The sequence below is a fragment of the Arcobacter sp. genome (assembly GCF_050300555.1).
Lineage (GTDB): Bacteria > Campylobacterota > Campylobacteria > Campylobacterales > Arcobacteraceae > Arcobacter.
The window spans coordinates 57,672-115,342 of the sequence record NZ_JBNKXY010000004.1 but is presented as its reverse complement, the minus strand read 5'-3'; the positions used below and the strand labels follow the sequence as shown (position 1 = coordinate 115,342).

62 protein-coding genes and 1 tRNA gene (2 of these 63 cut by a window edge) are annotated in these 57,671 nt (G+C 28.2%); 26 read left to right on the top strand and 37 right to left on the bottom strand.

The window, feature by feature from the left end; genetic code table 11:
- The 4 genes from ACQY5W_RS04395 to ACQY5W_RS04380 form a co-directional block, all read right to left on the bottom strand.
- Positions 1 to 491: the 5' portion of a Bug family tripartite tricarboxylate transporter substrate binding protein gene (locus tag ACQY5W_RS04395; protein WP_428023732.1), read on the bottom strand. It extends 469 nt beyond the left edge of the window; 491 of the gene's 960 nt are visible here — the first part of the coding sequence; the start codon lies at positions 489 to 491; the stop codon falls past the left edge of the window.
- A 309-nt stretch (positions 492 to 800) separates the two neighbouring features.
- Positions 801 to 885: transfer RNA gene (locus ACQY5W_RS04390), tRNA-Leu, on the bottom strand.
- A gap of 45 nt (positions 886 to 930) precedes the next feature.
- Positions 931 to 1,998, bottom strand: coding sequence for a class II fructose-bisphosphate aldolase (gene fbaA / locus ACQY5W_RS04385; RefSeq protein WP_428023731.1), 1,068 nt, complete (start codon positions 1,996 to 1,998; stop codon positions 931 to 933).
- Positions 1,999 to 2,011: 13 nt separating this feature from the next.
- Complete coding sequence (locus ACQY5W_RS04380; RefSeq protein WP_428023730.1) at positions 2,012 to 2,821, bottom strand: peptidylprolyl isomerase; 810 nt, start codon at positions 2,819 to 2,821, stop codon at positions 2,012 to 2,014.
- A gap of 213 nt (positions 2,822 to 3,034) precedes the next feature.
- Here ACQY5W_RS04380 and hsrA point away from each other — a divergent pair, with 213 nt between their 5' ends.
- Positions 3,035 to 3,721: a homeostatic response regulator transcription factor HsrA gene (hsrA, locus tag ACQY5W_RS04375; RefSeq protein WP_428023729.1), complete on the top strand. Its 687-nt coding sequence runs from the start codon at positions 3,035 to 3,037 to the stop codon at positions 3,719 to 3,721.
- 16 nt (positions 3,722 to 3,737) lie between these two features.
- Positions 3,738 to 5,063, top strand: a complete 1,326-nt coding sequence (locus tag ACQY5W_RS04370) for a sensor histidine kinase (RefSeq protein ID WP_428023728.1) — start codon at positions 3,738 to 3,740, stop codon at positions 5,061 to 5,063.
- Here the strand turns inward: ACQY5W_RS04370 and ACQY5W_RS04365 are convergent.
- From ACQY5W_RS04365 to rpsO, 11 genes are all read right to left on the bottom strand, one after another.
- A complete protein-coding gene (locus ACQY5W_RS04365) occupies positions 5,035 to 5,463 on the bottom strand; it encodes a CoA-binding protein (RefSeq protein ID WP_428023727.1) in 429 nt (142 codons plus the stop codon). The genes ACQY5W_RS04370 and ACQY5W_RS04365 overlap by 29 nt on opposite strands.
- 52 nt (positions 5,464 to 5,515) lie before the next feature.
- Positions 5,516 to 6,460, bottom strand: coding sequence for an MBL fold metallo-hydrolase (locus ACQY5W_RS04360; protein WP_428023726.1), 945 nt, complete (start codon positions 6,458 to 6,460; stop codon positions 5,516 to 5,518).
- A complete protein-coding gene (locus tag ACQY5W_RS04355; RefSeq protein ID WP_428023725.1) occupies positions 6,447 to 7,406 on the bottom strand; it encodes a permease in 960 nt (319 codons plus the stop codon). The genes ACQY5W_RS04360 and ACQY5W_RS04355 overlap by 14 nt, the downstream gene beginning before the upstream one ends.
- Before the next feature lies 1 nt (position 7,407).
- Entirely contained in the window at positions 7,408 to 7,812 is a 405-nt protein-coding gene (locus ACQY5W_RS04350; protein ID WP_428023724.1) for an arsenate reductase ArsC, read from the bottom strand.
- 127 nt (positions 7,813 to 7,939) lie between these two features.
- A complete protein-coding gene (locus ACQY5W_RS04345) occupies positions 7,940 to 9,193 on the bottom strand; it encodes an arsenic transporter (RefSeq protein WP_428023723.1) in 1,254 nt (417 codons plus the stop codon).
- Positions 9,190 to 9,498, bottom strand: a complete 309-nt coding sequence (locus ACQY5W_RS04340) for an ArsR/SmtB family transcription factor (RefSeq protein ID WP_428023722.1) — start codon at positions 9,496 to 9,498, stop codon at positions 9,190 to 9,192. The genes ACQY5W_RS04345 and ACQY5W_RS04340 overlap by 4 nt, the downstream gene beginning before the upstream one ends.
- Positions 9,499 to 9,576: 78 nt before the next feature.
- Positions 9,577 to 10,716 (bottom strand): murein transglycosylase domain-containing protein, encoded by a 1,140-nt coding sequence (locus ACQY5W_RS04335; protein ID WP_428023789.1) that lies wholly within the window; start codon positions 10,714 to 10,716, stop codon positions 9,577 to 9,579.
- Positions 10,717 to 10,739: 23 nt separating this feature from the next.
- Positions 10,740 to 12,008 carry a response regulator gene (locus tag ACQY5W_RS04330; protein ID WP_428023721.1) on the bottom strand — a complete coding sequence of 423 codons (1,269 nt, stop codon included), beginning with the start codon at positions 12,006 to 12,008 and terminating at the stop codon, positions 10,740 to 10,742.
- Between the two features lie 127 nt (positions 12,009 to 12,135).
- Entirely contained in the window at positions 12,136 to 13,188 is a 1,053-nt protein-coding gene (locus tag ACQY5W_RS04325) for a DHH family phosphoesterase (protein WP_428023720.1), read from the bottom strand.
- Positions 13,185 to 13,586, bottom strand: coding sequence for an Rrf2 family transcriptional regulator (locus ACQY5W_RS04320; protein WP_428023719.1), 402 nt, complete (start codon positions 13,584 to 13,586; stop codon positions 13,185 to 13,187). The genes ACQY5W_RS04325 and ACQY5W_RS04320 overlap by 4 nt, the downstream gene beginning before the upstream one ends.
- Positions 13,587 to 13,729: 143 nt before the next feature.
- On the bottom strand, positions 13,730 to 14,002 hold the full coding sequence (gene rpsO, locus ACQY5W_RS04315; protein WP_428023718.1) for a 30S ribosomal protein S15: 273 nt from the start codon (positions 14,000 to 14,002) through the stop codon (positions 13,730 to 13,732).
- Between the two features lie 133 nt (positions 14,003 to 14,135).
- On the opposite strand from rpsO, the gene ACQY5W_RS04310 reads away from it, so the two are divergent.
- Entirely contained in the window at positions 14,136 to 14,921 is a 786-nt protein-coding gene (locus ACQY5W_RS04310) for an ABC transporter ATP-binding protein (protein ID WP_428023717.1), read from the top strand.
- Between the two features lie 18 nt (positions 14,922 to 14,939).
- Here ACQY5W_RS04310 and ACQY5W_RS04305 read toward each other — a convergent pair whose 3' ends face one another.
- Together ACQY5W_RS04305 and moaA are read right to left on the bottom strand one after the other, a co-directional pair.
- Complete coding sequence (locus ACQY5W_RS04305; RefSeq protein ID WP_428023716.1) at positions 14,940 to 15,974, bottom strand: hypothetical protein; 1,035 nt, start codon at positions 15,972 to 15,974, stop codon at positions 14,940 to 14,942.
- Positions 15,975 to 16,122: 148 nt separating this feature from the next.
- Entirely contained in the window at positions 16,123 to 17,085 is a 963-nt protein-coding gene (gene moaA / locus ACQY5W_RS04300) for a GTP 3',8-cyclase MoaA (RefSeq protein WP_428023715.1), read from the bottom strand.
- Positions 17,086 to 17,201: 116 nt separating this feature from the next.
- On the opposite strand from moaA, the gene cobA reads away from it, so the two are divergent.
- A complete protein-coding gene (cobA, locus tag ACQY5W_RS04295; RefSeq protein WP_428023714.1) occupies positions 17,202 to 17,933 on the top strand; it encodes a uroporphyrinogen-III C-methyltransferase in 732 nt (243 codons plus the stop codon).
- Between the two features lies 1 nt (position 17,934).
- On the opposite strand, the gene ACQY5W_RS04290 is transcribed toward cobA, so the two are convergent.
- A complete protein-coding gene (locus ACQY5W_RS04290; protein WP_428023713.1) occupies positions 17,935 to 18,486 on the bottom strand; it encodes a precorrin-2 dehydrogenase/sirohydrochlorin ferrochelatase family protein in 552 nt (183 codons plus the stop codon).
- Positions 18,486 to 19,379 (bottom strand): glycosyl transferase, encoded by an 894-nt coding sequence (locus ACQY5W_RS04285; protein ID WP_428023712.1) that lies wholly within the window; start codon positions 19,377 to 19,379, stop codon positions 18,486 to 18,488. Before ACQY5W_RS04285 ends, ACQY5W_RS04290 begins: the two co-directional genes overlap by 1 nt.
- A gap of 333 nt (positions 19,380 to 19,712) precedes the next feature.
- Here ACQY5W_RS04285 and ACQY5W_RS04280 point away from each other — a divergent pair, with 333 nt between their 5' ends.
- The 7 genes from ACQY5W_RS04280 (at position 19,713) to ACQY5W_RS04250 (ending at position 28,123) form a co-directional block, all read left to right on the top strand.
- Positions 19,713 to 20,729, top strand: coding sequence for an amino acid ABC transporter substrate-binding protein (locus tag ACQY5W_RS04280; protein ID WP_428023711.1), 1,017 nt, complete (start codon positions 19,713 to 19,715; stop codon positions 20,727 to 20,729).
- Positions 20,730 to 20,805: 76 nt separating this feature from the next.
- Positions 20,806 to 21,987, top strand: a complete 1,182-nt coding sequence (locus ACQY5W_RS04275; RefSeq protein WP_428023710.1) for an amino acid ABC transporter permease — start codon at positions 20,806 to 20,808, stop codon at positions 21,985 to 21,987.
- A 1-nt stretch (position 21,988) separates the two neighbouring features.
- Positions 21,989 to 23,068 (top strand): amino acid ABC transporter permease, encoded by a 1,080-nt coding sequence (locus ACQY5W_RS04270; protein WP_428023709.1) that lies wholly within the window; start codon positions 21,989 to 21,991, stop codon positions 23,066 to 23,068.
- A gap of 14 nt (positions 23,069 to 23,082) precedes the next feature.
- Positions 23,083 to 23,829 (top strand): amino acid ABC transporter ATP-binding protein, encoded by a 747-nt coding sequence (locus tag ACQY5W_RS04265; RefSeq protein WP_428023708.1) that lies wholly within the window; start codon positions 23,083 to 23,085, stop codon positions 23,827 to 23,829.
- A gap of 17 nt (positions 23,830 to 23,846) precedes the next feature.
- Complete coding sequence (locus ACQY5W_RS04260) at positions 23,847 to 24,461, top strand: LysE family translocator (protein ID WP_428023707.1); 615 nt, start codon at positions 23,847 to 23,849, stop codon at positions 24,459 to 24,461.
- Between the two features lie 37 nt (positions 24,462 to 24,498).
- Positions 24,499 to 25,863, top strand: coding sequence for an L-serine ammonia-lyase (locus ACQY5W_RS04255; RefSeq protein ID WP_428023706.1), 1,365 nt, complete (start codon positions 24,499 to 24,501; stop codon positions 25,861 to 25,863).
- A gap of 19 nt (positions 25,864 to 25,882) precedes the next feature.
- Positions 25,883 to 28,123: a methyl-accepting chemotaxis protein gene (locus ACQY5W_RS04250; protein ID WP_428023705.1), complete on the top strand. Its 2,241-nt coding sequence runs from the start codon at positions 25,883 to 25,885 to the stop codon at positions 28,121 to 28,123.
- 11 nt (positions 28,124 to 28,134) lie between these two features.
- Here the strand turns inward: ACQY5W_RS04250 and ACQY5W_RS04245 are convergent, their stop codons facing one another.
- The gene (locus ACQY5W_RS04245; protein WP_428023704.1) at positions 28,135 to 28,764 is read right to left on the bottom strand and encodes a LysE family translocator; all 630 of its coding nucleotides are present in this window, start codon (positions 28,762 to 28,764) and stop codon (positions 28,135 to 28,137) included.
- Between the two features lie 306 nt (positions 28,765 to 29,070).
- Here ACQY5W_RS04245 and ACQY5W_RS04240 point away from each other — a divergent pair, with 306 nt between their 5' ends.
- Positions 29,071 to 29,649: a helix-turn-helix domain-containing protein gene (locus tag ACQY5W_RS04240; protein ID WP_428023703.1), complete on the top strand. Its 579-nt coding sequence runs from the start codon at positions 29,071 to 29,073 to the stop codon at positions 29,647 to 29,649.
- Positions 29,650 to 29,753: 104 nt separating this feature from the next.
- Here the strand turns inward: ACQY5W_RS04240 and serS are convergent, their stop codons facing one another.
- Positions 29,754 to 30,998, bottom strand: coding sequence for a serine--tRNA ligase (gene serS / locus ACQY5W_RS04235; protein WP_428023702.1), 1,245 nt, complete (start codon positions 30,996 to 30,998; stop codon positions 29,754 to 29,756).
- Positions 30,999 to 31,113: 115 nt separating this feature from the next.
- Between serS and ACQY5W_RS04230 the strand changes: the two genes are divergently transcribed.
- Both ACQY5W_RS04230 and trpS read left to right on the top strand, forming a co-directional pair.
- Complete coding sequence (locus ACQY5W_RS04230) at positions 31,114 to 32,406, top strand: TAXI family TRAP transporter solute-binding subunit (RefSeq protein ID WP_428023701.1); 1,293 nt, start codon at positions 31,114 to 31,116, stop codon at positions 32,404 to 32,406.
- Between the two features lie 34 nt (positions 32,407 to 32,440).
- Positions 32,441 to 33,403 carry a tryptophan--tRNA ligase gene (gene trpS / locus ACQY5W_RS04225; protein ID WP_428023700.1) on the top strand — a complete coding sequence of 321 codons (963 nt, stop codon included), beginning with the start codon at positions 32,441 to 32,443 and terminating at the stop codon, positions 33,401 to 33,403.
- A gap of 14 nt (positions 33,404 to 33,417) precedes the next feature.
- On the opposite strand, the gene ACQY5W_RS04220 is transcribed toward trpS, so the two are convergent.
- From ACQY5W_RS04220 to ACQY5W_RS04200, 5 genes are all read right to left on the bottom strand, one after another.
- Positions 33,418 to 34,017: a hypothetical protein gene (locus ACQY5W_RS04220; protein WP_428023699.1), complete on the bottom strand. Its 600-nt coding sequence runs from the start codon at positions 34,015 to 34,017 to the stop codon at positions 33,418 to 33,420.
- Positions 34,018 to 34,028: 11 nt separating this feature from the next.
- The gene (locus ACQY5W_RS04215; protein ID WP_428023698.1) at positions 34,029 to 34,727 is read right to left on the bottom strand and encodes a class I SAM-dependent methyltransferase; all 699 of its coding nucleotides are present in this window, start codon (positions 34,725 to 34,727) and stop codon (positions 34,029 to 34,031) included.
- Positions 34,727 to 35,335, bottom strand: coding sequence for an ATP phosphoribosyltransferase (gene hisG / locus ACQY5W_RS04210; RefSeq protein WP_428023697.1), 609 nt, complete (start codon positions 35,333 to 35,335; stop codon positions 34,727 to 34,729). The genes ACQY5W_RS04215 and hisG overlap by 1 nt, the downstream gene beginning before the upstream one ends.
- Positions 35,313 to 35,939: a type III pantothenate kinase gene (locus ACQY5W_RS04205; RefSeq protein WP_428023696.1), complete on the bottom strand. Its 627-nt coding sequence runs from the start codon at positions 35,937 to 35,939 to the stop codon at positions 35,313 to 35,315. Before ACQY5W_RS04205 ends, hisG begins: the two co-directional genes overlap by 23 nt.
- Positions 35,940 to 36,008: 69 nt before the next feature.
- The gene (locus tag ACQY5W_RS04200) at positions 36,009 to 36,872 is read right to left on the bottom strand and encodes a hypothetical protein (protein WP_428023695.1); all 864 of its coding nucleotides are present in this window, start codon (positions 36,870 to 36,872) and stop codon (positions 36,009 to 36,011) included.
- Between the two features lie 198 nt (positions 36,873 to 37,070).
- Between ACQY5W_RS04200 and ACQY5W_RS04195 the strand changes: the two genes are divergently transcribed.
- Positions 37,071 to 37,865 carry a helix-turn-helix domain-containing protein gene (locus tag ACQY5W_RS04195; protein ID WP_428023694.1) on the top strand — a complete coding sequence of 265 codons (795 nt, stop codon included), beginning with the start codon at positions 37,071 to 37,073 and terminating at the stop codon, positions 37,863 to 37,865.
- Here the strand turns inward: ACQY5W_RS04195 and ACQY5W_RS04190 are convergent.
- Positions 37,855 to 38,196, bottom strand: a complete 342-nt coding sequence (locus ACQY5W_RS04190; protein WP_428023693.1) for a hypothetical protein — start codon at positions 38,194 to 38,196, stop codon at positions 37,855 to 37,857. The two genes, ACQY5W_RS04195 and ACQY5W_RS04190, sit on opposite strands and share 11 nt — an antisense overlap.
- A gap of 125 nt (positions 38,197 to 38,321) precedes the next feature.
- Here ACQY5W_RS04190 and ACQY5W_RS04185 point away from each other — a divergent pair, with 125 nt between their 5' ends.
- Complete coding sequence (locus ACQY5W_RS04185; protein ID WP_428023692.1) at positions 38,322 to 39,101, top strand: threonine/serine ThrE exporter family protein; 780 nt, start codon at positions 38,322 to 38,324, stop codon at positions 39,099 to 39,101.
- Between the two features lies 1 nt (position 39,102).
- Entirely contained in the window at positions 39,103 to 39,573 is a 471-nt protein-coding gene (locus tag ACQY5W_RS04180; RefSeq protein ID WP_428023691.1) for a threonine/serine exporter family protein, read from the top strand.
- Here ACQY5W_RS04180 and mgtE read toward each other — a convergent pair whose 3' ends face one another.
- Genes mgtE through trmD form a run of 9 tightly spaced genes read right to left on the bottom strand, consistent with a single transcriptional unit; the run spans position 39,574 to position 46,645 of the window.
- Positions 39,574 to 40,947 (bottom strand): magnesium transporter, encoded by a 1,374-nt coding sequence (mgtE, locus tag ACQY5W_RS04175; protein ID WP_428023690.1) that lies wholly within the window; start codon positions 40,945 to 40,947, stop codon positions 39,574 to 39,576.
- A gap of 1 nt (position 40,948) precedes the next feature.
- Positions 40,949 to 41,584 carry an SDR family NAD(P)-dependent oxidoreductase gene (locus ACQY5W_RS04170; RefSeq protein ID WP_428023689.1) on the bottom strand — a complete coding sequence of 212 codons (636 nt, stop codon included), beginning with the start codon at positions 41,582 to 41,584 and terminating at the stop codon, positions 40,949 to 40,951.
- Positions 41,581 to 42,189, bottom strand: coding sequence for a DedA family protein (locus ACQY5W_RS04165; protein WP_428023688.1), 609 nt, complete (start codon positions 42,187 to 42,189; stop codon positions 41,581 to 41,583). Before ACQY5W_RS04165 ends, ACQY5W_RS04170 begins: the two co-directional genes overlap by 4 nt.
- Positions 42,190 to 42,999 (bottom strand): metal ABC transporter permease, encoded by an 810-nt coding sequence (locus ACQY5W_RS04160; RefSeq protein ID WP_428023687.1) that lies wholly within the window; start codon positions 42,997 to 42,999, stop codon positions 42,190 to 42,192.
- On the bottom strand, positions 42,993 to 43,739 hold the full coding sequence (locus ACQY5W_RS04155) for a metal ABC transporter ATP-binding protein (protein ID WP_428023686.1): 747 nt from the start codon (positions 43,737 to 43,739) through the stop codon (positions 42,993 to 42,995). Before ACQY5W_RS04155 ends, ACQY5W_RS04160 begins: the two co-directional genes overlap by 7 nt.
- Positions 43,740 to 44,981 (bottom strand): SPL family radical SAM protein, encoded by a 1,242-nt coding sequence (locus tag ACQY5W_RS04150; protein ID WP_428023685.1) that lies wholly within the window; start codon positions 44,979 to 44,981, stop codon positions 43,740 to 43,742.
- A complete protein-coding gene (locus ACQY5W_RS04145; protein WP_428023684.1) occupies positions 44,978 to 45,502 on the bottom strand; it encodes a nucleoside phosphorylase in 525 nt (174 codons plus the stop codon). The genes ACQY5W_RS04150 and ACQY5W_RS04145 overlap by 4 nt, the downstream gene beginning before the upstream one ends.
- 41 nt (positions 45,503 to 45,543) lie before the next feature.
- Entirely contained in the window at positions 45,544 to 45,900 is a 357-nt protein-coding gene (rplS, locus tag ACQY5W_RS04140) for a 50S ribosomal protein L19 (protein WP_428023683.1), read from the bottom strand.
- A gap of 55 nt (positions 45,901 to 45,955) precedes the next feature.
- Positions 45,956 to 46,645, bottom strand: a complete 690-nt coding sequence (gene trmD / locus ACQY5W_RS04135; protein ID WP_428023682.1) for a tRNA (guanosine(37)-N1)-methyltransferase TrmD — start codon at positions 46,643 to 46,645, stop codon at positions 45,956 to 45,958.
- 63 nt (positions 46,646 to 46,708) lie between these two features.
- Between trmD and ilvA the strand changes: the two genes are divergently transcribed.
- The 3 genes from ilvA (at position 46,709) to ACQY5W_RS04120 (ending at position 49,330) form a co-directional block, all read left to right on the top strand.
- Positions 46,709 to 47,914 carry a threonine ammonia-lyase gene (ilvA, locus tag ACQY5W_RS04130; RefSeq protein ID WP_428023681.1) on the top strand — a complete coding sequence of 402 codons (1,206 nt, stop codon included), beginning with the start codon at positions 46,709 to 46,711 and terminating at the stop codon, positions 47,912 to 47,914.
- An 89-nt stretch (positions 47,915 to 48,003) separates the two neighbouring features.
- Complete coding sequence (locus ACQY5W_RS04125) at positions 48,004 to 48,693, top strand: F0F1 ATP synthase subunit A (RefSeq protein ID WP_428023680.1); 690 nt, start codon at positions 48,004 to 48,006, stop codon at positions 48,691 to 48,693.
- Positions 48,694 to 48,769: 76 nt separating this feature from the next.
- Positions 48,770 to 49,330 carry a thiamine phosphate synthase gene (locus ACQY5W_RS04120; RefSeq protein ID WP_428023679.1) on the top strand — a complete coding sequence of 187 codons (561 nt, stop codon included), beginning with the start codon at positions 48,770 to 48,772 and terminating at the stop codon, positions 49,328 to 49,330.
- Here the strand turns inward: ACQY5W_RS04120 and ACQY5W_RS04115 are convergent.
- Positions 49,327 to 52,062 carry a RecB-like helicase gene (locus ACQY5W_RS04115; protein ID WP_428023678.1) on the bottom strand — a complete coding sequence of 912 codons (2,736 nt, stop codon included), beginning with the start codon at positions 52,060 to 52,062 and terminating at the stop codon, positions 49,327 to 49,329. The two genes, ACQY5W_RS04120 and ACQY5W_RS04115, sit on opposite strands and share 4 nt — an antisense overlap.
- Before the next feature lie 96 nt (positions 52,063 to 52,158).
- Between ACQY5W_RS04115 and argB the strand changes: the two genes are divergently transcribed.
- From argB to ACQY5W_RS04085, 6 genes are all read left to right on the top strand, one after another.
- Positions 52,159 to 53,058 (top strand): acetylglutamate kinase, encoded by a 900-nt coding sequence (gene argB / locus ACQY5W_RS04110; protein WP_428023677.1) that lies wholly within the window; start codon positions 52,159 to 52,161, stop codon positions 53,056 to 53,058.
- A gap of 16 nt (positions 53,059 to 53,074) precedes the next feature.
- A complete protein-coding gene (gene thrC / locus ACQY5W_RS04105; RefSeq protein ID WP_428023676.1) occupies positions 53,075 to 54,553 on the top strand; it encodes a threonine synthase in 1,479 nt (492 codons plus the stop codon).
- 180 nt (positions 54,554 to 54,733) lie between these two features.
- Positions 54,734 to 55,240, top strand: a complete 507-nt coding sequence (locus tag ACQY5W_RS04100; RefSeq protein WP_428023675.1) for a Rieske 2Fe-2S domain-containing protein — start codon at positions 54,734 to 54,736, stop codon at positions 55,238 to 55,240.
- Between the two features lie 9 nt (positions 55,241 to 55,249).
- Positions 55,250 to 56,500, top strand: a complete 1,251-nt coding sequence (locus tag ACQY5W_RS04095; RefSeq protein WP_428023674.1) for a cytochrome b — start codon at positions 55,250 to 55,252, stop codon at positions 56,498 to 56,500.
- A complete protein-coding gene (locus ACQY5W_RS04090; protein ID WP_428023673.1) occupies positions 56,497 to 57,369 on the top strand; it encodes a c-type cytochrome in 873 nt (290 codons plus the stop codon). Before ACQY5W_RS04095 ends, ACQY5W_RS04090 begins: the two co-directional genes overlap by 4 nt.
- 30 nt (positions 57,370 to 57,399) lie before the next feature.
- A protein-coding gene (locus ACQY5W_RS04085) for a hypothetical protein (protein ID WP_428023672.1) crosses the window boundary here: on the top strand, positions 57,400 to 57,671 show its 5' portion. Its footprint extends 124 nt past the window's final position; the window shows 272 of its 396 coding nt (coding positions 1-272); it begins with the start codon at positions 57,400 to 57,402; its stop codon lies off the right edge, out of view.

The window sequence follows — 57,671 nt, the reverse complement described above, 5'->3', positions numbered from 1 at the left end:
AAAGCACCTTTCATCCAGTCTTGAGACCCTACTGATCCACCAGCACCAAAGATTATACTTTCATCTTTTTTAAGGTCATTCATTAACTGTTCTAATGTTTTATATTTACTATCAGATTTAACAACTACAGCACCAAAGTCAGCTCCAGCTGTTGCTAAGAATTTAACATCATTTTCAGTCCATTTACCATATTTACCTGTAGCAATATTAAGTAGTGAACCAGAAGAGAATGCAACTATAGAGTTAGGGTCATCTGTTCTTGTTGTGTTAAATTGATTAATTGCAACAGCTCCAATACCACCTGGCATAAAAGTAACTTTCATCAATCTATCAAGTTGACTTTTAAGTCCTGTTTGAGCAATTCTACATGTTAGGTCAAATCCTCCACCTGGTTTTGCAGGTGCAACACATTCTGGTTTTTTTATTTCAGTTGCAAAAACTGAAGCACCAATTAACGTAGTAGCCATTAATGCTATAGAAAGTTTTTTCATAATTTTTCCTTTGATTTATTTTTACGACTTAATCGTAAAATAAAAAAATAAAAAAAAAATAAAATTGTATTTTTTTTGTAAAATTCTTTTTTCATATTATTTGTATTGATTTCTAATATTTATTTTTGTTAGTTAAAGGTAAATTATTGTTATCGCATAAGTCATATTTTTTTAATTGGCGAGATAAAAAACTAAATCTACCAAAATATGTACCATGATTTATTAAAAAGTAGTATATTAGTTTAGTTAAATATTATATCAGCAGAAAATGCTTATTTCAAAGGATTTATTGGATTACATACAGTGTGGTGGTACCGCTAGTCGGACTTGAACCGACAAGACCGAGGTCACCGGATTTTGAATCCGGCGTGTTTACCAGTTTCACCATAGCGGCACACAAGCTAGTTAAAACTAGCTTGGGATTATATATTTTTATAGATTAGTTCTTGTTTAAAGCTTTTAAATCAGAAAAAGCAATTTCCAATCTAGCAATCATAGATTCCATTCCAGCTCGCAACCATTTTCTTGGGTCATAGTGAGATTTGTTTGGTTTATCTTCACCCTCTGGGTTTCCAATTTGTCCTTGAAGGTAGTCATGATTTTTAGCCTCAAATTTTCTCACACCATCCCAAAATGCCCATTGAGTATCAGTGTCAATATTCATTTTAACAACACCATAATCAATAGCTTCTCTTATCTCTTCAAGTGCAGAACCTGAACCACCATGGAAAACAAAGTTTACAGATTTTGGAGCAACATTATGTTTTTCAGAAATATATTTTTGTGAATTGTTTAAAATCTTAGGACTCAAAACAACATTTCCAGGCTTATATACCCCATGTACATTTCCAAAAGATGCTGCAATAGTAAAACAAGGTGATACTTCTTTTAACTGCTCATAAGCATAACATACTTCTTCAGGTTGAGTATAAAGTAAAGCATTATCAACATCACTATTATCTACACCATCTTCTTCACCACCTGTAATTCCAAGTTCAATTTCAATCATCATATCAATGATTTTCATTCTTTTGAAATATTTCACACAAGTACTAACATTTTCTTCTAAACTCTCTTCAGAAAGGTCTAACATATGTGAAGTAAAAAGTGGTTTACCGTGTTTTGAGTAAAATGACTCACCAGCTTCAATTAAACCATCAATCCAAGGTAAAAGTTTTCTTGCAGCGTGGTCTGTATGTAAAATAACTGGTACCCCGTAAGCCTCTGCTAAAGCATGCACGTGCATAGCTCCTGAAATTGCACCATAAACTGCTGCATTTTCATCTTTTAATCCTTTACCAGCAAAAAAACCAGCTCCACCATTTGAAAACTGAATTATTATTGGTGAATTAACTTTTGCAGCTGCTTCTAAAACAGCATTTACTGAATCTGTACCCACTACATTTACAGCAGGTATTGCAAAAGAGTTAGCTTTTGCATATTCAAAAAGTTTGTGTGCTTCACTTCCACTTAACACACCTGGCTTAACAATATTTAAAACTGACAATTCATTCTCCTAATTATTTGATTACTATTTTAGCATCTTTTTTTAATTTCTCAACTTCTTCTTTAATCATTTTTCCATATTTATCTTGAACAATTAGTTGAGTGATTTTTGCTTCTACTTTGTCATAACTTAATGTTTGAGCAACTTCTTTATTTTCTAAATAAATTACATGATAACCAAATTGAGTTTTTACAGGAGCTTTAGTGTATTCACCTTTTTTAAGTTTCATTGCAGCATCAGAAAATTCTGGTACCATTTGTTTTGCTTGAAATTTACCTAAATATCCACCTTTGTCTTTTGTTGGACCTATTGAGAATTTTTTCGCTAACTCTTCAAATGAACCTTTTTTATTTTTTGCAATATCAAGTTTTGCAATTATATCTTTAGCTTCTTTTTCAGTTTTTAATAAAATATGTCTTGCTTCTAAAGTATCTGGTGTTTTAAATTTGTCTTTATTTTTTTCATAAAAACTTTTTTTCTCTGCATCATCTGCTTTAACTTTTACGAACTCTTTTTGCATCCATAGTTCTAGTGCTAAATCTTTTTTGATTTTTTCTAAAGCTTCTAAAAACTTTGCATCTTTTTCAATACCACTACTAATTGCTTTTTGTGTTAATAATTTTTTTTCAATTAATTGTTCTATTACCTTATCTTTTGTCTCTTTTGGTAAAGCATCAAATTGAACATTTTGTCTTTGTAAAAGTTGATTTACATCTTGAGTAGTTATCTCTTCTCCATTTACAGAGGCATAAGATTCAGCTGCACTTAAAGTTGAAGCAGTTAATGCCAAAGCCGTTACAACACTTAAAATTGTTTTTTTCATTTAAAATCCTTAAATTTATTATGGCGCTATTTTACCTATTTTTTATTAATATAGAGTTAACAGTCATATATTATAATTTTATTATTATTTAAATGTTACTTTAAGAAATTTTAAAATTTAGCTTAAAAAGTCTTTAAATTTGTAATATTTTATGATATAATTCGCAAAAATTAAATTTAACTTAAGTTAAACATAAGAAAATAAGGGATGTAGATGAGAATTTTAATCATTGAAGATGAAATAACACTTAACAGAACGTTGCAAGAAGGGTTAACTGATTTTGGTTACCAAGTTGATGCAGCAGAAAACTATAAAGATGCAGAATATTTTATAGATATTAGAAATTATGACTTAGTATTAACAGACTGGATGTTACCAGATGGTGATGGTATAGAGTTATGTAAAATTGTAAAAAATAGAAGTAATAGAACGGCAGTTGTTATTATCTCTGCAAGAGATGATAAAGATAGTGAAATCGAAGCATTAAAAGCTGGTGCTGATGATTATATTAAAAAACCATTTGATTTTGATATTTTACTTGCAAGAATTGAAGCAAGATTAAGATTTGGTGGTACAAATATTATTGAAATTGATGAGTTATCAATTAATCCTGATGAAGAAAAAATCCTTTATGCAGGTGAAGAGATTGAATTAAAAGGTAAACCTTTTGAAGTATTAACTCACCTTGCTAGACATAGAGATCAAATCGTTTCAAAAGAGCAATTACTAGATGCAATTTGGGAAGAGCCAGAATTAGTTACTCCAAACGTAATTGAAGTTGCAATTAACCAAATTAGACAAAAAATGGACAAACCATTAAACATCTCTACAATTGAAACTATCAGAAGAAGAGGATATAGATTCTGTTACCCAAATACAGAAGAAGATTCATCACTATAATCCCAAAAGATTAATAATGAAATTGAAGAGCATTTATAAACAGTTTTATCAAAAACTTATAGTTGCTACTTCTCTTTTCATAATCACAATTTCATTCTTATTTTATGGTTATACAAAAGCCACCATTTATGAAGGTATTAAAGAAAGTCTTTATAATGATGCAAAACTAATATATCAAATAAGTGTTAATAATGAACAAACAAAAGATAATTTCAACATAATCACTAACTCTGGAATTATTGTTGATATTATTACTTATGAAGAAATTTCAGATGTACAATATAAAGATTATAAACAAAATAATGACTATTTTATAGAAATTTTATATCCATTTGATGTTCAAAATCACAAATTTATTAAAATCGTAAAAAATGTGAACTATGCAATTGCTATGCTAAATAAAATATTTAATAATGTAATCTTACTATCTATTGGTGGATTAATCATGGTAATTTTATATGCCTTTACAGTATCAAAAACCCTTTTACGTCCTATTATTCAAATCACAGATAAATTATCTAATATGGATGAAAATTATTTAACTAAAATTGATAAAAGTAATTTACCCATCGAATTTCATGCCTTAGCAAACTCAATTAATAAACTTACCAATAGAATCCAAACTTTTGTGATGTTTAAAAAAGAGCTTTTTGTTGGTGCAGCCCATGAACTTAAAACTCCTCTTGCTGTTATGAAATTAAAAAATGAAGTTACTTTAATGAAGCAAAGAGAACCAGAGAGATACCAAGAGACTTTAAAACTAAATATTCAACAAATAAATGATATGAATAAAATGATCTCTTCTATTTTAGATATTGGTAGACAAGAAGGAGCTCAATTTGAAAAAGCAGAAGAGTTAGATTTAGTTCAATATATGAAAATAAAAGCAAATGATTTTAGAATGTTAAGTGCAGAGAAAAAAATTACTATAACATATTATGCAAGTGTAAATAATTTTTACACATCAATTCAACCAACACTTTTAAATCAAATTATCCAAAACTTTATGCAAAATGCAATTAAATTTACGCCTGTAGATAAAAGTATTGCCATAGTTTTAGATCGTATAAATGATAGAGCTGTAATAACAATAACTGATGAAGGAATTGGTATTGATGAATCAATAGATTTATTTGCTCCTTTTAAAAGAGTAGGTGAAGAAAGTGGTGCTGGACTAGGGCTCTTTTTAGCAAAAAATGCTGCTGATACTTTAGGTGCTACAATTACACTTAAAAATAGAACCGATGGTAAAAAAGGGACTGTAGCAAAAGTAGAACTTCTGAACAATCCACACTTAAAAACTATTTCGAAAGTTAAAACAGACTCCCGTGCTCTATTTTAGTACATTTGTTTTGTACTACTTTCATACCAGCATCTTTTGCTTTTTGTGCAGCAGCATTATTTACAAGTCCTAACTGTGTCCAAACTGTATCTATATCTCCTCTTTTAATACAAGCATCAACAATAGCTGCAATAGCGTCTGGTTTTCTAAATATATCAACCATATCAACTTTAAAAGGTATCTCTTCTAAACTTCTGTAAACCTTTTCTCCCAAAATAGTCTCTTCTTTTGGATAAATTGGAACTATTTTAAATCCAGCATTTTGTAAATATTTTGCTACCATATTACTTGCTTTACTAGCATCAGGAGAAAGTCCAGCTATTGCAATAGTTTTTGTATTATTAAATATCTCTCTTATCTCTTCATTATTTGAATTAACCGTGGGAAATTCACACTCCATTTTTACCCCTTTCAAATATTTATTTAATTTATGTATTGTAACAAATAGTTGCTTATTCCCATTCTAGTTGATTGTAATATGTAGAAATATTTGCATTGTTCAATTGCTCAAAATGATTAAGATAATCAAATTTTTGTGTTTTAACAAATTTTTTCACTTCTAAAATATCTATTTCATCTTCGTAGGCTTTTTTTACATCAGCTCTTAATATTTTTAGATATTCCAAAGTTGCTTTATATGAGTTTTTATCAAACTCTTTTCCATGTCCACCTAAAAAATACTTTGCATCTATTTTTGCCAAGTTTTCAATGGCTTCAATCCAGCCATCTATATTTGAGTTTTTTTTATAACTTAACAATCTTCCGTTAAATACAATATTTCCTACAAATAAAAAGCTATCATCTTTTGAGTAAATTGCAATATCACTTTTCTCTTCACTAATTTTACTTGGTTTTATTATTTCTAAAGTTTTATTTGAACCTTTTATTTCATATCCACCATCAACTAAACTATCTGCATAAATCACTTTTGTTTTTTCATAAACCTCTTTTGATAAGATTTGTTTCATCCTTTCAAATTTACTTGGATTCTCTTTTATGTCATCATTTATAGTTTTATGCCCAACAATTTTTGCACCTAACTCTTTAAAATATGAGGCACCTTGAATCCTATCATCATGGTAATTTGATAAAATCACATGGGAAACTTCAAGTTTTGGATACTCTTTTTTCATCAAAGTATAAAACTCTTTTGCAAAATTATATGTTGGCCCAGCATCTAAAACAACTAAGCTATTTTCCATATTTATATAACACATATTTGAGACAAAACCTTTGTTGCTTTTTTTCATGGGTGGATGAAAATCACCAATAACACAACTAATATCTTTCGTAATTTTTATTGGTTTTAAATCATAAAAATCAGCAAAAATAGAGCTAGTTAAAAAAGATACAAATAAAACAACTCTAATCATAAAAGCTCTTTTATAAAATGGCATTAAAAATATATCCTATTAGAATAATACCACTTCCAACTATCATAAAAAATATAGCAATAAGTTTAGTATGTAACAATCTTTTTAAAATCATTGCCTCTGGTAAACTTAAAGCTGTAACTGCCATCATAAAAGATAATGCACTTCCAAGTAACATACCTTTTGAAGTTAAAACCTCAACAAGTGGCATAACTCCTGCTGCACTTGAATACATTGGGATTCCCAAAACAACAGCAAGTGGTACAGTGTACCAAGCATCTCCACCTGTATAACGAGCAATAAAATCTGTTGGAATATACCCATGAATAAAAGCTCCAACTCCTACTCCAAGTATCACATAGATATAGATTTTTTTGAAGATATCAAGAGTATAATCCCAAGCCTCTTTTACTCTTTGTTTACCATTTAAATCAATAGTTGGATTTGTACAACACCCTTCCATAGGTTTTACCTCAAGTAAAATATATTTTTCCATATTTAATCTGCCAATAATAAAACCACCAACTATGGCAACAACTAAACCAAAACCTATATATATAGCTGTAATTTTCCATCCAAAAAGCCCAAATAACATAGCTATTGCTATTTCATTATTTAGTGGAGCAGAGATTAAAAAAGAAAAAGTAACCCCTAAAGGGATTCTTGCTTGTAAAAATCCTAAAAATAAAGGTATGGCACTACAAGTACAAAAAGGAGTTATAATACCAAATATAGAAGCTAAAATATTTCCAGTAAATTCTGACTTTCCTTGTAAATATGCTCTTACTTTTTCAACATTAAACCAAGTTCTAAGATATGATACTAAAAAAATAATAGCAATAAGTAAAATAAATATTTTTATCGTATCATATATAAAAAAATGTAAAGCACCAGTCAAATGGGATGATTTATCCATCTCAAATAAAGTATAAATTAAATAATCTACAAATTTTTCCCAAAGTGTAAACATCTTATAATCCTAACACTTCCTTGATTTTTGGAAGTAAAATTGTTTCTATCTCTTCATATGTTTTTTCAAATGCACTAAAACCTTTTCCATCTGGATCTTCAAATCCCACATGGATTTTTTTTACTGGTTTGGGAAACATAGGGCAAGTTTCATTAGCATGGTCACATACAGTTACAACTAAATCATACTCATTGTTTATAACAGTATCTAAAGTTTTAGAGTGATACTCCTCTTTCCAAATACCTTTTTCCTCAAGTAGTTTTTTTGCGTTTGGATTTACTCTTCCACTTGCTTTTACTCCACTACTATTGGCACTTATTCCATCAAGTTTTGCATTTATAAGCGCTTCTGCTATGATACTTCTACAAGAGTTTCCTGTACATAAAATCAATACTTTTTTATTCATTTTTTTCTCCTTAAAAAATGTCCCATTTTTGAAGGGACAATACATATTGAATAATTACTTTTTACCGTTGGAATAAATCCAACTAAAAGTAACAAAAACTAAAGAGAGCAACGAGTTACTCTTATACTTATATTAATGTTAATAAAACTATAAATAGTACAGGTGGAGTAACAATTAATCCAAATTTACTATATTGCCAAAAGCCAATCTTAACTCCCTTTTGACTTAAAACATGAAGCCAAAGCAGAGTTGCTAGTGAACCAAATGGTGTCATTTTTGGTCCAAGATTACACCCTATGATATTTGCATAAGCTAAGGTTTGATTAGGTATATCTTGCAGTGCTATATCCATAACCATAACTGTTGGCATATTATTCATAATTGCACTCAAAATTGCAGAGATAAATCCAGTACCAACAACTGCAACAAAATCCCCATGTGTACTTAAATCTTTTAATATCAAACTTAAATAGTCAGTCAATCCTGCATTTTTTAAACCATATACAACAATATAAAGCCCTATACTAAACCAAACAACCTGCCAAGGTGCTGTTTTTATAGTAAGCCAAGCTCGTGCAGCTTTGTAGTAACTTGCAATGCCTAAAAAAATAAGTCCTCCACCTAATGCAAAAACTGATATTGGCAGATTAAATGAATCACCAATAAAATAAGCCACTAAAAGTAAAGCTAAGAAAAACCAAGAAAATTTAAAAAGTGTTTTGTTTTTCAAAACTTCATCTGGATTTTTAAGAAGTGATATATCAACTTGTGCAGGAATATCTTTTCTTAAAATCACCCATAAAACTATAATAGATACTACTGTACTAACAATATATGGAATTATCATATTTGACAAATAGTTCATAAAGCCTATATTAAAATAATTTGCAGTTACGATATTGGTTAGATTTGAAAATACAAATGGTAAAGAGGCACTATCACTTATAAATCCACCTGCAAGTAAAAATGCTAAAATTGTTTTTGCATTTAATTTTAAAATTCTCATTTTAGCTAGTAAAATTGGAGTAAGAATAAGTGCTGCTCCATCATTTGCAAATAAAGCAGAAACAAAAGAACCAAGTAATAAAGCATAAACAAACATCAAATGTCCATTACCCTTTGATAGTTTTGCCATTTTTATAGCACACCATTCAAAAAATCCAATCTCATCTAAAACCATAGAAAGAATAATAATACCAATAAAAGCCAAGGTTGCATCCCAAACAATATTTGATACAACTAACACATCATCAAAACTTACTACTCCTAAAACCAAAGCAACTACTGCTCCAATAACTGCAGTAGTTCCAATCTGTAAGTTTTTTGGTTGCCATATTACAAAAACTAAAGTTACCAAAAATATAGCACTAGCTAATATCATATTTCACATCCTTTTTTAAGTACTGGAATATCTATTTCCAAATAGCTTATCTCTTTTAAAATCGCTTGTCTAAAAACATCCATTGGCATTTTTATACGATAATATGCCCACCTTCCTTCTCTTTTCAAGCTTAAAAATCCTCCATCTTTTAATATTTTCAAATGTCTAGAAACCCTTGATTGAATCATATCAAATGAGTTTTCTATATCACAAACACAAACTTCACCATTCAAATCAATAAACTTTAATATCTTGATTCTAGTTTCATCATTTATTGAGCCAATTGTATTTAAAAAATATTCCATTGATTCCTCTTTGTTTTTTAGAATAATATCAGAAATAAATTAATATATCAAGATATCTTGATATATTAATAAAAAATTTTAGATGTTTATAAAATCTTTTTTATAATTAATTACTTTTTTTAGATAATTTCTAGTCTCTTCATAGGGAAGTTTATTTATCAAAGTTTCATAAACTTCTTGTGCATTTATTTTATTTATCATCTCTTTTGCTCTTTCTTTATTTCTATTAAATGTTCTTAAAACATTGCTACTTCCTGTGTTATAAGCACTAATAATACAATACTCTTTTGAAACAGGATTATTAATTCCATCAAGATAATTACTATCCAAGATTTTCAAATAAGCACTACCTAGTTCAATATTATTTTGTGCATCAAAAAGATATGATTTTGTTGGTGTCCAAGTTCTTCCATTGATATATTTATACGCATCTTTACCTGCACTCGTTGGCACAACTTGCATAAGTCCATAGGCATTTGCACTACTTATTGCAAATTGATTAAAATTACTCTCAGTTTGAATTATTGCATAAATTAAATTCTCACTAATATTAAACTTTTTAGCATATTTTTCTACAAATGGTTTAAATTTTGTAACTCTTATACTTGCATGATCTTTTACCATTGGAATATTTACAAAATATACTGTTACATCTTTTTCATCTTTTTTTATACTTTTAGTTTCTAAACCATTTTTTAATAAAATATCAGCAAATCTATTTGCTCGCCATTCATATCTTATATCTTTATTTTGGTCATCTTTTACTTCACCAAGTAAATATGGAGTTGAACCTAACTTTACACTTTTTGCTTCAAATAAATCAGCAGCTCTTGGATCATCAGGAAGTAAAAGTGTGGTTACAATAGCATTTTTTAGACTTTTTTTATAATCCTTATTATCAAGCGTTTCAACAGTAACAATCCCTTTATCAAAATCAACTAACGCTCTACTTTTATAGTTTTGTAAATATTTAACATACTCTTTTTGTTTTGGGATTTTTACATTTTTTTCACCCCAAATATTTGTAATCTCTTTTATGAAATTTGATAAAAACTTATCTAAACTAGCTATATCATTTTTTAGTTTTTTGGGATTTGTTGAGTACTGGATAGATTTACTTGTAGCAATTGATTTAAATGCAGAAGTTGGATTTTTACTTATGGCAGCCCTTGCTATACTTTCTACATCTGATACGCTACATGAACTCAAAAAAAACACGCTGAAAATTAAGGCAAATCTTATCATTTATTCTTTTCTTTTAACTCTTTATCTCTCAAACTTATTACATCTAATAAATCTTCTATTCTTTTATTTCTCTCATCTAATCTTTTTTGTAAATCTAAGATTACATCTTTTTTTAGAGCAACTTCATCCTCTAATTCTTTAAAATCTTTTAATAGTTTATCATTTTCTGTTTTTATTTTTTTTAAAACAATTACAGAATCATTTACTTTTTTATTTGCACTATCAATAAGAGTTTCATTTTTTAATCTTATTGCAATAATCTCTTTATCATATTGATTTATTTGTGCTTTTAATTGTCCATTTTTCTTTTTTAGGTTATCCATTTGTTCTAAATATATAGAAAAATCTGGCTTACGATTTTGTAAAAGTTCTTGCTCTAATTTTTTGATTTTAGCTATATATTCCAACTCTTTTCTTTTTGATTGTTGAATATTTTCAATAACTTTTTTTCTAAATTCTCTTTTTGAAATCTCATCTTCAGTAGTTAAGAACCTAATCCCCACATACTCAATTATCTCTTCACCCAAGTCATCATAAATTGGGATGATGGTACTATTTACATAATAGACACTTCCATCTTTTGCTTGATTTTTTATTTTTCCATTCCAGGTTTCACCCCTTTGAATTGTTTCCCAAAGATTTTTAAAAACCTCTTTAGGAGAATCTGGATGTCTTATTATATTGTGAGATTTACCGATAAGCTCTTCTCTTTTATATTTTGACAATTCACAGAAAAAATCATTTGCAAAAGTAATATTTCCTTTTAAATCAGTTTTTGAGATAATAGCAACATTATCAATAGCACTTAAATATCTCTCTAGCTCATTTTTTTGTTTTTGTATAATTTGATTTTGATTATATTTTTGGCAATCTTTATTCACCTTTTCAATTAGAAAATCTATTTCAATAGGTTTGATAAAATATGAGTTTACATTTAATTTAATGGACTCTATTAATAAGTTTTCTTCACAAAAAGCAGTTGTAAAATAAAAGGGGATATCTTCATCATCTTTTCTAATATTTTTTAATAAATCTAAGCCATTCATTTTTGGCATGTTAATATCAGCAATTATTGCATCAATTTTTATATTTTCAGTTTTTAGTTTATTATAAATTTCTAAAGCTTCTAATCCATGTGATGCAACATATACTTCTTTAAAAAAATCAACTAAAATTTCTTGTAGATTGTTTCGTACTTGTTCTTCATCTTCAACATAAATAATATTAAATTTTTTAGCTAATAAACCATTTTTAATATCTTTCATATAAAGCCTTAAAAAAATAACAAGTTTTATAGAATCATATCAAAAATAAAATGTTAAATAAGAATAATTTTGTAATTAGTATATATAAATAAGTAAATTTACGAGAAAATAACTAAAATTTCTTTAGTTATTTTAAATTGTCAAGTTTAGCCTGCATATATTTTTTTACATCTTCATAATTTATAATTTCTTTGAAGTCTTCAAATTTACAGCCAGAAGCATTTGGATGTCCACCACCATTTGCTAATTTTTGTGCTAATACTCCAACATCTAAGTTGCCATCAGCCCTAAAACTTGCATTACCTCTTTTTGAAATATCAATAAAAAAATCAAAATCTTTATTTACTTTTAAAAATGCGTTTGCAGGTATTGAGATACTCCCTAAAGTATATGTTAAAACACCCTTTTTATCTTGATATGTAATAGTGAGTTTATCTTTTATTGTTGTTATTGAGTTAACCAAATATTTTGCACTTAAGTTATCGATTGTATCATCATTTTCATCAAGTTTTAAAAACTCTTTTTTTAACTTATGTATTTCATTATCTAGTTTTATATTTCCATCATCTAAGGCTAAATAATGGGCAGATTCTTTCAATAAATAAATTCTAAAATCCCTATTTTTATCTGCAAAAAGAACATTGTTTATCTCTCTAACATTAGAAATCATACTTAATAAAACTTTACCAAATTCAAAGTTTTTACTCTCTTCTTCAATCCAAATATCAATTGCATTTATTGCATTGACCAATGGTTCTAACCACGAATAAAACTCCTCTTGAAAAGCATTATACTCTTTTACCAAATAATCAAAAGTAATTTTTGTAGCACATCTTGAAGTATCTAAAAAATACCAATCATATTTATTAGCACAACTTTGTCCAGTTGAGTGATGATCCAATAGTTGAATTTTTATTTTATATCCATCTTCATTTAACTTTTTTATTTCATGATCTAAATATTTAGCTTCGGCAGTTGTTAAGTTTACGTCAGTAATTAAGAATAGTATCTCTTCTTTTATCTCTTCTGATTTTATAATGTCTAAAAAGTGAATTATACTTTGTTTTACTTCTATTCCGTAATTTGCATTTAAACAGTAGTTTTGTGAAAAAAGTTCTTTTGTTAAAAGTTGACAACCATATCCATCCAAATCTGTATGAGAGATATGAAATAATGTCATTGGGCGATATCCTTAAGTGTTAATTCTTCTAAAAATATATTTATTTTACCTTGTAAATTATTTAATAAAGGCCATATTGAACATAAACTCCCAGCATCACTTGGACATGAATCCATCGATGGAGCACATTCAAATACAGAAGGAATTCTCTCTTCAGCAGCACTAGTTATTGAAAATATTGTAAGCTGATCATAGGGTTTAGCAAGGACAAATCCTCCATTAACACCCCTTTGTGATATTACTATTTCATTTTTTGCTAGGTTTTGCATAATTTTTGCTAAAAAGGATTTTGGGATTCTTAATTCTTTTGATAATTCATCCACATTTTTTGCCTTATCACTTTTTGCAATAGAGATAAGGGAAAGAAGTGCATACTCACTTTTTTTAGTCAATAACATCTTAAATTAATTCCTTTTTAAATTTTTTTATTTTACTAGAAAGTGTATTAATAATCATTATACAAAAAAATTAATCTTTTTGTTTAAAAAAAAAGGGTTGTAACTTAAAAAGTTACAACCCTTTTAAAAAAACTAAAATAAAATTATTTAGCTCTAATTCCTAAATCTGCAACTAATTCAACAAATTTAGCATAATCTTTGCTTCTTAAGTATTTTAATAATCTTTTTCTTTTACCAACCATTTTTAAAAGACCTAATCTTGATGAGTGATCTTTTTTGTTGATTTTTAAGTGTTCAGTTAAAACTTTAATTTGCTCAGTTAAAATTGCAATTTGAACTTCACAAGAACCTGTATCTTTTTCATCTCTTCTGTATTTTTCAATAATACTATTTTTTACTTCCTGATCTAAAGCCATAGAAGACCTCCTAATAGGTATATTTATCTCACTTCTTTCAAAATGGAAGCGAATTATAATTAACTTTTAATTAAAATTTGTTTAACAGTAACTATTTTTTCGATAAAATAAGAAGTTTTATAAAGGTTTTTATATGAATATTATAGATTTTGAAAACATTCATGCAAGTTATGATGACAAATTAATCTTAAAAGAGATTAATTTAAAAATTAATGATGGTGAACATTGGGCAATTTTAGGTGCAAATGGAAGTGGTAAATCAACACTTATAAAACTAATCTCTTCTCAAATTCATCCAAGACAAAACTATCCTCATAAAAAGCTTATTTTAGGCAAAGATAGATATTCTCTTTTTGAACTAAGAAAAGCTATGGGAATTATTACAAATGATTTACATAACTACTTTTATGATCAAGGTAATTTTTTAACTGGATATGAAGTAGTCCTTAGTGGCTTTTATAGTTCTATTGGTGTTTTTAAACATCAAGATTTTACAAATGAACAACATCATAAAGCAAATGAAATTTTAGAATACTTGGAAATAAGTGATTTAAAAGATAAAATTGTTGCAAAAATGAGTACAGGACAACTAAGAAAATGTATTATTGGTCGGGCATTAATACATGAACCTAAGGCTTTTATCTTAGATGAGCCAACAGTAGGACTTGATATAAAAGCTCAATTAAATTTTATAAAACTATTACGAAAACTTAGTCAAAAAGCATCTATAATTCTTGTAACACATCATATAGAAGAGATATTTGAAGAGATTAGTCATGTGGCATTAATTAAAAATCAAACTATTTTAAAAAAGGGAAAAAAAGAAGAGATTTTAACTTCTGAAAATATCTCAGAAACTTTTGATGTAAAATTAAAAATTAACTCATCAAATAATAGATACTATATTGAAGAGATATAAAAAGAGCAAAAGCTCTTTTTATGCTCTAAAATCCATAGAAGAAATTATACCAGCTGTTCCATCTTCTCTCACAAATATAGAGTTTGATTTTAAGTGTGCTATGCTTTCATTTGCCGATTTGTTATATGCCATATCAGCTCCCACATCTCCTAAATATAGTGCACCTATTCCACTTTGCCCAAGTGCTATTAAGCGTTCATCTCCACTTTCATTTTTTGTCCAAATTCGTAAATCATTAAATACAGAATCATTTTCATCAATCCAATTATTTCCATCACTATCATATTCACTTAATTCAGCAAATCCATCATTACTTGAAGGTCCAAAAAGTTCACTTCCATCATCAATAGTTCCATTTTTATTTTTATCTAAAACTAAAAAACCATTTCCATCTTTTAAAAGTGGTAATTCTTTTTCTTCTCCATTACTATTAATATCAAAGTTAAAGCACATAGATTCACTAAGACTATCAAAAGCACTTGCATCACAATCATATTGAATAACCAAAGGGTCTAAAAAATGAGTCTCTGAAAAAGCTAGTTTTTCAGTATGTTTTTCATAAAACTCTTTTGTATATGAAAGTTCTAAATCTATATTAAAATCTTTATTTGCAGTTTTAATTGTTGCTTGGGAAGAGAATGAAATTGAATCACTTTTTCTATATTCATAACTTCTTTCTATGGAAATACTATTTCTTACAAGCATTTTTTCTGGATTAAATGTTCTATTATCTTCTTTACATTTTAAGTCTTTTAAATCTAACATTTTAATATCTTTATTACCACCAAAAAAACTTTGAAGTATCATTTCTAGTATCATTCTCCCAACTTCTGAATAGTAATCTTTTTCTTCAACAGTAGTTTTACCAGTTGCTTCAACATCGTCAGGTTTTGAAACTTCTTTATAACCATCAGATTCTAACTTTTCAGTTTCATCACTTACTTTCATAAAACCTAATACTTCATTTCTAAAATCAACTTTGGATTGAGAGATTATCTCAAAAGAGCTTTTTGTTTGTGAACTTATTTTCACATCAGAGGATTCTATTATCATAATAACTCCTTATCAATTTAGTTATTTTAAATGATAATATATTTTTATGATAAAAAGAAGAGAAAAACCAAATAAATAATAAATAATATTATTTATTATTTACTTTTTTATTTAAATTGAAGAATTGAATAATCAATGATTTTTAAAATCAACCACCTGTTTCATAAAATGCTCGCGCCGAAATCTCCGATTTTTCCGACCATTTGTTTTTTTCTGGTTTATTTTGTAGAACATCTTTTAAAATTAAAGCTGCTTTTTCTATATCATTATTTTGAATTGCTTCTTTTATACTTTGAGAATCTTCAAAATATAAACAAGGTATTAATACACCACTTGCAGTTAGTCTTATACGATTACATGTAGCACAAAAATCGTCCTTGTGAGGCTCAATTATTCCAAAAATATATCCATCATCCATAAGATAATCTTGTGAAGGAGAGGTACCACTTCTTTCAAGTTTTTTAAAACTATATTTAGCTTTTAAAATATTTTGTATTTGTATAGAGTTATATCCTTTTGCCCCATCTTTTGCATGATTATTTTCCATAAATTCTATAAAACGGATGGGATAACCTCTTGACTTACAAAATTCTACTAAATCACAAAGTTCACTATCATTTACACCTTGAATTGGTACGCAATTAATTTTGATTTTAAGTCCTGCTTTATCGGCAGCTTCAATACCTTTTAAAACTGTAGATAATACATCTTTTTGTGCTACTTTTTCTGCAACTTCTGGTTTTAAACTATCCAAAGATATATTTAATCTTTTTAATCCAGCATCAGCAAGTTTTTGAGCAGTTTTTGGAAGTAGATATCCATTTGTAGTAAGGGCTAAATCGATATCATCTTTATAATCTGCTATCATTTTTATAAAATTATCTAAACCTTCTCTAAGTAGTGGTTCACCACCAGTAATTCTAACTTTTTTTACACCACTATCAATACATACTTTAATAAATTTAAATAAATCTTCATATGACAAAAGTTCCTCTTTTGGTACCCAAGAAAATGGTTTTTCTGGCATACAATACTGACATCTAAAATTACATCTTTCAGTTACAGATACCCGTAAATAATCTACTATTCTACCATGTCCATCTTTTAACATCATGTCACCTTCAAGTGCCCTAAAATTGACACTTAATATTAAATTGCGTTAGCTTATTATAAAATTGCTTAAACAAATAGAATAGAAAATATTTAGTGAATAAATTAAGGTATGGTGTGGGTAAAGTATATTTAACAGGTGCAGGACCTGGTGATCCTGAATTATTAACATTAAAAGCAATTAATACAATAAAAAAAGCAGATATTATAATTTATGATAGATTAGTAAATAAAGAGATATTAGAATACGCAAAAGAAAATGTGATTTTAAAGTATGTTGGAAAAGAAAATAAAAGACATACTGTTCCCCAAGATGAAATAAACGAGATTTTATACCAAGCATCTTTAAAATATGAAAATGTAGTTAGACTAAAAGGTGGAGATCCTTTTGTTTTTGGACGAGGGGGAGAAGAAGCCATATATTTATATGAAAGAGATGTAAAATTTGAAATAATTCCAGGGGTTAGCTCATCAGTTGCAGTTGCTTCATATGCTGGAATTCCAGTAACTCATAGAGGCATTACTACTTCTTTTAGAGTTGTAACTGGACATGAAACTCCAAATAAAAAAATTTCTCAAATAGAGTGGCAAACATTTTTAAATGATGAAACAATAGTTTTTTTAATGGGTTTACATAATATTGAGTTGATTAGTTCAAAACTTATAACTCTTGGAAAAGATAAAAACTACCCTTGTGCAGTAGTTTCAAAAGGTACAACCAAAGAACAAAAAGTAGTAACTGGAACGTTGGAAAATATAGTAGAAAAATCAAAAGGTTTAGAAGCACCTGCAATTATAATAGTTGGGAAAGTTGTAAATTTACGTGAACAATTAAGATGGTTTGATTAATTTACTTCCAAGAAGAGATAAACTCTTTACTTTTGTTTTTTAAAATTTCCATTCTACTTTTACCCTTAGGCAGACTACTTCTTAATAGTCTCATCTCTTTTAAAAAATTTCCTACACTATTTGGAATAATGTTTTCTAAATAATTTTTTAACTCCTTTGAAAAAGAAGGAGAAGCACCAGAAGTAGAAATAGCTACTACTAAATCATCTTTTTTTAAAATAGAAGAAAAAGTAAAGTCACACAACTCTAAAACATCTACACATGAATATAAGATATTTTTTTCTCTTGTATGCTGATAAATCTCTTTTTGTAAATCTATATCATTAATACAAGCTATTACAATATCAAAACCTTCTATGTCTATTTTTTCATAATCTTTTTCTAAAATAGTTACATCAAACTTTTTTATTTCATCATCAACTTCATTTGAAAGAACAACTATATCTTTTGTAAAATCTAACAACTTTTTGATTTTAGATTTAGCAATCTTTCCTGCCCCAATAACTAAAATTTTTTTCTTTTCTAAATTAAAAGATATAGGAAAAAAGTTCATTAATCTAACATCTCATATGCACTATTTATATCACTAGCCTTATTAGCACAAAATAGATATAAAGCAGCATTTAGTTTTGCAAGTTTTTCTAACTGCGAACATGGATTACTAATTTCAGCTATTGCTTCTTCTAAAGTTATCTTATCAAAACTCTTATTGTAATTGATTCCATAATCCTTTGGATCTATAGTAAACTCTTCAAGACCAGTTTGTGTTTTTACCCAAGCTTTTGATTTATCAAAAATTTCAGGTCTTCCCTCACTTGCTTTTACTACAACAAATTTTTCATAATTTGAAGCAAAAATTTCACTATACTTTTCAACATAAGGTTTATGATAAGCTGATGTCAAAGCAAATCTTGAATTTGCAGGATTAAGAAGTTTTTCAACTGTATTAAAAGCACTTCTTAACTTTAATATTCTTCTTAAATCTGTAATTGCACTTAGTTTTGGTAAAAACTCTGCCCTATCAAAATAATGAATATTATCATCAAGCTTTATATTTGTAGCAATATCTTTTATTGTAATCCCATTTTTTGCAGGCTGAATTAAATCACCACTTACAATAATATTTAAATCAAACTTTTTTAAATACTTTGCAACAAGAGGGAATAAATAAGTTCCATCTGTTTTTCCATCATAAGGAAATCCTAACTCTATTGAGTTTGGAATATTTACTTTTGTTATAAATTCATTACAAACATCTAACGTCGCTTTTAACTCTGCATTTGTTTCTAGTCTTACTCTCCAACCTAATAAAAATGCAACTATAATTTCACTTGAAACTTCTTGATTAAGAATTTGTCTTATACAATCTTTCATCTCTTCTTGGGTTAATTCTCTATTTGATTTAGGTCCTGTTCCAACTGCTCTTATAAATGTATGAAAATCCATCTAAACTCCAAAATATTAGTTAATGATTACATATTATAACCAAACATTGCAAAAAGTAATAAGATAAAAATACTCTTAATTAAAATAAGCATAAATAAATATTAAAAATAGAAAAATATTTGTTACTTTTTTTCCTATATTTAAAAAAATCTGAATATTTTTTAAAAAAAGTGTGTAAAAAGTGTGTAAAAAGTCAATTTATGTCATAATTATTCAATTTTCTCATAAAAATACAAAATTGGTTAAAAAATATACAGCTTATGCTACTCTAATGCTATCCTTTTGTCTTAAACTTTTCTTTGAAATTTAAAAATTAACAAAAAGGATTTAGAAATGAAACTACTTAAGACTTTATCTTTAAGTGTTGCAGCAATGGCTTTAGCATCTACTGTATCATCTGCTGATACATTGGATACTGTAAAAGGAAAAGGTGTTTTAACTTGTGGTGTATCTACAGGTATTGCAGGATTTTCTGCTACTGATTCAAGTGGGCAATGGAAAGGACTAGATGTTGATGGTTGTAAAGCAGTTGCAGCGGCAGTATTTGGTGATGCTTCAAAAGTTAAATATGTTCCTCTAACAGCAAAAGAAAGATTTACAGCACTTCAAAGTGGTGAGATTGATGTATTATTTAGATCAACTACTTGGACTCTTACAAGAGATGCGTCTTTAGGATTAAATTTCGCTGGTGTTAACTATTATGATGGTCAAGGTTTCCTTGTAAATAAAAGTATTGGTGTAAATTCAGCAAAAGAATTAGATGGTGCAACTGTTTGTATTCAAGCTGGAACAACTACTGAATTAAATTTAACTGATTATTTTAAAGCAAACAAAATGGCTTATAAACCAATTACTTATGATACATCTGGACAAACAATTGAAGGATTTAAATCAGGAAGATGTGACGTTGTAACTTCTGATGCTTCTCAACTTTATGGTTTAGTTTTAAAAGTTAAAGATCCTAACTCTGTAAAAGTACTTCCAGAAGTTATCTCTAAAGAACCATTAGGACCAGTTGTAAGACAAGGTGATGACAAATGGTTTAATATCGTTAAATGGTCTCATATAGCTATGTTAAATGGTGAAGAATTTGGTTTAACTTCTGCAAATGTTGACAGCATGTTAAATACTGAAAATCCTGATATTCAAAGATTTTTAGGTACAAATGGAGAAGGTGGTAGTATGTTAGGTCTAGATCCAAAATGGGCTTATAATATTATCAAACAAGTAGGTAACTATGGTGAATCATTTGAAAGAAATGTTGGTAAAGATTCTCCACTTAAAATTGATAGAGGTTTAAATAAACTTTGGAATCAAGGTGGACTTCAATATGGAGCTCCTATTAGATAATAAGTATTTTTATACTCAATTTATTTAATAGAAAGGGGAAAGTTACTTTCCCCTTTTTTAATGACAAGGTAAACAAATGAACAAACAAAAACGAGCTCAACCTCAAGTTGCTTTTTATAATAACCCAGAAAATAGAGCTATAATCTATCAAGTACTAGCACTTGTACTTATATTTTTTATATCATATTATGTTATTAATAATATGTTTATAAATATTGAAAAACGTGGAATTAATACAGGATTCGGTTTTTTAGATTCAGAAGCTGGATTTGGGATTTTACAATCTTTAATTCCATATGATGAATCAGATACACATGGTAAAGTTTTCATTGTAGGACTTTTAAATACTATTTTAGTTTCGGCTATTGGTATATTTTTTGCGACAATTATTGGACTTCTTATAGGTATTGGAAGACTTTCTAAAAATTATATGATTGCAAAATTATCAATGGTATATGTTGAAACTTTTAGAAATATTCCCATATTATTACAAATTCTATTTTGGTATAATGTTGTATTAGCTTCACTTCCTAATCCAAAACAAAGTATGTCATTTTTAAACTCTATTTTCTTTAACAATAGAGGTCTTTATATTCCAAAACCTATTTTAGAAAGTGGATTTATAGCTGTAATTATTGCTTTTATTTTAGCAATTATTGCCGTAATATTTTTAGTGAAATGGTCGAATAAACGACATGATGAGACAGGAGAAGAATTTCCAACAATTTGGGTTTCTATAGGAATTTTAATCGCTTCTCCTGTTATAGTTTATTTTTTAAGTGGTTCACCTGCAACTTTAGAATTTGCAGAACTTAAAGGATTTAATTATAAAGGTGGTTGGACACTTATTCCTGAACTTCTTGCCTTAGCTTTTGCTCTTAGTATCTATACAGCAACATATATTGCGGAAGCTGTAAGAGCTGGAATAGAAGCTGTACCAAAGGGACAAAAAGAAGCAGCTCATGCTTTAGGTTTAAAAGATTATATTATTTTGAAAAAAGTAGTTCTTCCTCAAGCACTAAGAGTAATTATTCCACCAGTTATTAATCAATATCTAAATTTAGTTAAAAACTCATCTCTTGCAACAGCAATTGGTTATCCAGAGTTAGTAACAATTTTCTCAGGTACATCACTAAACCAAGTGGGACAAGCTGTTGAGATTATTTTAATGACTATGGCAGTATATCTTACATTAAGTATTACAATTTCAATAATAATGAATTATATCAATTCAAAAATGCAAATAAAGGAGAGATAATATGGCAATTTATGAAAAAATAGCAGCAAAACCAGCTCCTTTAAGTACTAAAGGACCAATACACTGGATAAGAGAAAATCTTTTCCCATCACCTCTTAGTTCAATTTTGACATTGATATCTTTATATTTTTTATATTTAGTTTTACCTCCACTATTAAATTGGATGATTTTTGATGCAACATGGACTGGAACAAAAGAAGAGATTACTAATCATGGTGCAAGATGGATTTTTATTATTGAAAAATTCAACCAATTTATTTATGGTTTTTATCCTGAAGAATTTTACTGGAGACCAAATTTAGTATTATTTATATTTACTGTATATGTTTTTGCTTTTAAATATATTGATACATTAAAGATGAAGATATTTATTATCGCGACTTTTCCAGTTATTGCCTTTATACTTATATCTGGTGGTCTTGGATTAGAGCATGTTGAAACTGAAAAATGGGGTGGATTACTTCTTACAATTATAGTGGCATCTGTTGGTATTATTGCATCTTTTCCTATTGGAATTTTATTTGCTTTAGGTCGTCAATCAAAAATGCCAATTATTAAAACAATCAGTGTAATGTATATCGAGTTTATTAGGGGTGTTCCTTTAATTACATTGCTATTCATGTCTTCAGTAATTTTACCTTTATTCTTCCCAGAGGGAATGGATTTTAATAAATTACTTCGAGCTTTAATTGGAATTACACTTTTCCAAGCTGCATATATTGCAGAGGTTATTAGAGGTGGATTACAAGCTATTCCAAAAGGTCAATATGAAGCATCTGATGCGATGGGTCTATCTTACTGGCAATCAATGGGATTAATTATCCTTCCGCAAGCATTGAAAATATCTATTCCAAATATTGTTGGATCATTTATTGCCTTATTTAAAGATACGACACTGATCTTGATTATTGGATTATTTGATATATTAGCAATGGTTACATTAACAAATAGTGATACAAATTGGTTAGGATTTGAAACTGAAGGTTATGTTTTCGTAACTATGATTTACTGGGCAATTTGTTTTAGTATGTCTAAATATGCAAAATCAATCGAAGATCGATTTAATACAAACCATAAATAGTATAGGAAAAAATTATGAGCGAATTAGAAAATATGATAGAAATGATCAATGTTAACAAATGGTATGGAGATTTTCACGTACTAAAAGATGTTAACTTAAAAGTTAAAAAAGGTGAAAGAGTTGTAATATGTGGACCATCTGGTTCAGGTAAATCTACTACAATTAGATGTATGAATAGACTTGAACCATTTCAAGAAGGTCAAATTATTGTTAGTGGATTAGAACTTACTGAAGATGTAAAAAGAATTAGAGAAATTAGAACTCATGTTGGAATGGTATTCCAACACTTTAATCTTTTCCCTCATCTTTCGATATTAGAAAACCTTATTTTAGCTCCAACTTGGGTTGGTAAAAAACCAAGAAAAGAGGCAATAGAGACTGCAATGCATTACTTAGGAAGAGTAAAAATTGCTGACCAAGCTGATAAATATCCAAATCAATTATCAGGTGGTCAACAACAACGTGTTGCTATTGCTAGATGTTTATGTTCAAACCCTGAAATTATGCTTTTCGATGAACCAACAGCAGCACTAGACCCAGAAATGATTGGGGAAGTACTTGATGTTATGACTGAACTAGCTGAAGATGGGATTACAATGGTTTGTGTTACACACGAAATGGGATTTGCAAAAAAAGTTGCTGATAGAGTAATTTTTATGGATGCAGGGCAAATTGTAGAAGAAAATACTCCTTTAGAGTTCTTTGATAACCCTCAATCTGATAGATTAAAATTATTCTTAGAGCAAATATTAGACCATTAATAATATAAGGATAAAAAATGACCTTATTAAATATATTTGCATTTGCTGGTGCAATGTTTTTGTTAGCAATTACTCCAGGTCCTGGAGTGTTTGCTACAATTTCTAGAGCTTTAGCTTCAGGCTTCTTAAATGCAGCTTTTGTAGTAATTGGAATAATACTTGGTGATTTGATTTTTTTATTATCAGCAATCTTTGGACTAAGTGCAATTGCATCTTTAATGGGTGATTTTTTTATTCTTGTAAAATATTTAGGTGGAGTGTATCTTCTTTTTTTAGGTTATAAAATCTTAACTTCAAAAGAAAAACAAAATAATGTACAAGGTGTGCAAGAACTGTCATGGAAAAAGAATTTTATGACAGGACTTTTAATAACACTTAGTAATCCAAAAGTTATCCTATTTTATTTAGGATTTTTGCCAACATTTGTAAATTTACATACTTTAAACACACTTGATATTGTTATTATAGCATTGGTTACTATTCTTGTGATTGCTTCTGTATTGCTCTCTTATGCCTATAGTGCAAGTGGAGCAAGAAATCTATTTAAAAGCAAAAGAGCAAAAAGAAAAATGAATATTGCAGCTGGTAGTGTAATGATTACAGCTGGTGGTGCATTGATAGTAAAAGCGTAAAACATATAAGTAAATTTTCAATCTTAGGATTATAAAAATGACTATTTTTAATCTGTTTAAAATAGGTATAGGACCATCAAGTTCTCACACTGTAGGTCCAATGTTAATTGCAAAAAAATTTTGCGAAACAATAAAAGAAAAAAATTTTTTAAATAATCTTACGAGAATAAAAGTAGAACTATTTGGTTCACTTGGCTCCACTGGTGTAGGACACCAAAGTGATGTGGCAGTTATTTTGGGACTATTAGGTAACATTCCTAAAAACGTTGACTTAGACCATATTGATCAAATCATAGATGAAGTAAAAAAAAATTCTACTATTAATTTACTAAATGAAAAAATAATTAAATTTTCTCTTAAAAATGATTTAATATTATATAAAAATAAAACTCTTCCTTTTCACCCAAATGCAATTAAACTTACTATATATGATGGTTTAAATGAACTATTTAATAAAACATATTATTCTATTGGTGGTGGAGAAATAATAAGTGAAGATGAAATAAATAATGAAATAAAAGAAACTAATAACTTACCTTTTGCCTTCTCAAGTGCAAAAGAACTTTTACAACTATGTAAAAAAAATTCTATGACAATTGGCGAACTAATTTTAGAAAATGAAAAAATATTTAAGCCAAAAGAATCTATAGAAAATGACTTACTTCAAATATGGCAAGTAATGAAAGAGTGTGTTCAAAATGGTTTAAAAGCTGATGGTAACCTACCAGGTGGATTAAATGTACCCAAAAGAGCTTTTAATCTTTATACAAAATTAAAAAATAAACCAGACAATGACCCTTTAGTTTCCATGGATTGGGTAAACCTTTTTGCTATTGCAGTAAATGAAGAAAATGCAAGCACAAAAAGAGTTGTAACTGCGCCTACTAATGGGGCAGCTGGAGTAATACCTGCTGTTATGCACTACATCATTAAATTTTTACTAAAAGAAAATGAAAACGAAAATGATGTTGCGATAAACTTTTTATTAACTGCTGGGGCAATTGGCCTTTTGTATCAAAAAAATGCCTCTATCTCGGGAGCTGATGTTGGTTGTCAAGGAGAAGTTGGAGTTGCATGTTCAATGGCTGCAGCAGGTCTTGCACAATACCTTGGAGCAACAATTGAACAAATTGAAAATGCTGCAGAAATTGGAATGGAACATAACCTTGGGCTTACTTGTGACCCTATTGCAGGTTTAGTTCAAATACCTTGTATTGAAAGAAATGCCATGGGAGCAATAAAAGCTGTAAATGCCGCAAGAATGGCACTAAATTCAGATGGGAAACATTATGTTTCGCTTGATTCAGTAATTAAAACTATGTACGATACAGGAAAAGATATGAAAAAGAAATATAAAGAGACTTCACAAGGTGGACTTGCAGTTCACTATGTAGAGTGTTAATAAGAGTAAAGGATTTAAAATGCTTGACAATTCGATAAATAAAAAATTCTCAATATTGATTGGAATTACAATTTTAATTTTAATGACAGTTTTTACTACATTTATGATTAAAAACATCAATACAAACTTAATCAAAGAACTAGAATCAAATCTTACTATTGAAGTAAAGAACTACTACAATACAGCAGAAATTTACAATGATTCATTAGAAGTAAATTCATTAAATTTAATGAATATTTTTGAAAAATCTTTTTTAAATTTAAGAAAAAAAGGTACAGCTACCGTTAATATAAATGGGGTAGAAACTTTAGGATTATATAATGGTTTTTCAAGATTAAACAAAAATTTTGAACCAGTTGATCACTTCCAAGAATTAACAGGTGCAGTATCGGGAGTTTATGTAAAGGATGGGGATGAATATATAAGAATTACTTCATCTTTAAAAAATGAAAATGATGAAAGAATTTTATTAGATAAAATTGACCCAAATGAACAAATTTATAAAAAAATTGAAGCTAAAGAAAAATATGTAGGTTTAGAAAATATTGCTGGTAAAAACTACATGTCTGTTTATTCTCCAATAGTAAAAGATGATGAAATTATTGGTGCATTGTATGTAGGATTTGATTTTACAAAAGGCCTAGAAACACTTAAAAAGAAACTACGTGAAGTAGTTATTGGTGAAACTGGATATATTTATATTATAGATAATAAAGGAAACCTAATCCTTCATAAATCACTTGAAGGTAAGAATATTCTTAATCTAAAAGATGCAAAAGGAAATCCATTTATTCAAGAAATCATAAAAAGAAAAAATGGTGTAATTCATTATGACTCTGAAGAAAATGGAAGTGTAAATGAAAAAGTTGCTGCATTTTCTAGTTATGAAAAATGGAATTGGATTATTATTGCAGGTTCATATCAAGATGAATTTTTAGAAATATCTTCTCAAATGGCAAAAGTATTTATTATTGCAACAATAATTTTAACACTTATTTTACTAGGTATTATTTATATCTTAATAAATAAAGTAATATCAACACCTTTAGAAAAATTTCAAACAGGATTACTTGACTTTTTTGCTTATTTAAATAAAACAAAAGATAGTGCAGAAAAAATTGCTGTAACAAGTAATGATGAAATTGGGAAAATGGCAAATATTGTAAATGAAAATATAGAAGAAGTTAAAGTTCATATCAATGAAGATAATATTTTAATTAACAATGTAAAAAGTGTTGTTAGTGAAGTAAGTAAAGGTTATTTAGAAAAACGAATTAATGCAAATAGTACAACTCCTTCTTTAAATGAATTAAAAGAGTTAATTAATAACATGCTTAATAACCTAGAAAATTTCGTAGGTAAAGATATCAATGAACTTAGTTATGTACTAGAGCAATATTCAAAAAAAGATTTTACAAAAACTCTTAACCAAAAATCAAACGGTAAGATAGGTCATGAGATAGCAATTATGAATAATATTATCACTGAAATCTTACTAAGTAATCAAGAAGATGGATTAAAACTAAAAGATACTTCAACAAAATTATCAAATAATGTAAAAGTATTAACTCAAAATGCCACAAATCAAGCTGCATCATTAGAGGAAGTAGCTGCATCTATTACAGAAGTTACTGCTAATGTTAATCAAACAAGTGAAAAAGCTCAAAGTATGTTTAACATCTCAAACCAAACAAAAGAATCATCTACTCATGGAAAAGATTTAGCAACTAAAACTGTTTTATCTATGGAGCAAATCAATGAAAAAGTTCAAACAATCAATGAATCAATAGCCCTAATAGACCAAATAGCATTTCAAACAAATATTTTATCACTAAATGCAGCAGTTGAAGCTGCAACTGCTGGTGAAGCAGGAAAAGGTTTTGCAGTTGTAGCCCAAGAGGTGCGAAATCTAGCTTCAAGAAGTGCCGAAGCAGCTCGTGAAATAAAACAATTAGTAGAAACAGCAACTCATCAAGCACTAGAAGGTAAAGAGATTAGTACAAGTATGATTGCTGGATTTGAAGAGTTAGAAACTAAAATTAATGAAACAAATGCAATAATTGATGATGTTGCAAGGGGTGCAAAAGAGCAAAATATTGCTATGATTAGTATTAGTGAAACAATAAACAACTTAGATAAATTTACTCAACAAAATGCACAAGTTGCAGAAGAAACAAACAAAATATCAAATGATACAAATGATATTGCAAATAAAGTTGTAGAAAATGTAAATGAAAGTGAATTTAAAGGGAAAAAATAGTTTTTTAGGAATTAGGTTAAAGCTAACCAAATTCCTATTCCTATCATCATAGACCCAGCTATTTTATTTAATAATTTTACATTTGATGAATTTTGTAACAGCTTTCTTAATGTAGTTCCCCCTGTTGCATATATAATTAAACAAGAAAACTCTAACAAAAGAATAAGAGAAATCAAAACTGCTAACTGAGGTACATACTCTAAATTTTCATCAATAAATGGTGGCAACAATGCAATAAAAAAAGCCCATCCCTTTGGATTTGCAATTGCAGTTACAAAACCTTGGATAGCTAAACTTTTTTTAGAAATATTATAATTACACTCTTCTAAATTTAAAGCCATTTTTCCTCTTGATAGCCACATTGCTATACCTAAGTAAATCAAATATGCCCCACCAGCATATTTTAAAACAATAAAAATTGTAGGATGATTTAACATAATTGCTGCAACACCAATCACAGAAGAAGTTGCAACCAATGCCACACCTAAAAGTTCTCCAGCCATCATATAAATAGTTTTTTTCAGACCTATACTCATACCCATACTCAAAGCAAGTGTCATACACATCCCTGGAGTAATTGAAACAAAAAAGAAAGTTGGAATAAAAATTGCTAATATTGATATATTTATATAATCAAACACTTATATCCTTTAAAAAAAAGAATTTTACAAAAATACACTTAAAGAAGCACCAATAAAAAAAATTACTTTAATATTATTTTTAATATACTTATAGGACTTTTTATTTTTCTAATTTCATTTCATTTTTATAAAAAAGTTATCAAAAAATAATTTATGTAAGTTTTATGTTACAAAACTAATCAGTCAAATTTACTATAAAAATATTTCTCTATAAAAAATCAATATTAAATTTAAAATAATTTATAGTTTAATTATTTTAAATTTTTATATTATATTAAAATATTTGAAGAAAGGGGTGTGATATTTATGGTAGAAGAATTCAATGTAGGTAAGAAAATTAAAAACCTAAGAAAAGAAAAAAAGATGAATGCAAAAGTACTTGCAAAGGAAGCTGGTATATCATATGGTATGCTGTCTCTTCTTGAAAGTGGTTCAACACAAGGTTCAGTTGAAACACTAAGAAAAATTGCAAAAGTTTTAAATACAACTATTGCCCATTTATTTACAAATGAAAATATCACAACTGAAATATTAACAGATGAATCTAAATTGATAGTTAGAAAAGACCAAAGAAAAAAAATATCATTTCCAGATCCTTTATATAATTGTGAGCTTTTAGTTCCTGATTTACAAGGGGATGTAGAGTTTGTGTTAGTTAATCTTGAAGCACAAAGGGTTACAACAGATATCATTCCACATACAAAAGGTGGAGAAGAGTGTGATTATGTATTAAAAGGTGAAATTACGATTACACTATATGAAAAAGAGTATATCTTAAATGAAGGTGACTGTATTCGGTTTAATCCAGAAATACCACACAAAATAGAAAATAGAACAGAAGAACAAGCCTCTTATTTATCTGTTATAACTCCAGTTTCTTTTTAAAAGTAGAAATAAATTTCTACTTTTACATATACTTTTCAAGTACCTTCGGTATAGAAATGCTACCGTCTTCGTTTTCATAGAAACTTCAGATGTATAATGTTCCATTACATATAGCGTTCAAGAACGCTAGGTACAGTGATTGTACCATCCTCGTTTTGATAATTTTCCATTATAGCTACAAGTGTTCTCCCAACAGCTAAAGATGAACCATTTAATGTGTGAGCTAAAATATTTTTCTTACCATCTTTATATCTTATTTTTGCACGTCTAGCTTGGAAATCTCTAGTATTTGAAATAGAAGAAATCTCTCTAAATTTTCCTTGTCCTGGTAACCAAACTTCAAGGTCAATAGTTCTTGTAGCACTAAATCCTAAATCACCAGTACAAAGCATAACTTTTTGATGAGCAAGTCCAAGAGAAGTTAATAAATCACTTGCACAAGCAACCATTTTTTCAAATACTTCTTCACTTTGCTCTTGTGTAGTAATAGCAACCATCTCAACCTTATCAAACTGATGTTGTCTAATCAAACCTCTTGTATCTCTTCCTGCACTTCCAGCTTCTTTTCTAAAACATGGAGTATATGAAGTCATAAGATAAGGTAACTCTTCTACTGGTATAATCTCATCATTATAAAGATTTGTTAAAGCAACTTCTGCAGTTGGAATCAAATATAAATCTTCACCCTCTATTTTAAATAAATCATCACCAAACTTTGGTAATTGCCCAGTTCCTTGAAGGGTATTTGTATTTGCCATAAAAGGTACATACCACTCTTCAAATCCTCTTTTTCTATTAAAATCAAGCATATAATTAATAAGTGCTCGCTCTAATCTAGCTGATTCACCTCTCATTGCTGTAAATCTTGATTTTGCAAGTTTTACACCTCTTGTAAAATCAAGTGTTCCATTGTTTTCACCTAATTCCCAATGCTCTTTTGGCTCAAAAGTAAACTCAGGTTTTTCTCCTATAGTTTCTAAAACTACATTTTCATTTTCATCTGCACCATCTGGCACATCACTATCTGGCATATTTGGAACACCTAAAATAACTGAAGATAATTCCTCTTCCAATACTCTTACTTTTTCTTCTAATACTTGCTTTTCATTTTTAAGTTTATTGATATTTTCTTGTAAAGAAGCAATATCAAGACCCTCTTTTTTATATCTACCAAACTCTTTTGATAATAAATTTTGCTCAGCAGTAACATTTTCCATCTCTTGTCTTTTTGCTTTTGCATTTTCTGAAAGAGTTTTTAAATTATCTAAAATTTCTTGGCTTACACCCTTTTTATTTAAGGCTGTAGCAACTTCATCAAAATCTTTTTGTAATAGTTTAATATCAATCATTTTTCTACTTTTTTCGTAATATTTCGCGAATTATAACGAAAGTTATCTACAAATCTAATTTTTTATCATTTTCTAATTACATTTTTTATAAAGTTATTTAATATAAGGATGATTTATGAAATACAGTTTTTTAAAAATATCAATTCCACTTTTATTGTTAATTATATTTATGTTTGCTGTAACATCTGAGTTTATTCAACCAGCTCCAGAAAAAAAATTGACCATTGCAACTGGTTCAGAAAATGGTAATTATTATAAAACAGCCTTAGAGTATAAAAAACTTCTTGAATCAAATAAAATAGAAGTTACTTTACTAAATACTGCAGGTTCAGTAGAAAATATTAAACTACTCAAAGAAAAAAAAGCTGATATTGCCTTTGTACAAAATGGTATATTAGATTCTAGTGAAACAGACATTGAATTTCTTGCAAATATATATTATGAACCATTATGGATATTTTACAAAAATGATAAATATAAAATAGATTATCTAATTCAGCTCATTTCTAAAAAAATTTCTATCGGTGAAGAAGGAAGTGGCACTAAAAATTTATCCACAAAACTTTTAAATGACAATGGAATAACAAACGAAAATAGCGAAATACTTACACTAAATACCAACAAATCAAAACAGATGTTATTGGATGGAGAAATTGATGCTATGTTTATGGTCACATCCCATGATTCACCTACAGTAAAAGAGTTATTAGAAAATCCAGATATAAATGTACTAAGTATAAAAAGAGCAAAAGCATATGGTCAAAAATATAATTTTTTGGAAGCTTTAACGTTACATGAAGGAACACTTGATTTATATAAGAATATTCCAGATGAAAATATCAACCTACTTTCAACAAGTGCAAATTTACTTTCAAATCCAAACGTTCCTGAAGAGTTAATTAGAATCTTTTTAAAACAAGTAAAACTTGTACACTCAAAAGAATCACTATTTGCCCAAGAAAACCAATTTCCAAATTTACTAAATACAACTCTTAAAATCAATAAAGAGGCAAAACAGTATTTTACACATGGAGATACATGGCTTGAATCAATTTTTCCATATTGGATTGCTTCAAATATTGATAGACTAAAATTATTGCTTATTCCTCTTTTAACTTTAATGTTTCCATTATTTAAAGGTGTATTTCCACTTTATCAATGGAGTATGCGCTCTAAAATATTTAGATGGTACAAAACTATAAATAGCATAGACAAACAAATAAATACGGCAAAGCTTGATGAATTAAAAAAGTTTATGGAAGAACTTGATAAACTAAATATAGAAATACAAGAAGAGACAAAAGTTCCCCTATCATTTATGGGTGAATATTATAATTTAATGGTTCACTTAGAACTAATTCAAAACAAAATAAAAAATAGACTAAATCTAACACAAATTAACTATTAGATATAATGCAGAAATTTTTTAGAAGGAATATAATTTGAGAATACTTTCAGGAATACAACCCTCTGGTACTATTCACATCGGTAACTACTTTGGAATGATTAAAAAAATGGTTGAAGGACAAAATGATGGTGAATTATTTGCCTTTATTGCTTCATATCACGCTTTAACAACTGTAAAAGAAAAAGAACTATTAGAAAAAAATATTTTTGAAGCAGCTGTAAACTTTTTAGCACTTGGAATGGATCCAGAGAAATCAACATTTTGGGTACAACACCATGTAAAAGAGGTACTAGAACTATACTGGATATTATCAAATCATACTTCAATGGGATTACTTGAACGTGCACACTCATATAAAGATAAAACAGCACGTGGAATACAAGCAAATCATGGACTATTTTCATATCCAGTTCTTATGGCAGCTGATATTTTACTATTTGATTCAAATATTGTGCCTGTAGGAAAAGACCAAATCCAACATGTGGAAATGACAAGAGATATTGCAAATAGCTTTAATAATCACTATAAAACTGACATTTTAGTATTGCCAGAAGCAAAAGTTGACGAAGTAGTTGCAACCGTTCCAGGTACTGATGGAGCAAAAATGTCAAAATCATATGGAAATACAATTGATATGTTTGGAAGTGCTAAAACAATCAAAAAACAAGTTATGGGAATAGTAACTGATTCAAAAGAGTTACATGAACCAAAAGATTATACGACTTGTAATATCTATAAACTTTGTGAACTATTTATGAATGAAGATCAACTAAATGAGTTACAACAAAGATATGCAAGACCTGGTGAAGGATATGGTCACTTTAAAATGACCCTATTAGATAAAATCAACGAACATTTTGCACCATATGCTGCAAGAAGAGAAGAGCTATTAAATAATCCAAAAGAAGTAAATGAAATACTTGCACATGGAGCACAAAAAGCTAGAAAAATAGCCCAAGTAAAAATGGAAAAAATCAGAAATATAGTTGGTCTTTAAAATTAAAAGTGTAGTTAAAGCTTAACTACACTTATTACCTCATCAATTTTACAAAATATCTCTTCAACTCTTTTTTGCCAAAGTTTTCCAAACTCTTTTATCTCTTCTGTGTCAGCTTTTTTTGAAAGAGATTTTTGCATCAAAAACTGAAGTTCTTCACTCATAACAATTGCACTTATATCATAAAAAATATCTACACTATTATTTGTATCAACTCTTGTAAATCTAGCATTTGAAATTATATTTCTCTCGAAAAACATCAAATATCTTCTATCAAAATTTCCAGCAATACCTTTAAATCCAGTGTCAAAAGTAGCACCAGTTAAGTTTGACATAACATTTGAAATAACTCCTGTAACACCATCACTTTGTTTTGTTGAAAACTCTATTTTTATTTCACCGCGAATTGGTGTTTCACTTGGATATAATTCCTGTAATGCTTTATAAGTCATAAGATATGCACCTAAAACAGTAGGACAAGAGTGCCCTGCACTTTTTACGATATCTTTATATGAGAAAATAATCTCACCATCGTCAAAGGCACCTAAAAAGTTTGCAAGATTATCTTTTAATTGTATAGTTGGAATTTTGTCAAAAAATTCTGGGTAGTTCATAAAAAATCCTTTTAAGATTTTTTACAGATATATATTTCCTTATCATTTTCATCTGAATCATGTAGATTAAAATCAATAACTTTTTCCACTTCAAAACCAGACTCTTTAAGTAATTTTTTTAACTCACTTGTTTCATAATAATGTTGAATAATACAATCATTCTCTTTTTTGAAAAGTTTGTTTTTATCTTGAGAGAAAAGTGTAATATCTGTAATTAATTTTTCTTCTTCAAAGATAGCATCTATAACTATAAACTTATCTTCTAAATCTATACTTAAAGTTCCTTGTGCAACATCTTCAAATCCAAAAAGCGAGTTTACATCAAAAATAAAATATCCGCCTTGATTTAAAACAAGATTCATCTCATCAAAAAATATTTTTATCTCTTTTTTTGGAATATAATTTATAACATCAAATATTGCAGTTGTACAATCATATTTTTCTTTTACTTGATTTAAGGGAATTGAATCTACGTTTTTTATACCATTTTGTTTGCAGATTTTTATTTGTTCACTACTTAAATCTATTCCAAAAGAGTTTAGATTTAAAGTACTAAGTTGATTTAAGAAAGAGCCTTGCCCACATCCTACATCTAAGATATTATCAAGTTTTTTTTCTAAAACAATTGATAAAAAAGCTCCATGAAGTCTGCTTACCTCATCTTCAAAATCTAAATACTGTTCTATTTTTGCATATAAATTTAAACCCATTATAAAACTGCTTTGATTCTTTCTCTTAATTCTAAGATTTTATCTTTTTTTGCATAATATGAATTTTTGTTAGCTATTAGATGTGCACTACTTTCCATAATTGTTGGACCTACTTCTAAACCATTTTGTTTCATAGTTTCACCTGTTTCTACAATATCTACAATACAATCACTTAGATTAACTAAAGGAGCTAATTCAATAGAACCATATAGTTTGATAATTTCAACTGCCATTGCTTTTTCTTCAAAATATCTTTTTGCTATTTTTTCATGTTTTGTAGCAACTGTGATTTTACTTTTTGTAAAATCCAACTCTTCGCCACGTCTTAGACCAAAAGCAACTTTACACTTTCCTAGTTGTAAATCAAGAAGTTTAATTAAGTCATACTCTTTTTCTTCTAACACATCAAGTCCAACCACTCCTAAATCAGCTGCTCCGTGCATTACATAAGTTGGTACATCTTGGTTTCTTACATTTAAAAATTTAAATCCACTTTTTTCTAAAATCAATTTTCTTTTTTCAAATATAAACTTTTCACCAAAAGCTTTTTCAAATTTGTCTAAAGTCTCTTCCGCAATTCTTCCCTTAGGCAATGCAATTGTTAGCATCAATAATCCTTTTCATGTTATCAAATATCAAATCTTTTTTGTATGTACTATTTTCAAAATATTTACTAAATAGCTTTCCATCGCCACCTGTAAAAATGATTTTTCTGTTTTTGCTTACTTCTTTGATTGGTAAAATAATAGATTTCATCATAGCGTATGTAATAGCATCTTTTGTTTGAAGCGGTATTTTATCTAAATTTATATTTTTTTCAAAATCAAAGATAAGTTTTTTTGAAATTTTTGGATAAGTTTTCATAAATGCTCTAAATCCTGGCAATATAAAACCTCCAAGATGTTTACCCTTTTCCATAATATCAACAGTAATTGCACTACCCGCATCCACTATTACAGCATCACTTTCAAAATAACAAGCAAGAGCTCTATCTATTCCCAATCCCTCATATTTTGTATCAAACTTCATAAGACTTTTTATATTTTTGGAGTTTGGATTTGATTTTTTTAACTTTTTTGATGCACTTTTATTTACAGATACAAAATATATTTCATCATCAAATTTTGGCAGTTTTTCATCTAAAAAATATTTTTTATCTTTTCCCTTAATTAAAAAATGAAAAGTACTATTTCCAATATCACATAAAATCAATATCTACACTCCTCTTGATTTTTTAAGTAAGATTATATCTATAAAATGATGATAGTACAAATAAGTTTTTTAACGTGCCATTTTTTTATTGATTATAATTGTTACTAAAAAAACAACAAATAAGGCAATAGATACTCTTATTAAAAATATACTTAATACATCTGCTCCCACAAAAGCAAATATAAGTGTTTCTTCTACAAGTCCATGTGCAAGCATAAGAAATACCAAAAGTAATGTTTTTGCTTTTAATTGTATTTGTTTAATTTCTTGTAACAAAATTCCTGCTCCATAAGTTATTCCTAATAATCCTCCGATAATTAAACTTGATAAAAAAGTATATTTATTTAATAATGAATTAAAAAAAGTTAATTTTTTTATTAATTCAAATAAAATAATTAAACTTACTACTAAAAATATTACTTTTAAAGCCAATAAACTAGAATTATATATTGAAGTAAGAAAGTATTCAAAAAAATTATTGTTAACACTTATATTTATTTCTTTAGTTTTTTCTATTATATTAGTATTCAAAGGACTCATATACATTGCGATTATAGCACCAATATAACCTAATGTTACTCTACTTATCCAGTGAATTGTAAGCTTCATTCCTACTTTTTTCAATACAGCTGTTTCTAAAGGTAAAGAGTGACAAATAGCCATAAAAGTTCCTACAATTGTCCACTCGTAACCATTTAGATCAAGAGTTGAAGCAACAGCAATTCCAGCATAAAGATTAAAAAATATTGCACTTGCAAAACTAAGAGCCACTCCTGAAGGCAAATTTAAACTATTAGTAAAAGGTTCAAATATAATTGATATATACTCAATCACTCCTAAATACTGTAAAATATCACTTGCAATACTAAAAGGAATAACAAGTTTAACAATAATCCAACTTGAATTAATAGCTTTTTTTATAGTGGTTTTCATTTCTATTCCATTTTATATAATTTTGTTTATATTTAATACTAACTTTGGAATAGTATATTTTTTTTTACGATAGCACTTGTACAATATTGACTTCTTTTGTAAATATACAGCAAACAATACCTTCTATTCATCTTCCATATTGACTTTTTGATTAAAAAATCAGATAATAAGAATCGCAAATCAGTATAAAAGTAAAATATGGAATTAAAACATTTATATACAAAAAATGACAGTAAATTTGGTGAAATAAAACGTTTAAAAACAGCTTATTCTGACTATAAATTTCATTCTCATTCTAAATTGTGTTTAGGGATAATTGAAGAAGGGACTATTTGTGTTGAATACGAAAAGAATAAAAAAATAATTAACAATAAAAATCTAATTATTTTTAATCCTGGAGAAATTCATAAGACAATCAATATAGATAGTCACGATTATTTTATTATATTTTTAGACAAAAATTGGTGCTACAACTTACAACAAAAGATATTTAATAATCCAACAGATTTAATTCCAATTGATTCAAATATACAAATCAATACAAATGATAATTTAAAGTTTTTAAATATTTGTAAAATGATATTTAAAGATAGTTATAATTGTGAAAATTTGCTTATAGAATATCTTTCAAATATATACATTCAATATAAAACAGAAGAACTAAAACTAAATACAAATAATGAGTTTAAAAATCAAGTTAATCAATATATAAATGATAATTTAAATTATAAATTAACTACTCAAAATTTATCTAAATATTTTAGTTACGATAAGTCATATTTTATTAGAAGATTTAAAAAAGAGTTTGGAATGACTCCAAATAATTACATAATCAATAAAAAAATAGAATTTTTCAAAGATTCAATTATTTTATCAGAAAATAAAGATTTATCTTTGTTAGCACAAGAATTTGGATTTTATGATCAAAGTCACTTAAATAGAAACTTTAAAAAAATTTTTGCAGTAAGTCCAAATAAATATATCAATGTTTAATAAAATCAATATCTACACTCCATTTGTTTTCTTCAAGCGATTTTTTAGCCTTTGAACAAAGAGGTGAACTTATAAGCAAAAATTTTTTCTTAAAGTTATGCCCTTTATACTCGACTAAGGCTTTAAACATCTCTTCTAAATCATCAACATTTTTTCTAATAAATCTACTTTTTGCATCATAAATAAATACAGCCACATACTCTTTATTTACAGATGTTCCAGAAAATATTCCTATTTTTTTTCTACTATTTAGCTCTTTTGGCAAAACTTCATTTAAATCTTTAAAAATAATATCTTTTTTTTCTAAAAAATAGTTTGTTAAGTTTTTCAAATTTTTCCTTCAATTGATGACGAAATTATAATCAAAACTATATTATAAAGCCTAATTTAAATTATCTGCTATTTTTTATACAACTAACTTCAACAAATTTTTTTTAAAAGTGATAAAATATATCTATGAAAAAATCAATGAATTATGAAGAACAAACAAAAATCACAAGAGCTATAATCAAGTCAGCTGTACTTATGCTTGAATTTGGAGCGGAGAGTATTTTAATCGAACAAACAGCCCAAAGATTAGGTAAGGCATTGGGTGTAGATTCTGTTGAAATCTCTTTAATTCCCTCTGCTATTGTTTTAACTACACTAAAAGATTTACAATCTGTTACAACCACTAGACGTGCCCATCATAAGCCAATAAATATGTCAATAGTTTGTGATGTACAAAAGATGACTATTGATGCTGAAAAAAAAGCAGATTTAGATGCAGATTTTATAACAGATACTTTAAAAAATATTCAACCAAACTACTATAATAGATGGCTTATTGTACTTATGGTTGGACTTTCTTGCGCATCTTTTGCATATTTAAGAGGTGTTGACTTTAATGGGTTTTTTATAACCTTTTTTGCAGCTTCTATTGCCATGATGATAAGACAAGAGTTGGCAAAGAAAAAATTTATTTTAATATTAACCTTTGGAATAACAGCATTTTTTGCAACTGTTATTGCAAATTTAGCATCTTCTCTAAATCTTAGTACTACATCAAATATAGTTTTATCCGCTTCTGTTTTACTTTTAGTACCAGGATTTCCTTTTATAAACTCAATGCTTGATGCTACAAAGGGTTATTTATCAATGGCTTGGGGTCGATGGATGCAAGCTTCTTTGCTAACCCTTGCTACTACAATTGGTATTATTATTGCAATGTCAATTTTAAATATAAAGGGTTGGTAATATGAGTTTAATTTTGCAAAATCTTTTTTTAGATGCTATTTTTGCTGCTATTCCTGCAGTTGGATTTGCCATGCTTTTTAATGTACCAAAATCTGCACTAATATATTGTGCTTTTGGTGGAGCTATTGTTTATACATTACGAGAAGTTTTTATTGATTTAAATTTGACAATTGAACTTGCAACCTTTTTAGCATCAATGATTATTGGATTAATTGCTTTATATTGGTCAAGAAAAAATCTAGTACCAAGACCAATTTATACAGTAGCATCTATTATTCCTTTGATTCCAGGAACATATGCTTTTTCTGCAATGATTAGTTTGGTTGATATGAATAGTCATGGAGTAAGTACAGAGCTAATAGCAGCCTTTATCGAAAATGGTTTAAAATCAATTTCAATTCTAGGTGCTATTAGCTTTGGTCTAGCTATCCCATCATTATATTTTATGAGATATAAAAGACCAATCATTTAATCATAAAAGAATTAAAGTTGCAAGTCCTAAAAAGCTAAAAAAGCCAACCACATCAGTAACAGTTGTAAGTAAAACTGTACTTCCAATTGCTGGATCTATTTTTAGCTTTTGTAATGTCAAAGGAATAACTGCCCCAAAAAAACCTGCACTTAAAAGATTTATTACCATTGATAGGGCAATAACAAGACCCAATAGAGGTAATTTAAACCAAAAATAGGCAATTATACCTATTACTCCAGCAAACATTAAACCATTTACCAAAGATATTACAACTTCTTTATATATGGTTTTTTTAGCATCTTCGTTTTCAATATCCCCAAGAGCTAACTGTCTAACTGTTACAGTTAATGTTTGTGTTCCAGCATTTCCACCCATAGAAGCTACTATTGGCATAAGAACAGCTAATGCAACTAATGATTGAATAGTTGCATCAAATATTCCAATTACAATAGAAGCTGCAATTGCAGTTAGTAAATTTATAGCTAACCAAATTGCCCTACTCTTTCCAATTTGATACATACTTTCTTCTTGCTCAGCTTCGTCATTAACCCCTGCCATGTGGTAGATTTGTTCAGTTGCACTATCTTGGATAATATCATAAACGTCATCTGAAGTAATTCTTCCAAGTAATCTATTTCTATTATCTACAACAGGAAGACTTGATAAGTTATAATTTGTAACCATATCAACAACATCTTTTATGTCAGCTTTATGTGAGATATTATAATTTCTTAATTTATCACTTGGAATATCAGAAAATTTTAAATTGTGTTCAAAAATTATTAACTCTTCAAGTCCAACACTTCCAATATACTCACCTCTGTTATTAGTAATATGACAGTGCCAAATATTATCAACCTCTCCTATTTCCTTTAGCTTTTTTAATCTTTTTATTGCATCACCAATTTTTTCATCATTTTTTGCACTAAAAAGCTCTGTTTGCATATATGCACCAGCTTCATTATCATCGTATGATATAAGCTGTTCAAGTAACTCTTTATCTTCTTCATCAAAACTCTCTAAAATCTCTTGGGCAAGTTCTTCATTTTCTTCAGAAATATTTTGAATAAAGTCAGCAGCATCATCGGTGTCCATGTTAGAAGTAACAGCAACAAGTTTTTTAGTACTAATATGGTCACTAATCTCTTCTTGCACAACATCTGGCATTTCAGATAAAACTTCAGCAAGGAGTAAACTTGGGATTTTTTTAAGTATTTTAGAGTACTCATCCTCATCTAAATCTCTAAGTTTTAGAAGTTGTTCAGAGATATCATAAGGGTGAACACTATTGTTATTATCTGTTTTAAATTCTATTATTTCATTATTAAGAATTTGAACTAATTGTTCAATTTGTTCTATGTTTTTATCATTCATATTAACTCTTCTTTTTTATCTCTAACTTTTGAGGCCTAATTGTTATATCAGTAATAACACCATTAAAATTTATTATATCTAAAACACTTTTTGCAATATCTTCAGCTAAAAGATGAGAATCTTTACTATCTCCTGGCTCAAAATTAAACTCATCAAAAAAATTTGTTTTTGTAAGATCTGGGTTTATTGTAGTAACTTTTACATCACTTCGTCTAAGTTCTTCAAATAAAGCCAAACCAAAATCCCTAAGTCCTGATTTTGTTGCAGTATAAAGCGCTGAAAACTTAGAGTGCCTTGTAGCCTCCACAGAAGCAATATTTATAATATGCCCCTTTGTTTTTTTTAAACTTCTAAGAAGTAAATTGGATAAAATTATTGGTGCTGTTAAATTAACATCAATCAACTCTTTTATTTTTGATAATGAAATCTCTTCATGGGGTTTAAAAATACCAACTCCAGCACAATTTACTAAAACATCGATATCGTCTACTTTAAGTAATGATTTTACCTCTTTTTCTAAAGAATCAAAATCATCAACCCTACTTTTTAGTTTTATTATTTGAAAGCCGTGTTTTTCTAGAATATCTGAAATTGCTTTACCTATGCCTGAACTATATCCAGTAACTATTGCTTTCATACTTTTAAGCTTTTTCTTTTATAGTTTTTATAATAAAGATATGCAACTAAAGACAAAGTAATTAAAATAACTATTACAATATATCTTAAATACTCTTTTATTAGTAGTTCATTATCACCAATAAAATATCCAACTAAAGCTAAGATTATAACCCAAATGGCAGCACCTAAACTTGTATATAATGAAAACAAAAATATATTCATTTTTGCAAGTCCTGCAGGAAAAGAGATATATTGTCTAACAGCAGGAATTAACCTTCCTGAAAAAGTTGAAATATGCCCATGCTCTTTAAAAAAATTTTCCATTTTATTTATAGTCTCTTCATTTATAAAAAAATATTTTCCGTATTTAATTAAAAATTTTCTACCAAATTTTATTGCTAAATAGTAGTTAAACAATGCACCTGCTAAACTTCCTAACACTCCAAAAAGAATTGCTATAGTCATATTCATTTCACCTTTAAAGGCTAAATAACCAGCTGGAACCATAACAACTTCACTTGGGAAAGGGAAAAAAGAGCTTTCTAAAAACATCATTATAAATATTCCAACATATCCTAATGAACCAACTGTTTGAACTATAAAATTAACTATTTCATGTAACATTTAGAACCTAACTTTTAAATTTTTATATATTATAAACATAAACAGTGACAAAGCGCTTACAATTATAATTGTAGCACCAGAAGTTAAATCAAAAGTATATGAAACATATAGACCAATTAACGTGAAAAATGAAGATAAAATTCCAGAAATTATCATCATCCCATATAATGAATTTGATACTTTTTCAGCAATATATATAGGAATTGTTAAAAGTGCAATTACTAAAATCAAACCCACAACTTTTATTGCAATTACAACAGTAAGTGCTGATAATACTAAAATTAGTGTATAAAAAAGTTTAACATTTATTCCCCTTAAAGAGGCATATTCACTATCATATGAAACTGCTAAAATATCCCTATAAAAAAATGTCACAGTTGATATTATAACAGCCAATAAAATACCCATATATATCAAATCATCACCACTTACTGCTAAAATTGAACCAAATAAATAACTCATTAAATCAACATTATAACCAGGTGTTAAATCCACCAAGATAATTCCAATAGCCATTCCACAAGCCCAAATAAGACCTATAAATGTATCTATTCTATCCCTTTGATAAAGGGTTAAATATGCCATCAAAAGTGCAGCACCTATTGCAAAAGCTGAAGCCCCAAAAAATATTGGCAATCCAAAATAAATGGCAATTCCAATTCCACCATAAGAAGTATGAGCTATTCCACCTGCAAGAAAAACCATTCTATTTACAACAATAAGTGAACCAATAATTCCCGAAGCAATACTAACTAAAAGCCCTGCAATAATTGCATTTTGTACAAAAGTATAATTTAAAGCTTCTAACATTCGCAACTCTTTTTTGTACCCAAAAGCTGAAGCATTTCAACTTCGCAAAAGTGATTATCAGCATTTGGAATACTATTTTGTTTATCTGAAATATCATGAAAAGTCAGTTTTTTATTTATATGTGCAACCTTTGAAGCATAACCTAAAATTACAGAAATATCATGACTAACTACAACTATAGTGATAGTTTTATTTAAAAATTTTAATAAATCATAAATTTGCTTTTGACCATCCACATCAATACTAGCAGTTGGTTCATCTAAAAGTAGGATTTTAGGATGTGCACATAAAGCACGTGCTATCATCACCCTTTGTCGCTGTCCACCTGATAAAGTTCCAATTTTTACATCTGCAAAATCTTGCATTCCAACTTGTGCTAATGCACCCATTGCACAAGCTATCTCTTCTTTTTTATATCCAATAAGTGGTCTTTTATGTCCCACATGTCCCATCATAACTACTTCAATAACTTTTATAGGAAAATTAACATTTACATTTGTGTTTTGAGGAACATAACCTATTTTTGAAATATTTTTTTCAATCTTTGAGCCAAAAAGTTTGATTTTTCCTTTTTTAACTCTGTTTATCCCTAAAATAGTCTTAAGTAGAGTTGATTTACCACCACCATTTGGACCAATTATTGCTAAAAAATCATTCTCTTTTATAGACAAATTTATATCTTCTAATATGATTTGTTTGTCATATGAAAAAGTTAAATTCTTGATTTCTAATATATTCATCTATCTTCTTTTATCTATTTTACTTAAATATGACATTTTCATCATATCTTCCATTTGATTATTTGAAAAGTACTCAAAACCAAAACAATCTTTCCAAAGTTTGTGGTCTTCCATACATAAATAGAAGTATACCTTATTGTGCCAAGGTTTAAAAGAGTCATAGGCAAATTTAAACATCTCTTTTTTTATTTCATATGGATATGATTGTTTTTTGTTTATCTCTTCAAAGGGCATTTGTAAAATTTTTGATTTAAAATCTCTGCTTTTTATTTTATTTATAACTGGTTTTATAAAAGTAAGTGTTCCAAAAGAGACTAAAGCCACATCATCAGGATTAAACTCACTTATTAAATTATCAAATACCTCTTTGTACTCATCTAAATAATTCTCATAATGAACAATTGGATGAAAGTGAAATCCTACAATTACACCTTTATTTGCTAAAGCTTTTGCAGCATCAACTCTTTGTTCTAAGGTAGCTGTTAGATGCTCTTCATTTTTTATGATTGTAGGAGTATTTAATGACCATGTACAAATTATATTTGCAGGTACATCATTTTCCAAAAAATATTTTATGTTGTTTGATTTTGTTTTAAATTCTAAAATAACATTTTGGTTTTCCCTAGCAAAATCAAAAAGTGCATCTAAAAGACCCCCTTTATTTCCCCACATTAAAGAATCAGAACTCTGCCCTGTTCCTATATGATAGGTGTAGTTAGGATCCAATTTTAGCTTTTTAAGATTATCTTTAAAATTAACATCAAAACCTATTTTATCTTGATTATAAAAAGATTGAATGGAGCAATAGGAACAATCAAAGCCACAAGACTGCACAGCATCTAAAGTAAGTAAATTACAACATCTTGTACTTTCACTAGCAACTGGGCAAGAACCTAAGCCTACACTATCTTTTTTTATCTCTTGAAAAGAAAAACGTCTAGGTTTTTCATAAGCTTTTTCATCAAAAGAGTTATATGAATTTGATGATTTCTTTAAATCTTCCCAAATTTTTCTAATATGATTAAAAGCATTTTTTCTTGAAGGATATTCTTCTTCAAAAACTTCAAAAAGCTCTTTTTCATTCCACATTGTAAAATCAATTGTAAAATCAATAAGTTGTTTTAACTCTTGATATGAAAACTGATATTTTAAATATATTTTTTTTATAAACTTTTTATTTTCTTCTTTTAGATTTTCATAATTTGTTTTTAAAATATGTTCATTAAATTTTTCTATACTCATATATATTTTTCCCAAGATTTAAAACTATTTTGTATAAGTTCAATTACAAATGATTTTTTAGGAATAGTTATATCCAAATAATCAGAAACCACCTTAAAAATATATATATCTTTTATATATTTTAAACATGTTTCTTTAAAATATAAACTCTCCATATCTACTAATAAAGTCTCTAAATTTTCATCACTATCAAGGGGAGTATCAACAGTGGTAATTGGAGCAAAATTTATATTTGGTAATAATCTATTTGTACAAAATAGAGTTCCTATTTTGATAGACTCATCACAACATCCAGCAATTCCTATATTGATTGCTTTTGATATTTGATAGTTTTCAAACACAAAAGTTAAAGAATCAATAGTATTTTTTTTACCCATACCTGATACTATTAAAATAATATTATCATTGAAAAAAAGTTTGAAATTTTGAATAGAAATATCTTGTTTAAGTTTGTAAAAGTTGATTAAGTATTGTGCTTCTGGTTGAAGGGCTGTATGAATTAAGACTTTAAAGTCAAGCATAAGAATAAAAAGTCGAAGTAAAAACTTCGACTCTTAAAAGATTACTTTTTAAGCTCTTTAATTCTAGCTTTTTTACCAGTTAATCCTCTTAAGTAGTGAAGTTTAGCACGTCTAACTCTTCCTCTTCTTAATACTTCAAAAGATTTGATTGAATCTGAATATAATGGGAAGATTCTCTCAACACCAACAGAGTTAGCCCCAAGTTTTCTTACTGTAAATGTAGCGCTTACACCTTCAGCACTTCTAGCAATAACAATACCTTCGAAAGTTTGAACTCTCTTTTTGTCACCCTCTTTAATCTCAATACCAAGTCTAACAGTATCACCTGCTCTGAATTGAGGAATCTCTTTTTCTGCAATTTGCGCTGCTTCAAAGCTCGCAATGTATCTATTTTTCATTGTATTTCCCTTTAGTGAAAGTGCCCGCATTTGCAAGTTGCGGGGTATCACATTTCTATTTTGTTTTTTTCTTCGTAACTAAACCTGGTCTAAAATATTTTGTTTTGCAAATAGACAGATTATTTTTTAAGTCGGCAATTTTACTATGATTTCCCTTTAAGAATTCTTTAATTACACTTAAGTTCTGAAAATTTTCAGGTTTTGTAAAAGATGGCGCTTCTAAAAGGTTGTTTTCATAGCTCTCAACGTCTAAAGATTCTGCATTTCCAAGTACATTTTCAACATTTCTTGAAATTGCATCTGCCATAACTAATGAAGGTAATTCACCACCTGTTAGTATATATTCCCCTATACTAAAAACTTCATTTGCATATTTTTCTATAACTCTTTCATCTATTCCTTCATATCTTCCACTTACTATAACTATATTTTTTTTATTTGCTAATCTTTTTGCATCTTTTTGATTAAAAGGTTTAGCAGCAGCTAATGGGAAAATAAAATAAGCCTCAGGATTTTTACTTTTAATATCATCTAAACAATCAAATAATGGTTGAGGAGTCATCAACATTCCTGCTCCTCCACCTACCATTTGTTTATCTGTCTTTTTATGTTTATCAATTGTATAATCCCTTGGATTATAAAACTCATATGATATAAAGTTAGCCTCTATTGCTCTTTTTAATATTGAGTCATAAAAATAAGGTTCTATTAAATTGGGAAATAGTGTCACGAATGTAAATTTCAATCTTTTAAGCCTTTAATAAATATTTTGATATTATCACGTTTAAATTATTTAGAGAAGTATGAAATGATAACATTAAAAGATATAAAAGAAGCAAAAACAAAGTTAGAAGGTATCATATTACAAACACCTCTTACTTATGCACCATTTTTAAGTAAAGAGTTTAATAGTAATATTTACTTAAAAAAAGAGAATCTTCAATTAACAGGAAGTTTCAAAATAAGAGGTGCTTTTAATAAAGTTGCCTCATTGGATAAAGAAACAAGAGATATTGGAATAGTAGCAGCAAGTGCGGGAAATCATGCACAAGGTATAGCATATGCAGGAAATTATTTTGGTTGTGAAGCAACTATTTTTATGCCAGAAGCTACACCACTTACAAAAGTTAGTGGTGTAAAACAATATGGTGCAAAAGTAGTTTTAGGTGGACAAAACTATGATGATGCTTATAGTGCTGCAATAAAATATGCGGAAGAAAATAATAAGACTTTTATTCACCCTTTTGCAGATGATAAAGTAATTGCTGGTCAAGGGACTATTGGATTAGAAATAATTGAAGAACTAAAAGATTTAGATATATTGGTTATTCCTATAGGCGGAGGTGGTTTAATAGCTGGTGCTGCTGTTGCTGCTAAATCTGTAAATCCTAATATAAAAGTAATAGGTGTTGTTGCAAGTGGTGCAAGAGGAATGAAAGAGTCACATGAATCAAGATTACCAATTGACTCAGCTTATGTAAAAACTATTGCTGATGGAATTGCAGTAAGAGTTGTAACTCCTAAAATGTTGGATTATGCTTTAGAATTTGTTGATGAAATAGTAGAAGTTGAAGAACAAGAAATAGCAAATGCAATTTTATTTTTACTTGAAAAACATAAGCTTGTAGTTGAAGGAGCTGGTGCTGTTTCTGTTGCTGCACTTATGCACAAAAAAATCGATATTGAAAACTCAAAAGTTTGTGCAATTATTAGTGGTGGAAATATTGATGTAACAATGTTATCTCAAATTATTGAAAAAGGTTTAGTAAAATCATTTAGAAAAATGAATCTTATGGTAACACTAATTGATAAACCAGGTTCATTGATGCATTTAACATCAATTTTCCAATCAAGTGATGCAAATATAGTACAAATAGATTACGATAGAAGCTCTATAAACTTGGAGTTTGGTGAAGCATATCTTACTGTTTCTCTTGAAACAAAAGGTGAAGAACATCAAAAATTAATACGTGAAAATTTGAAACATAACGGATATAGATTTAAACAAATCTGATCATTTTATATACTATTTATAAAATATTTAGAAATGAGAGTATATAATAAGCGCCATAACAAGTAAAGAAATCATAAAGAAGGAAAACGATGGAAGGAAGATTATTTACATTCTTCGGAGCTATTGGTGGTCATAGCCAAGAATGGATTATTTTGTCGCATTTTATTTTAACAATTGCGATTGTTTTTTTAATAGCAAGAGCTGCTACAACTAAAATGCAACTAGTTCCAACTGGTGCACAAAATGTTTTAGAAGCATTTATCGGTGGTGTTGTTGCAATGGGTGCTGACACTATGGGTGAAACAAACGCAAGAAGATATTTACCATTAATTGGTACATTAGCTTTAGTTATCTTTGTAAGCAATATGATTGGAGTTATTCCAGGATTTGAAGCTCCAACAAGTAATATTAACTTTACTTTGAGTTTAGCATTAATAGTATTTATTTACTATAACTATGTGGGGATTAAATTAAATGGTTTTGTTAACTATTTTAAACATTTCATGGGGCCTATGCCAGTACTTGCACCATTAATGTTCCCTATTGAAATTATTTCTCATGTATCAAGAATTATTTCATTATCATTCAGACTTTTTGGTTCAATTAGAGGGGATGATATGTTCTTAATGGTACTTTTAATGTTAGTTCCTTGGTTATTACCATTACCAGGTTTCTTTTTATTAACTGCATTTGGTGTATTACAAGCATTTATTTTTAGTATTTTAACATACGTTTATATTGCTGGTTCTGTTATGATGCACGAGGAAGACCATCACTAAAAACTAGATGTTTAAAATCTAAAAGGGGAAAGAAAATTTTCTTTCCCCTTTTTTTATATCTATAAAATGGATAAAAATGGAAGATACTTTTAACTACTATTTAATTACTGATCCTAAATATTATACAAATAATAAAAAAATTTTCAAAGAAAAACTAGAAAAAACTCTAAAAACAAAAAGAGTTGATATGGCTTGTTTTAGGGATAAAGAATCTTCAAATTATGAAGAACTAGCAGAACTATTTTTTAACACTTGTAAAAAATTTAATATTAAACAAATACTTTTAAATGAAAATATAAAATTAGCCCAAAAACTAAATTGTGGTATTCATTTAACTTCAAAACAATTTGACAAAATAAAATTTGCAAAAGAAGCAAACTTATTTACAATAATATCTTGTCACAATGAAGAAGATATAAAAAAAGCTATTTTATCTAAAGCAGATGTTATTACCTATTCACCTATATTTGACACTCCAAATAAAGGTGAAGCAAAAGGGCTTGCAAAATTAGAAGAGATAAATAAAAAATATACTATAAAAATAATTGCATTAGGTGGAATTATAAATGACTTACAAATAGAGCAAATAAAAGCTTCAAAAAACTATGGATTTGCCTCTATTAGATACTTTGTTTAAATAGCTTTTAAATAAACTTTTTTATTTGTTAAATAAATCAAATAAGCGTAAACCTCACTACTGTCACTTATCTCTTTAATTGCCTTTTTATAAAAAGAGACCTGTTTTTCATGCTCTGGATTTTCACTTGTAGTAGTTTTATAATCAAAAATATAATATTTATTCTCTTTTTCTATAAGTAAATCAATAACTTTAATTTCACCATTATAAATTAAAGATTGTTCCCTTAAAAAGTTTGCATTTTCTAAAAATGAATTAAATTCAGCATTTTGAATCAATAATATAATTCTTTGTTTTATATCATCAAAATCTTTATCTTCCAAATAGACTGAATATCTACTTTTTGTAAGATTTAAAGAGTATTCCAATTGATCTATTGTAAAACTATTCATCATCTCAAGACAGTAGTGTGTTGCGATTCCAAAATATCTTGATTTTAATTCAAATTCATCACCATAATCTTTTGAAGATTTATTTGTTTGTCTTCCTAAAGATAATGGTTTGTATTCTACTTTTACTATTTTTTCATTGCTATGTTTTTTAACTTCATTTATAATCAATTCACCTATCTTACATGGTGTTAGTCCAATTAAGTCAAATACTGATTTTTCCTCTTTCTTAAAAATAAAAAGGTTATTTTTTGCCCTTGTAAGTGCCACATATAAAATATTTAATTCATCCTCTTGTTGTAGAGCTTTTTCCTTGTTTAATGCTCTTTCATAGTTTTCATCAAATTTATCTAAATTGGATATTTTATAATAAACATTATCTAAATAAACTCCACTATATTCAAAAAGTAGTGAGCTTCTATCTATATTTTTATTTTTGATTCTATCAAGTAAAATTACAGTATCAAACTCTAATCCCTTTGATTTAAAAATAGTCAAAATTTGTAACCCCATTTGCTCTTTATTTTCAATTGGAGTTTCCATTAAATCAACTTCATAAACAAAATCAACTATATCTGTAAAACTTTTTGATTCTTCAATAAATCTAATGACATTGTCATCTAAGATATTAAAATGTTTTGCTACTTTTAATATAAGTTCAAACACCCTATTCTCTTGTAAATCAAACTCAAACTCTATATTTGTATTTGGTGCATTGCCAATAATTGCATTCAAATTTTCTTTATAAATTTTTTCTTTATAATAAAGATATTTTATGGCATTGATACAAGCTTTTACATTCTCTTGATTTATTAATTTTGAGGTCATTTCTGTAGAGATTTTAAGGGTTGGAAAAACCTTACTTAAATATGAGTATAACTCTAAAACATCATCATTTGTATATGTAAGTATTGCGATTGAATTGGGGTCAATATTTTTTCTTATAAGCCCTGCAATTATACTTGCAATTGTTTGATATTTTTCATCTTCTTTTAGCTTATCATCACTTATTACTTCAACATATCCATTTTCAATATTACTCAACTGCTCATAGTACTCATAATTGTTTAAATTAATAAATGCCCTATTTACGAACTCAACTATATTTTTGGCACTTCTAAAGTTTGTATTTAAAATCTCTGTTTCTATTTGATTATGTTTTTTACTTACAAAATCAAAAAGTTCTCTTTTCCCACCTCTAAATCTATAAATAGATTGTTTTGTATCTCCCACATAAAAAAAGCTTTTAAACTTCTCATTACTTCCTGAAAGTGTCTCTTCAATAAGTGGTTCTAATATTTTATACTGTAAAAGCGAAGTATCTTGAAACTCATCTATTAAAATATGATTATACTTACTATCAAGCCTAAAATATAAAAAATCTTTATCAATCTTACTACTTAACAGTTCATAAACATAATTTGATATATCATTAAATGTAAAATAGTTTTTATTTTTGTTGTAAGATTTTTTAAACTCTTTAAATAAATTATATAACTCATATAGTGAACTTAAAGAGTATGCAGATCTAAGTTTATAGTAGTTACTAATTTCAATTTTTAGCTCTTGGAAATTTTTTTCAAACTCTTCATTTGCCCATTTTTTAAAATCCCTAGAATCACTAGCTACATCTTTGGTAAGCCACGTTTTACCCCTATCTAAAAGCTCTTCAAAGTTATCAAAATCTACAGCTTTTAAAGAAGCATTTGAAGCACCCTCACATGATAAAATATGTTTTTTTAATTTGAGTGCAATTTCAAGGGCTAAGTTTTTTTGTAATGGGATTAAATTTTCTTCAACATTTACTACTTCAAACTCTTCGTTTTTTTCATTTAAATTTTGAAAAATATCAAAGATAGAGTTAAATTTTTTAGACTCATAATATGAAAAAGTTATCAACTTATCAAAGTTTTCTAAACTAAGTGTTTGTAAAAATTTATAACTTAAATTTTCAACATTGTCTTGTCTAATTGAAAAATCATCATCAACTCCTATATAACCACTAAACTCCCTTAAGATTTTATTTACAAATTTATCAATTGTATAAATGGAGAGTTCTGAATTTAAATATAGATTTATGAGATTTTCTTTTTTATTTAGTATTTGCTCTACTGAAAGTTCTGATACTTTTGAGATTTGTTCAAGGTAAATTTCATCATTACCAAGATTCTTTAAAGTTTTAAAAACTCTCTCACTCATCTCATTTGCAGCTTTGTTTGTAAATGTCAAAGCCAAAATTTCTGTAGGATTGGCTCCTTTTAATAACAACGATATGTATCTTACAGTTAGTGCAAAAGTTTTTCCACTTCCTGCACTTGCTTTTAATGCTAAATATTTTTTCATAAAAAAATGATACTAAAAATCTGCCAAATATTGCATTATATTACAAAAAGTAAATTTGTTGTATAATGCCGAACTTTTAAATAAGGTTTTTAAATTATGCAAAAAAAACATACAACAGTAGAAACCCTACTTGATGCCATTCCATACATCAAAAAGTTTTATGGAAAAATAATTGTTATTAAATATGGAGGAAGTGCACAAACTTCTCCAGAGCTTCAAGAAAAATTTGCACAAGATATTGCACTTCTTTCACTTGTAGGAATCAAACCAGTAATTGTTCATGGAGGAGGAGCTAGAATTTCTGAGTTATTAAAAAAACTTGAAATTCATTCTGAATTTGTTGATGGTCATAGGGTTACTTGTGGTGATAGTATGAGAGTTGTAGAAATGGTATTAAGTGGAGAAATAAATAAAAATATCACTTCACTACTTAACCACCATGGAGCAAAAGCTATAGGAATTTCAGGTAAAGATTCATCAATAATTAAAGCAGAGCCAAAAGATGGTGGAAAATTTGGTTATACAGGTGTTATAACTGATATTAATGGAAAAATGATTATTAATCTTATAAATGAAGGATTTATCCCTGTTATTGCACCAATTGCAGATGCAAAAGAACCAGGACATCCAGGATTTAATATAAATGCTGATGTTGCTGCAAGTAAAATTGCACAAGCACTTAGTGCACAAAAAGTTTTATTTTTAACTGATACAATTGGTGTTTTAGATAAAGAAGGAAAGCTACTAAATTCATTGGATAAAGAAGATGTTTCATCTTATAAAAATGATGGAACTATCGCTGGTGGTATGATTCCAAAAGTTGATTCTTGTATTGATGCTATTTATAACGGTGTAAATAAAGCTCATATAATTGATGGAAGAGTTGAACATTCAATTATTCTTGAATTATTTACAAGTGATGGGATTGGTACACAATTTGTTAGGAAAGACAACCCAAATAATGGAATAGACTTAGAAAAATTATTAAACGACTAAAAAGGTAAAAATTAAAATGAATTTTATAGAAACACGTGGAAATGATGGAATTAAAGCTAAAGAAGTAAGTTTTAGTGAAGCAATTTTAAGCCCAAGTGCTTCTTTTGGTGGACTTTATGTGCCAAAAGAATTGCCAAAATTAGAAGATAACTTTTTACAAAATCATATTAACTCAAGTTATAAAGAAGTTGCATATGATATTTTAAAAGCCTTTGAAATTGATATTGATGAAAGTGAAATCAATAAAGCTTTAGATTTATATGATAATTTTGATGATGCCTCAAATCCATGTCCAGTAGTTAAAATAGAAGATGACCTTTTTGTACATGAGCAATATCATGGTCCAACACGAGCGTTTAAAGATATGGCTCTTCAACCTTTTGGTTCGATTTTAAGTTCAATTGCAAAAAAGAAAAATGAAAAATATCTAATTCTAGCTGCAACTTCTGGAGATACAGGACCAGCAGCACTTAATACTTTTAAAAATAAAGAGAATATTCAAGTAGCTTGTTTATATCCAAGTGGTGGTACAAGTGATGTTCAAAGACTTCAAATGGTTTGTGAAGATGGTAAAAATCTTAAAGTAATAGGAATTAAAGGTAACTTTGATGATGCACAAACTGCACTTAAGAACCTACTTGCTTCTTCATCTTTTAAAGATGAATTGGAAAAAGATGGTATTAAACTTAGTGCTGCAAATTCAGTTAATTTTGGAAGAATTATATTCCAAATCATTTACCACTTCTGGTCATATATTCAATTACTTAAACAAAATGAAATAACATTTGGAGAAAAAATTTATTTAATTGTTCCTAGTGGAAACTTTGGGAATGTTTTAGGTGGATTTTATGCCCTTAATATGGGTGTTCCAATAGAAAAACTTCTTGTTGCATCAAATCAAAATAATATCTTAACTGAATGGATTAACACAGGGGTTTATGATATTCGAGGGAAAGAGTTAAAACTTACAAAATCTCCTGCAATGGATATTTTAAAATCTTCAAATATAGAAAGAGTTATTTTTAGTCTTTATGGAGATAAAAGAACAAAAGAATTATTAGATTCATTAAATGAAAATTCTTATTTTAAGATGACTGAAGAAGAGACTAAAAAACTTCAAGAGTATTTTTCTGCCATTAATTCAGATGATGAATATGGAGTAAAAATAATTAAAAAATATGCAGATAAAAATTATATAATGGATCCACACACAGCCACTTGTATTAAAGCATACGATAATTTAAAAGAAAAAAATCTAAAAACAGTTATGTATTCAACTGCTGAATGGACAAAATTTTCTCCAACAGTATTAAATGCAATATCACAAAATAATGAAAAATATGATGATAAAACTGCTCTAGAAAATATCTCAAAAATTTGTAACGTAGAAATTCCAAACTCAATTTCACAACTTTTTAATTCAACTATTTTACATAATGATATTGTAAATAAAGAAGAAATTGAATCAAAAATTATTCAATTTATTTCAAAGTAATATAACTTAAAATTATAATTCTAAGGTTATTCTTAACCTTAGGAGCTCTCAAGATGTCCTTTTTTGTGTAATTTAGACACGTTTTACTAATTTCTTGCTTTATTTTGACTATAGTCAATTATATTTAAGATACTATTAAATATAATGGGAAGATTTTATTTTAAAAAAAGGAAGCCAAATATGTCTAACAAAACTAATAGACGAGATTTTATTGGTTACTCATTTGCAGCTGTTGCAGCTGTAGGTGGTGCTGCGTCGCTTGTTGGTATGAAACAAACGTGGGATCCACTTCCAAGTGTATTAGCTGGTGGATTTACAACAATCGACTTAGCCCCACTTAAAGCAGGTGAGCCAGAAACATTTACGTGGAGAGGAAAGCCAATTTTTGTTCTTAAAAAAACAGCTGAAATGGAATCTTCAGAAAGAGATTTAGTTATAGGTAGTGATAGATATACTGTTGCTATTGGTCTTTGTACACACTTAGGGTGTATTCCTGCATGGAAAAAAACAAAATGGAAATGTGCATGTCACGGTGGGGAATTTAACCCAAGCGCTAAACAAGTTTTTGGACCTCCTCCAAGACCTCTTGATTTACCTCCATTTGAAGTAAAAGGAACTACTATTGTTTTAGGTAATACCGGTCCTGAATCTGAAAAAATTGCTGCTTATTTAGCAACACAAGCTTAGGAGAGTAAAATGGCGAAATTTGAAAAAGCAAACTCTGTTGGTGAGTGGTTAGACCAAAGATTAAATCTTACTACATTCAATAAAGTTATGATGACTGAATATTGGATTCCAAAAGATATTAACTTTTTATGGGCTATGGGTGTACTTTTAGCTACAACTTTTGGGATTTTAGTTATCTCTGGAATTTTTTTAATGATGTACTACAAACCAGATATTAATTTAGCATTTGACTCTGTTAACTATACAATTATGCAAGAAGTTGCATATGGTTGGTTATTTAGACATATGCATGGTGTTGCAGCATCAGTTGTATTCTTAATTATCTATATTCACATGTTTACAGGTATTTATTATGGTTCTTATAAACAAGGTAGAGAGATGATTTGGATTTCTGGTATGTTATTATTTATGACATTCTCTGCTGCTGGATTCTCTGGATATATGTTACCATGGGGACAAATGTCTTACTGGGCTGCGATGGTTATTACAAACTTATTTGGTGGTATTCCTTTCATTGGTCCTGATTTAGTTGTATGGATTAGAGGTGACTTTAACGTTGCTGATGCTACATTAACAAGATTTTTTATGTTACACGTTTTCTTATTACCTATTACAATCATGGGTATTATTGGATTACACTTTTATACATTAAGAATTCCTCACGTTAATAACCAAACTTCAGAAGAGCTTGATTTTGATGCTGAAGCTGAAAAATATTTAAGTGGAAATAAAAAAGAAGCAAAAGTTATTCCTTTCTGGCCTATATTTATTTCTAAAGATTTAGCAGTACTTGGTATTTTCTTATTATTCTATTTTTACTTAGTATTCTTCCATTATAACTTTGCAATGGACCCAGTTAACTTTGATCCAGCAAATAATATGGTTACACCTGCTCATATTTATCCTGAGTGGTATTTCCTATGGTCATATGAAGTACTAAGAGGTTTCTTCTTTGATGTTGGTCCTGTTAAAGCATTTGATATTGGTCTTGCAGCATTTGGATTTGCTAATGCTATTTTCTTAGTATTACCATTCCTAGATAGAGATCCTAAAATCTTACCAGCACACAAAAGACCTAAATTCTTTATTTGGTTCTGGATTTTAATGGTAGATTTAATTGTATTAACAATTTGGGGTAAATTACCTCCTACAGGAACAAATGCTTATATTGGATTTGTAGCTGCTATGGCATTTATTTTAATATTCTTAGCTTTACCTATGGTTACGAAGTCTGATGCTAAGAAAAGGGGTGACGTATGAGAGAATTGAAAATATTAGCAGTAGTAGTAGCTTTAACACTTATTACTTACTGGGGAGTTGAGCCATTTGCTCATTCTCAAATGCACCCTCACGTTGAAGCTCCTGATTATGAGTTTAAAGATGTAGATGGTTTAAATGGTCTTAAAGGTAATGCTGACAATGGTGCAATCTTAGTTCAATCTAACTGTACAGCATGTCATGGTATTGAAAAAGCAGGTTTCCCTGCAGTGATGGATAATGCTAGCAGTGCTGCAGCATATGGAGTTGTTCCACCAGATTTAAGTACTGCTGGAAAACTTTATAATGCTGATTATATAGCTGCTTTCGTAAAAAATCCAGCAAAAGCTTCTAAAGTTGAGCATAAATATGTTGATGGAAAAGTTCATCCAATGCCAGGTTATGACTGGATGCAACCACAAGAAATCGCTGATATAGTTGCTTATTTACAATCAATTGCTCCAAAAGAGATGACAAACAAAGAAGTATTTACAAATGCTTGTCAAAGATGTCACTCTATTAAATATGGAGATATGAAAGGTGGTACAATGCAATCATTTACACCTGATGCAAATATCAAAGCATATATGGGGAAAAATCCACCAGATTTATCTCAATTTATTAGATCAAGAGGTCATCAATATTTACATGAATTTGTAAATAATCCACAAAAACACCTTGAAGGTACGGCTATGCCAAGAGTTGGTTTAACAGAAGAAGCTGAAACTCAAGTTATAGCTTATTTAGAAGAAGTTGGTGATTCTAAAAAAGCAGAAAGAGAAGAATTGGGACCTAAATTCTTAATTTACTTAGTAATCTTTGCAATTTTTGCTTGGTTATGGAAATCTAAACAATGGAGAGAGATGCACTAAGTGCATCTTCTCCATTACAAGGAAAAAAAAATGAAATTAATCAAATTAGCACTAATTGCAACTCTATCTTTTGGTGTTGCAAATGCAGATAATGTTATGCAAAAATCTATGGACTTAATGGATCAAGGTATGACTAAAATTCAAAAAGGATTTATTAACAGTAATATCGCTTTAATTAAAGAAGGAGCGAAGTTAGTAAATGAAGGTAATGCACTTTTTTCTGATAAAAAAGTTATTAAAGAGTATTTACCAAAAGATAAAAAACATATGCTAAACGTAGCAGAAAATGCTTCAAAAAGAAT

Bases quoted from the DNA above. Each gene is read 5' to 3' on its own strand.
- ACQY5W_RS04370 (WP_428023728.1), top strand. From the start codon at position 3,738: ATGAAATTGAAGAGCATTTATAAACAGTTTTATCAAAAACTTATAGTT.
- mgtE (WP_428023690.1), bottom strand. From the start codon at position 40,947: ATGAATGATAAAAACATAGAACAAATTGAACAATTAGTTCAAATTCTT.
- ACQY5W_RS04320 (WP_428023719.1), bottom strand. From the start codon at position 13,586: ATGTTATTGACTAAAAAAAGTGAGTATGCACTTCTTTCCCTTATCTCT.
- ACQY5W_RS04305 (WP_428023716.1), bottom strand. From the start codon at position 15,974: ATGATAATAGAATCCTCTGATGTGAAAATAAGTTCACAAACAAAAAGC.
- ACQY5W_RS04155 (WP_428023686.1), bottom strand. From the start codon at position 43,739: ATGAATATATTAGAAATCAAGAATTTAACTTTTTCATATGACAAACAA.
- ACQY5W_RS04160 (WP_428023687.1), bottom strand. From the start codon at position 42,999: ATGTTAGAAGCTTTAAATTATACTTTTGTACAAAATGCAATTATTGCA.
- ACQY5W_RS04340 (WP_428023722.1), bottom strand. From the start codon at position 9,498: ATGGAATATTTTTTAAATACAATTGGCTCAATAAATGATGAAACTAGA.
- ilvA (WP_428023681.1), top strand. From the start codon at position 46,709: ATGATAACATTAAAAGATATAAAAGAAGCAAAAACAAAGTTAGAAGGT.
- ACQY5W_RS04230 (WP_428023701.1), top strand. From the start codon at position 31,114: ATGAAATACAGTTTTTTAAAAATATCAATTCCACTTTTATTGTTAATT.
- ACQY5W_RS04355 (WP_428023725.1), bottom strand. From the start codon at position 7,406: ATGTTTACACTTTGGGAAAAATTTGTAGATTATTTAATTTATACTTTA.
- ACQY5W_RS04165 (WP_428023688.1), bottom strand. From the start codon at position 42,189: ATGTTACATGAAATAGTTAATTTTATAGTTCAAACAGTTGGTTCATTA.
- ACQY5W_RS04170 (WP_428023689.1), bottom strand. From the start codon at position 41,584: ATGAAAGCAATAGTTACTGGATATAGTTCAGGCATAGGTAAAGCAATT.
- ACQY5W_RS04250 (WP_428023705.1), top strand. From the start codon at position 25,883: ATGCTTGACAATTCGATAAATAAAAAATTCTCAATATTGATTGGAATT.
- ACQY5W_RS04185 (WP_428023692.1), top strand. From the start codon at position 38,322: ATGAAAAAATCAATGAATTATGAAGAACAAACAAAAATCACAAGAGCT.
- argB (WP_428023677.1), top strand. From the start codon at position 52,159: ATGCAAAAAAAACATACAACAGTAGAAACCCTACTTGATGCCATTCCA.
- ACQY5W_RS04360 (WP_428023726.1), bottom strand. From the start codon at position 6,460: ATGCCATTTTATAAAAGAGCTTTTATGATTAGAGTTGTTTTATTTGTA.
- ACQY5W_RS04090 (WP_428023673.1), top strand. From the start codon at position 56,497: ATGAGAGAATTGAAAATATTAGCAGTAGTAGTAGCTTTAACACTTATT.
- hsrA (WP_428023729.1), top strand. From the start codon at position 3,035: ATGAGAATTTTAATCATTGAAGATGAAATAACACTTAACAGAACGTTG.
- serS (WP_428023702.1), bottom strand. From the start codon at position 30,998: ATGATTGATATTAAACTATTACAAAAAGATTTTGATGAAGTTGCTACA.
- ACQY5W_RS04325 (WP_428023720.1), bottom strand. From the start codon at position 13,188: ATGACATTATTTCATATCTCTCATACAGATTTGGATGGATATGGTTGT.
- ACQY5W_RS04365 (WP_428023727.1), bottom strand. From the start codon at position 5,463: ATGGAGTGTGAATTTCCCACGGTTAATTCAAATAATGAAGAGATAAGA.
- ACQY5W_RS04275 (WP_428023710.1), top strand. From the start codon at position 20,806: ATGAACAAACAAAAACGAGCTCAACCTCAAGTTGCTTTTTATAATAAC.
- ACQY5W_RS04195 (WP_428023694.1), top strand. From the start codon at position 37,071: ATGGAATTAAAACATTTATATACAAAAAATGACAGTAAATTTGGTGAA.
- ACQY5W_RS04240 (WP_428023703.1), top strand. From the start codon at position 29,071: ATGGTAGAAGAATTCAATGTAGGTAAGAAAATTAAAAACCTAAGAAAA.
- ACQY5W_RS04145 (WP_428023684.1), bottom strand. From the start codon at position 45,502: ATGCTTGACTTTAAAGTCTTAATTCATACAGCCCTTCAACCAGAAGCA.
- thrC (WP_428023676.1), top strand. From the start codon at position 53,075: ATGAATTTTATAGAAACACGTGGAAATGATGGAATTAAAGCTAAAGAA.
- ACQY5W_RS04265 (WP_428023708.1), top strand. From the start codon at position 23,083: ATGAGCGAATTAGAAAATATGATAGAAATGATCAATGTTAACAAATGG.
- ACQY5W_RS04215 (WP_428023698.1), bottom strand. From the start codon at position 34,727: ATGGGTTTAAATTTATATGCAAAAATAGAACAGTATTTAGATTTTGAA.
- rplS (WP_428023683.1), bottom strand. From the start codon at position 45,900: ATGAAAAATAGATACATTGCGAGCTTTGAAGCAGCGCAAATTGCAGAA.
- ACQY5W_RS04180 (WP_428023691.1), top strand. From the start codon at position 39,103: ATGAGTTTAATTTTGCAAAATCTTTTTTTAGATGCTATTTTTGCTGCT.
- rpsO (WP_428023718.1), bottom strand. From the start codon at position 14,002: ATGGCTTTAGATCAGGAAGTAAAAAATAGTATTATTGAAAAATACAGA.
- ACQY5W_RS04330 (WP_428023721.1), bottom strand. From the start codon at position 12,008: ATGAAAGATATTAAAAATGGTTTATTAGCTAAAAAATTTAATATTATT.
- ACQY5W_RS04095 (WP_428023674.1), top strand. From the start codon at position 55,250: ATGGCGAAATTTGAAAAAGCAAACTCTGTTGGTGAGTGGTTAGACCAA.
- ACQY5W_RS04255 (WP_428023706.1), top strand. From the start codon at position 24,499: ATGACTATTTTTAATCTGTTTAAAATAGGTATAGGACCATCAAGTTCT.
- ACQY5W_RS04220 (WP_428023699.1), bottom strand. From the start codon at position 34,017: ATGAACTACCCAGAATTTTTTGACAAAATTCCAACTATACAATTAAAA.
- ACQY5W_RS04125 (WP_428023680.1), top strand. From the start codon at position 48,004: ATGGAAGGAAGATTATTTACATTCTTCGGAGCTATTGGTGGTCATAGC.
- hisG (WP_428023697.1), bottom strand. From the start codon at position 35,335: ATGCTAACAATTGCATTGCCTAAGGGAAGAATTGCGGAAGAGACTTTA.
- ACQY5W_RS04260 (WP_428023707.1), top strand. From the start codon at position 23,847: ATGACCTTATTAAATATATTTGCATTTGCTGGTGCAATGTTTTTGTTA.
- ACQY5W_RS04350 (WP_428023724.1), bottom strand. From the start codon at position 7,812: ATGAATAAAAAAGTATTGATTTTATGTACAGGAAACTCTTGTAGAAGT.
- ACQY5W_RS04345 (WP_428023723.1), bottom strand. From the start codon at position 9,193: ATGATATTAGCTAGTGCTATATTTTTGGTAACTTTAGTTTTTGTAATA.
- ACQY5W_RS04270 (WP_428023709.1), top strand. From the start codon at position 21,989: ATGGCAATTTATGAAAAAATAGCAGCAAAACCAGCTCCTTTAAGTACT.
- ACQY5W_RS04115 (WP_428023678.1), bottom strand. From the start codon at position 52,062: ATGAAAAAATATTTAGCATTAAAAGCAAGTGCAGGAAGTGGAAAAACT.
- ACQY5W_RS04150 (WP_428023685.1), bottom strand. From the start codon at position 44,981: ATGAGTATAGAAAAATTTAATGAACATATTTTAAAAACAAATTATGAA.
- ACQY5W_RS04310 (WP_428023717.1), top strand. From the start codon at position 14,136: ATGAATATTATAGATTTTGAAAACATTCATGCAAGTTATGATGACAAA.
- ACQY5W_RS04290 (WP_428023713.1), bottom strand. From the start codon at position 18,486: ATGAACTTTTTTCCTATATCTTTTAATTTAGAAAAGAAAAAAATTTTA.
- ACQY5W_RS04285 (WP_428023712.1), bottom strand. From the start codon at position 19,379: ATGGATTTTCATACATTTATAAGAGCAGTTGGAACAGGACCTAAATCA.
- ACQY5W_RS04200 (WP_428023695.1), bottom strand. From the start codon at position 36,872: ATGAAAACCACTATAAAAAAAGCTATTAATTCAAGTTGGATTATTGTT.
- ACQY5W_RS04100 (WP_428023675.1), top strand. From the start codon at position 54,734: ATGTCTAACAAAACTAATAGACGAGATTTTATTGGTTACTCATTTGCA.
- ACQY5W_RS04120 (WP_428023679.1), top strand. From the start codon at position 48,770: ATGGAAGATACTTTTAACTACTATTTAATTACTGATCCTAAATATTAT.
- moaA (WP_428023715.1), bottom strand. From the start codon at position 17,085: ATGTTAAAAGATGGACATGGTAGAATAGTAGATTATTTACGGGTATCT.
- ACQY5W_RS04280 (WP_428023711.1), top strand. From the start codon at position 19,713: ATGAAACTACTTAAGACTTTATCTTTAAGTGTTGCAGCAATGGCTTTA.
- ACQY5W_RS04380 (WP_428023730.1), bottom strand. From the start codon at position 2,821: ATGAAAAAAACAATTTTAAGTGTTGTAACGGCTTTGGCATTAACTGCT.